This is a genomic window from Bacillus solitudinis (genome assembly GCF_002797395.1).
Classification (GTDB): domain Bacteria; phylum Bacillota; class Bacilli; order Bacillales; family Bacillaceae_D; genus Halalkalibacter_A; species Halalkalibacter_A solitudinis.
This window is the reverse complement of record NZ_KZ454943.1, coordinates 2,191,948-2,249,618: the sequence shown is the minus strand read 5'-3', so window position 1 is coordinate 2,249,618 and position 57,671 is coordinate 2,191,948. Positions and strand designations below refer to the sequence as shown.

Genomic DNA, 57,671 nt, shown 5'->3' with positions numbered 1-57,671 from the left:
TTTTAAGATAAAATCCTTCTTTTCTTGTTCGTCTCTTCTTTTCTGAGATCCTGCGCAAAAATATTTATAATAACCTGAGCGTGATACTCCCGAAATTCCACACAAAAAACTTACCATATTTTTAAAGTGGTACTTTTCTATTACTGAACGAATTAAGAGAAACTTCTGTCCAGCAGAGACTTTTACTTGTTTCCGTTCATCCCCTTTTTGACATTAAATTGTTCTCCGAATCTCTCATTTTTCTCATTATACATAAAAGTACCCTATAGGGCAGACCTTTTATTAGTGTCTACTCTATAGGGTACAGTTTAAAAAAGTAGCCCACATCATATTCAAATCATTATACCTTATATATCACCTATCAAACAATCTATTCCCTTTTGGAGAGAAGGAATAACTAGAGAGCACACCTCATACTTTATTACCAAATAATTTCCTCTCATTTTTTTTCACCTTTTGGAGACAACTAAACTTAAAGGAAAGGTGATACATAATGAATATCGATATGCTTGAGTGGGCGTGGAAATCTGTAATCATTGTCGTAGCAGGTACAATTCTTTTAAGAATCGCTGGGAGAAAATCGATTTCACAAATGACATTAGCCCAAACCGTTATTATGATTGGGATTGGTTCCCTTCTAATTCAACCACTCGCCGGTGAAAATATTTGGTCTACCTTATATGTTGGACTCTTATTAGTTCTAACATTATTACTAATTGAATACGGTCAAATAAAATTTAATACGCTAGAGCAGCTTGTTACAGGAAAAGCAAAAATCCTAATCGAAGACGGAGAAATCAACCTCAACAACCTTAGTAGTGTAAGATTAACCATTGATCAACTCGAAATGCAGTTAAGGGAGAAAAATGTCTCAAACATTAGTGATGTAAAATGGGCGACATTGGAACCCAATGGTCAGCTGGGCTTTCTACTAAAAGAGGAAGCTAGGACGCCAACTAAGAAAGACATTGATGCTCTAAAAAAGGAAATCCAACATTTAAAACAGGCAATCGGGCCGCAAGTACAAGTAAATCAAGATACTAGTTTAACCAACCAGCCTTTTGATCAATTATCAAAACAAATTCGAGAATTGACAACCCAAATTCAACAATTTAGTAAGTCAGATGATAATGATATTTTTCAAGAGGTTAAGAGTGGTGTTCATAAGAAGGCTCCTCCTCAACACTTACAATGAGGAGAATAATACACATTTTGGTTTCCTTAAATAAGGTGCTTAGATTTTTTTCTAAGCACCTTCTATGGCTTGCCTCTTATTTCAGTTTTGTAAGCATCTCCGCTAATTGATTTAATTTTTCTTCGGTCACAAAATTAGCTACAATTGGTGTTTTTGAAAGTTCCCGAAGTGGATTATCTCCATGTTGATTGACGATAATGCTATTACCGGCCAAACCAAGCGACCTCACTTGTTGCTTTGTTTCCAGAATCACCCCAAACGGTAACACGCCAAAAGTAGAGTGTCCGTGATTCAAGCTGAAGGTCAGGTGTATACGCTAAGCTATCGGTCTCTTTTCTTTCTCCGCTATCCAATTTATTTTGAATATGAGGTACCCAAAGAATAATGTTTTGGGTACCTCTTTTTTATCAGTGATGATGAAGATGCATTATCCATGTAAGGAGTAGCCCTTATAATTATGTTAATTTGTTACTTTAGATTTGGCTGCATCATTTAACGCATCTATCATTGCTTGAAGCATTTCCTCCGTAAGAGCACCGTTGCTAAAATTGGATAAAGCACGCAATGGCATATATCTCATCATCGCCGCTAGCATCTCTGCAGCATCGCCTTCCTCTTCACTTGCATTAGCAAATGGACTGCCTTCCTGTGCCTTTGCAAGAAGTTCCTTCGCAAGAGGAGGTATCTTAGGATTTGCAAGTAAATCACCTACCGTTGTGTTACGGTGAACAGCTTGCTCAACCTCTACAGTTGATTCAACATGAACGCTCCCTGTTAGTGAGATGTCCTGAGAATTCCCCCTACTAAAACCTCAAACTCACCACTTTCAACATGCCAATCAGCTAGTTCCACGTTATAGTAAGCAAACGCTCGTTTATCTAACGTAAAGGAAACTGCTTTTTCTTCCCCTGACTGTAATTCCACTTTCTCAAAGCCTTTTAACTCCTTTTCAGGACGGCTGATGCTGCTTGCAACATCCTTCACATACAGCTGAACAACTTCTTTACCAGCTAAAGATCCTGTATTTCTCACGTTCACAGTTACACTCACGGTATCAGTGTCTTTTATTCCACTCGCACTTATCGTTAAGTTACTATACTCAAACGTTGTATAGCTTAATCCGTATCCAAACGGGAACAATGTTTCAACCTTTTTCGTGTCATAGTAACGATATCCAACAAAAATTCCTTCTCGGTATTCCACCTTGTCGCCATCACCTGGGAAGAACAAGTAGGACGGGTTGTCACTTAACTGTTTAGGGAACGTTTCAGCAAGTTTTCCACTCGGGTTCGCATCACCGAATAAAATGTCCGCAATTGCTCCTCCAAGTGCTTGGCCACCTAAGTACCCTTCAAGTACGCCTTTAACTTTATCTAACCACGGCATTTCAATTGGTGCCCCGTTACTTAACACAACAACAATATTTTTATTTACTTCTGCAACTGCTTCAATAAGACGTTGATGGTTTTCTGGAATGTGTAAGTGCATGCGATCATAGCCTTCAGATTCATAACGATCCGGTAACCCAACAAACAAGACGACTGTATCTGCTTTTGAAGCGAGTTCCTTTGCTTCTTCAATTAATGCCTCATCAATTGTATCCTTATCACGGTGATAGCCTTGGGCGTATGAAACATTTGCAGCAGAACCTGCTGATTTTTCAATTTCTTCAACAATGTCCTCAAGCTTTGTCGGCTTAATGTGTGAGCTTCCTCCTCCTTGATAACGTGGAGCTTTCGCAAATTCCCCAATTACCGCAATTTCACCTTCCTTTTTCAATGGAAGAAACTTGTTCTTGTTTTTTAACAAGACCATACTTTCTCTTGCTGTTTCCCTTGCAAGTTGATGATGAGCATCCTTATCATAAGTCAAAACTTGCTAGATAAATTTCGCGCAATGTTCTTTCATCAACAATTGCATCAGTTGACATACGACGATGCTCTTGATTATTCACCGCAAAATGCTTTAATGATGTTCCAACCCCTTGACTCTGTACACCTTTAATATGGTTTGCTGCCATCTCAGAGGAAAGGTATGGATCTTCAGAAAAACTCTTTTACAATTTGCGGATAAATTTTATCTAGTTTCTAGTTACTTCGTTATCCCACAGTTAAAACAATACATTGGCTGTAAGTCGCCAAAAAAAGAAAGGATGCATCATAGGTAAAGTCACCTTATGATGCATCCTCTTCTAGTCATCCATAATGAAGCTTTAACTTTGCATACATGTCTTGTAGGATAAACTTAGAGTCAACGAAATGATACCACCTAACCATTCGTTCTGTTTGGTAATGAACATAGCTCATATCATTCGTAATTCGTGGAGCAGGCTTCATGTCGTAGCCGTATTGGTGATCATCTAACAGTAAACCTACTATCGGAGAATCTCCTAAACCACATTTCTCCTTTTGGCCACCCATCTAGGTCTAGCTGACTAATATCTCGACCTTCTTTTAGCATTTTTCCCTTCATGGCCGGGATGTACTTTTCTGTTATCTCAAAATTAAAATCAATCAGTTGCTGATATAAATAGTTGCCAACTTCACCGTAAGGCCTCACATTAACTGCTAATTCAGCAATGCTCACCCGCATTAGTTTATACACATTTTGTGGAATCACCCATAATGGTATACTGCTCCTTTATAAATGTTCACTTCATCTTTTAAGTTCACGAAATCAAGCACCTTTACAACTTCATCGTAGCTTTCTTGCATCGAATTTTCTGTACGATGCGTACCAAAATGCGCGCCAATTATTCCTTTTATTTTAAAGCGAGGTGTTAATAAAGCGTGTACAATGGCAAATTGGTCATCTGCTTCGTTTTTTGCATCGGTATTAATGATTAACCTTATTTTCTTAGATTCAGGAATATCAAATGGGTGCTTCACAAACCTAACCTCCATAATCAATTGTGAATAATATGTTTACTTGTGGTTAGGGTCCAATAAACTAGACCAAAACACTTTGAACGGACTTTTTCCAACCTTGGTAATATAAAGACCTTAGTTCAGCCTCCATTAGCGGTTTAAAACTTTCTGATTTTTGATTTAAGCTTTTTATCTCTTCCGTTGATTTCCAAATACCTATCCCTAGACCAGCTAAGTATACCGAACCTAAAGAGGATAATTCTGAAACGGTTGAAGCGACAACTTCCATCTTTAGCATATCTGCTTGATATTGCATCAAAAAGCGATTGCTTGTTGCCCCACCATCGACCTTCAACTCTTTTATCTTTATGCCTGACTCAGCTTGCATCAACTCGATAACGTCTCTCACTTGATAGGCAATGCTTTCAAGAGCAGCTCGAATAATTTGAGATTTGCCTGTGTTTCGGTTCATTCCGAGAATAGCAGCTCTTGTATTCGGACTCCAGTAAGGGGCACCGAGTCCAACAAAAGCTGGTACAAGATAGACCCCTTCATTATTTTCTAATGACGCTGCTAGTCCCTCAGTTTCATCCAAATTTGAAATTAACCCTATATCCTCTATCAACCACTTAATCACGTCACCTGTACTATTAATAATTCCTTCAAGTGCATATTCAACTTTTCCATCTATTCCCCATGCAATCGATGTTACTAAACCATTGGTTCCATTAACACATTCACCTGTATGCAACATAACCGATGTTCCTGTACCATACGTTGCCTTTGCCATTCCAGGCTCAAAGCACTTTTGCCCAAAAAGGGCTCCTTGTGAATCTCCAACCACCCCTGATATCGATAATCCTTTCACAAAAATGGTTTGATCTTCTACCAAACCAAAAGTATCATTTGAGCTTCTCACCTCTGGTAGCATCGAGTGTGGGATACCGAAAATATCAAGTAGCTCCTGGTCCCACTCAAGTGTATGAATATTGAAAAGGAGCGTTCTACTCGCATTTGAAAAGTCAGTCGCATGGACTTTCCCATCTGTAAGCTTCCAAATTAACCAACTATCAATTGTTCCGAGAAGAAGATCTCCTTGCGTTGCTTTCTGTTTTGCTCGCTCCACATGTTCTAATATCCACTTCACTTTTGAAGCAGAGAAATAGGGATCAATGGTTAAACCCGTTTTCGATTGAACCGTTGCTTCGTGACCTTGTTCCTTTAACTTTAAGCAAATATCTGTTGTTCGTCGACATTGCCAAACGATGGCGTTATAAATCGGCATCCCTGTGTTTTTATCCCATACGACAACAGTTTCACGTTGATTCGTTATTGCTAGTACTGCAATGTTATCGAGGCTTGTTGCTTTTACCACTTCATTCATAAGTCTGGTTACATTATCATATATCTCATCCGGGCTATGCTCGACCCAGCCCGAATGAGGATAATATTGTTTATGGCTTTCCGCTTGCTTATGAATTATCTTCCCATCTTCATTAACAAGTAATGCTTTTGTTCCTGATGTACTTTGATCTATGGCGAGGATATGTTTTTTCATAAGCTCCCCTCCATTATTTATTTACGATTTGCATTGCAATCTTTTTCACATTTTCAACGTTAAGACCATAATGTTCAAATACTTCCGCCGTATTTCCTGTCACTGCAGGCTCATCGGGAATTCCAATAATTTTCATAGGTACTGGATGCGTTTGTGTAACAACCTCTGCCACCGCTGCTCCTAATCCACCATGAATACTATGCTCTTCAATTGTAATGATTCCCCCAGTTTCAGTAGCAGCCCTCACAATTGCTTCCTCATCAAGCGGCTTAATCGTATGCATATTCAAGACACGACAGTTGATGCCTTCTTGTGTAAGAGCGTCCGCTGTATCTAGTGCTATTCGAACCGTTTCACCTGTTGCAATAATCGTAAGATCATTTCCATCTTTCATTGTGACCGCTTTTCCAATTTCAAAATCATAGTCATCTGAAGTATATGAATCTTCCACAGGATTGCGACCAATGCGAACGTACACAGGTCTCTTGTGATTCACTAAAGCCTCAATCATCTTTTTTGCTTCATGACGATCCGCTGGCATCATCACGTCTAAGCCTGGAATTGCACGAGTGACAGCCAAATCTTGAAGAGAATGATGTGACATTCCAAGAGCACCATAGCTTACCCCTCCACTAATCCCAATCAACTTCACATTGGTTTGTGAATAGGCCACATCGACCTTGATTTGCTCGATACTTCTCATACTTAAGAAGCAAGCTGGCGAGGCAACAAATGGTTTTTTACCAGAATGAGCAAGCCCTGAAGCCATACCGACAATATTTTGCTCAGCTATGCCAACTTCTACGATTTGATTGGGTAATTCTTCTCCAAACTGAACCATAGATGCCGATCCTCTCGAGTCACTAGTCAGAACTAAAATATCTCTATCCTTTTTCGCTAAATCTAATAATGTATCACTAATCGCTTTTCGATTGGCGACTTTATTCCCTGTAGAAGGCTTTAGGGCAACATTTCTCATAGTAATACCTCCATTTGTTTTGACAGTTCCTCCATTGCTAGCTCAAACTCTTCTTTGGTAGGTACTTTATGATGCCACCCTACTTGGTTCTCAGAAAATGAGACTCCCTTTCCTTTCACAGTATTTGCTATCACCATTGTTGGCTTTCCACTTTTTGCTGGGATGTTCGTGAAGATCTCAACAAGCGCTTCAATATCATTTCCGTCGACTTCTACAACTTCCCAACCGAAGCTTCTCCATTTATCACCAAGCGGCTCAATTCCCATGACATCTTCTGTTCCCGCTGTAATTTGGAGACGGTTTCGATCGATAATCGCTACTAAATTATCAAGCTCGTATTGCGAAGCAGCCATGGCTCCTTCCCATACAGAACCTTCCGCTTGTTCCCCGTCGCCCATTAACGTATATACCTTATAAGACTTTCCGTCTAATTTCGCGGCAAGAGCCATCCCTACTGAAATCGGTAAACCATGCCCTAATGCACCGGTATTCATCTCAACTCCAGCAACCTTATTGTTCGGATGACCTATCAATCTTGAGTTAAACTTTGAGAAGGTTTTTAGCTCTTCTTTAGGAAAGAATCCTTTGTCTGCTAAAATCGCCCAATATGACTCCACCGAGTGCCCTTTACTTTGTACGTAACGATCCCGATTCTCCCACTTTGGATTGGCAGGGTCGATGTTCATAATTTTATAGTATAGAACCGTTAAGATATCTGTATTTGATAAGGAACCACCTGTATGTCCTGTCTTTGCTTCATAAATCATTGTTATTAAGTCTCTGCGGATATCAATGGCTTTTCGTTTTAAGAAAGAAATTTCTTCATTCATCATTATTACCTCCATTCTTACTTGTTAAGGTCACTACCACGAATCCAAGCTCTAATTTCACTTTCTGTTGGGTCAACTGGATCTGGTGTTAATCCAGGAATATATTCACACGCCTCAAACAATACTGGAACAACATTTGCATGAATACCTACTGAATGGTGAATATAAGGACCTTTTACTAGCTTCTCTTCCCAAAGTGGCCAATCATTTACTTCGACCCAAACATACGAGCCACGTGAAAATGGACCTTCAATTCCTTTAGCCTTACCGAGGAAAATAGAATATTCACCATGATCTCCATCAAATCGAGCTAAGGTCATAGCCCCACCCTTTATTTCACCTTCATGCGTTCCTGGTGAATGGTCTTCAAACAAGAAGTGCTTATTAAGTTTCGGTTTTTCTCCGACACTTAACGATACCGGGAAGTTTCCGCAATGGAATAACAACTCACCGTTTGGATTCTCAGGGTGACGTATTGTAATATCCGCGAAGAAAGTTGGTTCTGTATTTAATGTCGCTGCTTGAACCATAATAGATGTAATCGCCCCGTGGATATCCGTTTCACAGGTTACTGGAATCTGCTCATCTGTTAAAATGGCATTTGCAAGACAGGGCATAATACCAATGATGTCTTGTAAGGTTGACCAACACTGAATCGCAATCGCCGTACTTCCCGTTTCTTGTGCATATCGCTTCATCGCAACTTTTAGAGAAGCAATACGTCGAACGTTTTCCTCTGTTACGGCACTCCAATCTAATGTCTTCTTAATGTATTGAATGGCTTCACCGAGTTCTGAACTATCAGACTTTTCAATTGCCAACGTCTTCTTTTTAATGTCCTCGAGCGTGATTGGATGAACTTGAATGCCAAATCTCTCTAACAGTTCACCTTCATTGCAAATAACTGACCAGAAATCTGAAGGTCTAGTTGAAATTTGCAAGACTCGTAGACTGTTAAAATGCTTTACGACATTTGCTGCACCTATGAAGTTTTTGAAGCCTCTTTCAAAAACAGGGTCATCAACACGACAGTTTGTAATATATGAGAATTTTACATTAAAGCGACGTAACACTTTACCGGTTGCAAATAACCCACACTGCGTATCACGAAGACGCATTCCATCTTCTAATGGCGCTTCATCTCGTGGTCCCCATAGCAACACAGGCTTACCAATCGCTTTTGCAATTCGAGCCACAATATCTTCCGTTCCAAAGTTACAATGAGGAACAAACAAGGCATTAACACCCGCATCTTGAAAGCGCTTAATGACAGCAGCTTCTTCAGAACGTTCATATAAAAGTCCTTCGTCATTAATCCCTTCTAAATCAACAATCTCCATAGGTAAGCCAAAACTCTTTATTTTTTCAAGAATAAGCTGTTTATACTTGTTCGCATCCTCTTTACTAAAAACAAAACGACGTGTCGGTGCAAAACCGAGTTTGATTTTTTCCATTTAAAAACCTCCTATATAAGTTAAATAAAATTTCTACCTTAATTGAAAAGTCTCCCGAAAAAAATTTAGTTAATATTATTAACTTTCTATTTTTAATATATCAACACACATAAACACAGTCAATCAATTAAACTAAATATTTTTAAAAATACATAAAAAAGTTTATAAACTTTAAAACAATTACAACCGAAGATAGTTTCTTTACTTATAAAGGGAACCGCTATAATCTTCTTCTTTTAACTCAATCATAAATTTCTTTATTTATAGTGCGTTGAACACTCCCCTTATAACAAAAACTAAAACTTATAAAATATTTTAGTCTTTTTATCTCAATTTGTTGTTATAACCACTCCCCTGTTGTAAAATAATAATAGTTACTCAATTGAAATCAGCAGTTTATTGATGGATATTAAGCATAAGGAAGCGGTGTTACTATGAAAATTAAAGATATAGCAGAACTTGCCAATGTTTCTAAATCTGCTGTCTCCCTCGCTCTTAATGGTAAACCCGGTATCAGCGACGCGACGCGAGAAAAGATATTAAAAATAACAAAAGAACATGGTTATACCTCTCGTTCATTAATGAAAACAGAAGATGCACAACCGACTTCTAATAAATTGTTACGCTTTGTTGCTTGCACAAATGTGGGGATTGTTTCTGAGAAATATGAGAATTTACCTTTTTTTATGGAATTATTGCGTAGCATCGATGAGAACATTCGCTCTAGGGGTTATTCGTTAACAGTCTCCTCAATAAATTACGATTCTTTTAATAGTGAAATTAATACTTTAGAAGAGGAACAACAATCTGATGGTATCATCTTATTAGGGACCAATTTAAACCAAGAACAAATTCACTACATTGCCCAAAGACAATCAAACCTTGTCGTTATTGATACGTGTTTCGAAACAATGAATGTAGATTTTATTGTTATGAACAATCTGTTGGGAGCTTACGATGCGGCAAAGTATCTTTTGGAAAAAGGCCATTCAAAGATTGGTTATGTAGAATCAACAACACGATTTTATAATTTCGATATGCGTAAGCAAGGTTTTAACTTAGCTTTATCCGAACAAGGCGTCTCTATTGACAAGAAACATAACTATTCAATACCGCCTACAGATGTTACTCCGCAAGATTTATTTAAACAAAACATAACGAAAGATATAGACGACCTTCCTACCGCTTTATTTTGTGAATGTGATTATATGGCGATAAGTGTCATTAAATCATTAACTGATTTAGGGATTCGCGTTCCTCATGATATTTCAATTGTTGGATTTGACAACATTTGGGAATCGCAAATTATTCATCCTGAGCTTACAACGATTAATGTCAAGAAGGACCGAATTGCCTCTCTTGCAGTTGAGAGACTTATTCAAAATATAGAGAACACAAGCAAAGACCGGATAAAACTGTTTGTCGATACTGAATTAGTTGAGAGAAATTCGACACAGCCTTTAGTGGAAACAGAGCAAGATACCACACCACAAGTTAGAAAATAAAAGCTGCGTACCGGCCTTTTCTTAGAGGCACTCAAATCTCCACCTAAAAAATTTTACCTACCGAATTCACCTTTTATTAATAGAAAAACATCCCTTTAAAAGAGGCCACTGAAAAAGGTCGGTATTCACCTTTTCCAGTGGCCTCTTCAGCAATGAGTGGAAACGCTTTGTTTTAAGCCCGTTAGAGCGTGTTTTTCATAGCGGGCGTGTGTCGATCGGAGCCATTGCCACTTCTTTGAGGAACTAAAAGTGTTTGGTTTTTACTTTTTCAATGGCTATTTACTTTCTGACATGTAGACATCGACCAACACATGTTCCTCAGGTTTTGTTCCATTTTCTATAAACTCATGCACGTAATTCACTGCCTCAGATCCAATAAATTCAAAATCTTGTACTGCAGTTGCAGACATTTCGCCCGTTTCTATTAAGTCAAACGCTTCTTTCGCTCCGTCAAAACCGATAATTATAATTCCATCATTTTGTCGTCCTGCCGTTTCAATTGCACGAGCAACTCCAACTGCCATCGTATCATTTTGAGCAAACACAACGTCAATATCATCATGTTTAGCCAAGAAGTCGGACATTGCTGCTTCTGCAGGAGCCATCGAAAAGTCACCTACAGCAGTATCTATCATCTCAAATTTACTATTCGGATTTTCTGATGGATCAATAACACTTAAGAAACCACCACCACGTTCACGTTGCGGCGCTGTTCCCATAACACCCTCGATATGAATCACTTTTCCACCTTCAGGCATCTTCTCCTCTAACCATTCCCCAACAAGCTGACCACCTTTTAAGTTGTCTGTTACTAAATACGATAAAACACCCTCAACATCTACAGATCTGTCAACAGTAACTACAGGAATATCTTGTGCTATTGCGTCTCTTAGCGCATTAGCCGTTGATGATTCATCTGCTGGATTAATAACAATTGCACTTACGCCTTGTTGAATAGCATCTTCAATTTGTGATGGTTGTCTCGAAGCATCATTTTGTCCATCATAAACTAATACCTCATATCCCAGTTCCTCTCCCTGCTTAACAACAGCGTCTCGAAGAACATGAAAGAAAGGGTTACCTAAATCAGCCATCAATAAGGCCATTTTCTCTTTATCTGGACTCTCCCCTTCACCGCTAGTTTGACTACCACAGCCTGTCATAATAAGTAGAGATAAAGTAAATAATACAAAAACAAACTTTTTCATTTTTGTTCCTCCCCGGACATTTTATTTATCTAGCACTCTTACGATCAAGTAAAATCGCAAGCAGAATAACTAGCCCTTTTATAAATTGCTGATAAAATGCTGAGACACCAATAATATTTAATCCGTTATTTAACACTCCAATTATGAGTACACCGATAAACGTGCCGAACAATCTTCCTCTGCCTCCAGACAAACTCGTACCACCTATAACCACTGCTGCAATTGCGTCTAACTCAAAGCCAATACCAGCAGTCGGCTGAGCAGAACTTAAACGCGAGGTCAAAATAACTCCAGCTAAGGCAGACATCGTTCCACTTATGACATAGACTAAGGTCTTAATTCTATTTGTCGGAAGCGATGATAGTCTTGCAACTTCTTCATTTCCGCCGATGGCATAAACGCCTCGACCAAAAACCGTATTTTGAAGAAGAATAAGCAATATGATAAAAGTAACAATTAAAACTAGCATTGGAAAAGGTAATCCTATGATACTTCCCTGACTGAAAAAGTCTAATAATGGAGCTTCTTTTGTTACTCCCATAGCTGGTATACCGTCTGAGATGATCATTGTTATACCACCAAACATTGTCATCGTTGCAAGCGTAACAATAAATGCTTGAAGCTTCATTTTTGAAATCATGAATCCATTAAACCAGCCAAGCAAAGCACCTATAAACAAAACAGTTAGAATGGAAACTAATTCAGGCATCCCTCCCATAATCATTAATCCTAAAATCATTCCGCATAACCCAAGTATGGCTCCAACGGATAAATCAATTCCTCCTGTGAGAATAACAAATGTCATCCCAAAAGCGATAAGACCATTAATTGATACTTGACGGAAAACATTTAAAATATTATACATCGTTAAAAATTTAGGGTTTATCAAAGCCACTATAATAACTAGAGATAGTAATACAATGAACGTCCCGTATTTCTTATAAATTTCCCACAGCTTACTCAACTCCTATCCCTCCAACTGTCGCATATTCCATGACTTTCTCCTGGGATGCATTTTCTCTGTTTAGTATCTTCACTAATTTTTTCTCATTCATTATCGCTATTCGATCGCAAATTCCCATCACCTCTGGAAGCTCACTTGAGACGACAATAATCGCAACCCCTTCCTTCTTTAACTGATTAATAATTTCATAAATTTCTTTTTTAGCACCAACATCTACACCTCTTGTCGGTTCATCTAAAATTAATATTTTTGGCTTCGTAATCAACCATTTAGCAATAACAATTTTTTGCTGATTTCCGCCACTTAACTTTCCGACTGGAATGACTTGACTCGCTGTACGCACCTTTAATTTTGTTATATATTCATCAACTAAACTCGTAATTTTTCCTTCAGTGATAATCTTTCTCTTAGTAAGCGATTTCAAATAAGGTAATATTGTATTTTCACGAACAGAAAAATCAAGAATCAAGCCTTCATTCTTCCTATCTTCAGTAATAAAACCTAAACCTACTTTTTTTGAATGGATAGGAGAACTGATTTTTATTTCCTTACCATAAATAGAAATAGAACCTGTGTCATAGGGCGTACTACCGAAAATTGCATGCATTACATCTGTTCTACCAGACCCCATTAATCCCGAAAACCCAAGAACCTCACCCTGCTTCACCTCAAAACTAACATTCACAAACTTCCCCTTTTTAGTTAAGTTGCTAACTGATAAAATCGTGTCACCTGGCTCCACTTCCACGCGAGGAAAGCGATCATCTAAATCATAACCAACCATCATGCTAACAATCTCTTCAAACGTCGTATCTTTTGCTGCTTTCTGACCAATAAATTTGCCATCCCTCATGACTGTAATCTCATCACAAATTTTAAAAATTTCTTCCATTCGGTGAGAAATATAAATAAAGGACACTCCTTTTACCTTTAGTTGCTTAATAATACTAAACAATAAATCTATTTCTTTATCTGATAATGCAGCCGTTGGTTCGTCCATTATAATTAACTCAGCATCCATCAAAAGCGCTTTTGCAATTTCAACTAACTGTTGACTCCCAACAGAAATATCTTTCACACGCATAGTTGGATCGATGTTCAGGCCTAGTAGCATTAGTTTTTCTCTAGCTAGGTGAATCATTGTCTTTTTATCTAGGAAACCAATCCTCGTCTTTAATTCCTTCCCCAGAAACATATTATCTACGATACTCATATCATCTAGAACATTTAATTCTTGATGGATAAAAGCTATCCTGAGATTTTCACTATCTTTAATCGTGTTCATATCCTTAGACTCATTATTAATGAGGATGTTTCCAGCATCCTTTGAATAGACTCCCGTTAGGATTTTCATAAGTGTTGATTTTCCCGCACCATTCTCTCCCATTAGAGCATGAACTTCCTTTTCCTTGACGTGAATACCCGCTTGGTTCAACACTTGTACGGATCCAAAACTTTTAGTGATTCCTGACATTTTTAACTCCATTAACTGCACCCCCTTTAATGCATATGTTTATACCACCAAGTAATAAAACGCTTACATATTAAAATTCCCCAAAATCGCTTAAAATTGTTAAGCATATCAAAACTCATTTACTAAAAAAATTTATAATGGTCTACACGCAAGAATCCTATTATTTTCACAAGCAAACACTTATCAAGAATATTTGGTAACCTTTACCTTTATTTTGATTATAATTTATAGATTTTTTAACGTCAACGAAATTTTTTTAATTAAATATAAACTTTTTTATATAGGTACCTTAAATTTATGGTTTTTACTTTATTAATTTTATATTTTACCCCCCTCATTAATTTAGTTAGTTTCTTACACCTACTAAATCAACAATCATCCTATTCAATTTCTGTTAAAGCCTTATAAATGTATGGCTCTTATTAGTATAAAGACGATAAGGTAGTTGTTCTTATTATTATAGTTTTGAATGAATATAATATGTCTGTTAGATGAGTCTTCATTGAAATCAAAAAAACTTCAATCTACTTTTAAAAATAGATTGAAGTTTTTTAGTTAAATTTTAGTTATTCGAACAGCCATATACTGTTTTCCTGGCAGGTCAATATGAAACAATCCCTCGTACGTTCCTGCGCATTCCTTAATTGTTATATTCCATGTATAATGATTTCCACTTTAAACTTTATGTCTGGGTTCATAAAAGAAGAGTATTGTATTCTTGGCAAAAGACTCCTCTTTTTTATATCAATTTAGCAACCAATTAAGTTATATAATGTATTGAACTTTGTAGATTAGCGAAATAAGTTATCCTATAGCTCTTCCTTAATAAAATAATTCGTTAGTGAACCGACTATTTCAATTTCGACCGTTACTTCGTCTCCTGCCTTCAAGTAAATTTGCTCATCTTTAGGCAAACCGAGTATCACGCCTTCTGGTGTCCCCGTTAAAATGATATCCCCTGGCATAGAGTGGGCAACCCTTTGAGTATTTACTAGATAATTTATGGCAACACTTAATATAAATATTGTAAGGACTGATTTTTATGGATGGAGAAGGAAATATTTTCAAAGGATTGTTATGGGGAGGTTTACTAAGTATACCTTTATGGGGTGGCATTATTTTCCTAATAAGGCAATTATTCACCTAGGAAAGCGCAGTTGTTTGAACATTAATGGGCGGAGTCGCTACATCTTTTAAAAGCCTTACGATGAAGAGGCCACTGAAAAAAAGGGTGCTTTTCCTTTTTCAGTGGCCTCTTAGTAATGCGCGGAGCCGTTTGCCCGGTTTTGAAAAGCCTTGCTATGAGTGGTTTTTTCATAGCAAGGCGCGCAACGAGTGAAGCCATTACTGCTTCCTCGAAATGCTTTCAAAGGGTTTTCTCATCTTAAGGCGAGTAGTGAACGAACCCATCGTCATATCCTTTTATGCTTTTGAGACAACCCTATGTTTTAGTTAACTTATAAGCTGTATTCAATTTCACGTGTTTCTTTCATTTCACTAAGCCAAACTTCGTATTCTTTTTGCACTTTTTCTTCAAATAATATATCTTCAATTTCTGCTTTATGATCCTCATAGTTTGCTTCTGTTGCTTCTACATGTTCGGCTACTTTGATAATATGATAACCAAATTCTGTTTGCACAGGACCGCTTATTTCGCCAAGGTCTAATGAAAAGGCAACTTCTTCAAAGGCTTCAGCCATCGTCCCCCTTGTAAAGTAACCCAAATCGCCACCGACTTCATGATTAGCCGTATCTATAGAATATGACTTGGCAATTTCATTAAAATCTTCACCTTCTTCTAATTTTTCTATTACCTCCTCTGCTGTTTTTTCATCTTCAACAAGGATATGACTAGCCTTCACCTGTTCCTCTTCGGCAAAGGAATATTCGTATTCAGAGAAATAAGCAAGCATCTCTTCTTCAGATATTGTAATACGGGGTTTAAGAAGTTTTTCTAGTAGGAGATACTTTTTGGCATCATCTTCTACTTTATCTATCTTTACACCACTTGACTCAAGAATTTCTAGAAACGCTTCCTCCCCTCCATATGATTCAACATACTGTGCCAATTCATTTTCTATTTCTTGCTTAGATATTGTTATACCTTCTTTCCTTGCTTCCTGTTCAATAATCTTATCTGTAACGAGTATTTCCAAAGCATCAGTGCCGTACCATTCAACCAATTGATTTGTTAGCTGTTTTCTACTTATTGTTTCGCCATTTACTTGTGCCACAATCTCTTTTGAGTTAAAAGCTGCGATAATAATCACAGTAAGTACGAACAAGGCAGCCATCGCAAAGAAAATATTCTTTTTTTGTTTCATTACTTTTGTCACTGAATTCTCACCTTTCAAACTTCTTTATTCCGAGACATGACTACTTTTCAACATCACTTTCATCGTTAAAGGTTGGTTTTCACGATAAATGTGAAGTTCAATTTCATCCCCTATCTCCCGTTCAGAATAAAGATACTTTCTTAAGTCACTTGCATCTTCAATTTGTGTGCCATCAATAGAAGTAATTATATCCTCTACCTGCAAACCTGCTTCGGCCGCTGAAGAATTAGGGTCAACGTTTGTAATCAGGACACCATTTGTAATTTCTGCTGATAAATTTTGACGATAATATTGAGGGACTTCTTCTAAACCCGCTAACCCGACACCGATGTACGGACGCTCGATTTGTCCATGTTCAATAATCTCATTAATTATCGGCAGAAGCTCATTACTTGGAATTGCAAATCCTAATCCCTCTACGCCATTTTCTGAGATTTTTAAACTATTAATTCCAATAACCTGACCTTGAGTATTAATTAACGCTCCTCCACTATTTCCAGGGTTAATTGCTGCATCTGTTTGGATAACATCAAGCTCCCATTCTCCCGCAGATGTCGAAACATTAATTGTTCGATCGACCCCACTAACTATTCCCTGTGTAACCGTTCTTGATAAATCAAGACCTAATGGGTTTCCAATTGCTAGAACCGTATCACCTGATCTAAGCTGCGAGGAATCACCAAATGCTAAAGTGGCAGTTACATGTTCTGGATTGATTTTTAAAACGGCTAAGTCTGTAAGTGCATCCGATCCAATAAGCTCAGCCTTCACCTTTTCGCCATTATAAAGTGATACTTCGATATCTGTAGCCCCTTCAATCACATGATGGTTTGTAACAATGAAGGCACCCTCCTCCCTTTTATCAAAAATGACTCCCGAACCCATACCACTTTCTACACTTTCCATCGTTTGACTAAATCGATTATTTTGTTGTTGTACATTCACAATCCCCACAATCGCTGGGGAGGAAGCTTCAACAATATCCGCTACCGAGTTAGTCGTTGCGGTTGATGTTTGTTGAAATGACAAGGAACTATTCGACTGATTCACTTCAGCAACACCCTCATTTGTAAGGAGATTATGATAATAATCCGTATAAGGAACCACAGATAAAGTAAGTGCTGAGCCAATGACACCAGCTGTAAGCGTTAAGAAGAAGCTTTTTGTTTTAGACTTCTTCTCTTTTCTTCGTTTTATTTTTTCATAATCAATAATTTCCAGATTATTATGTTCCATGTTGTTTATCCCTCCGGTTTGTAGTTAATAAATAGTACTGCTTGGTTATTACTTTAAAGGACCAATGTGTCAGGAAGATGTCGAGCTTTAAAACTTGATAAAAGATTTTTAACCATATAAAAAAGGGTATCCCAAAGGCTATAATAACCTTTGAGATACCCTATAAATGGCAAGGTTTACTACAACCTTGAAGCGACCACTCTGTTAGAAGCTGGTGTTGTAATCTATTCGTCTTTAACCGGAAGTGTCACCCGAAAAGTTGTTCCTTCTTCAGAACTTCCCTTTAAAACAAGATCCCCCCCTAAAGCTTGTGCAATCATTTTACTTAACGGTAAACCAAGTCCGAGTCCGCGCACTTTATACTTCTTGTTTTCACCTCGATAAAACCGTTCGAAAACCAACCCTTGTTCCTCTTCAGGAATCCCTCGTCCATTATCCTTAACGTCTATTGCAACGCTATCCTTAAGCTTCACTAACGTCATACTAATTGTTCCCTTGCCTTCAATTGCTTGCTTTGCATTCCCGAGTAAATTAACAATAATTTGTTGCAATCTTACCGAATCTATTTGAACGAAACAATCTTCAGATAGGTCATTGAACTGATATGAAATTGAGCCATCCTGTACAATTTCCCATTCATAAAGCATTTCCCTCATAAAGTCATTTAGCTCGTGTTCTTCCCGAATAATCGGCAGCTTATTGGCAGCAAAGGAGTTAAAAGCGAGTAAATCCTCAACCATCTTCTGCATTTTTGCTGTTTCTTTTAAGGAAATTGCTAAAAATTCTTTTGCCTCCTCTCCAGAGACAACATCATCTTTAATCGCTTGTAATAAACCACTAATTGATGTAACTGGTGTTTTCAACTCATGTGTTACACCAGCTAAGAGCTCTGTTCTAAGTGTTTCTAATTGCTGTAGACGACTCGCCATTTCCTTAAAAGAATGAACGAGCTCGTATACTTCCTGTTCCTTTGAGTTGTCAGACAATTGAATATTATAATTACCTTCCTGAATTTCTTTTGCTGCAACAACCACGTCTTTAATCGGAGACGACAGCTTCTTTGAAAGGAAGTATATGGCAGCCCAGCCTAGTAAAGCAAGGCTTGCTAACATAATTAACAGAAGCTTATATTCTTGATTAACAGTTCTTATTTCTGCTTCAGGTTGAATAATTACCACCCAGCCAAAGAGAACACCTTCAGCTTGAATCGGTGCCTTAACCACGTAATAACGGTCACGGCTTTCATTATCAAGCTGAATTCGTTGCACCTGTTCTTCAGCCTCCAATATGGATAAATAAATAGACTGTAGGCGCATTTTACCTGCCATCCGGTTCGCCGATAAAATCCTACCTTGTGTATTCACAATAAAGGTACTTCTTTCTAATTGTTGACGTTTGAGAAATTCAAGGTCTTCCTCGCTTGGTCCCCATCTTTCTTCAGTGTTATTAACCATCCGACTCGCAAGCTGCTCGGCCATAAAGACAGTCAAATCAAGACGGTGCTCGATCGTGGTATGCCGGATCCAAAGCGCTGAAGCGATTGCTACTACCGCCAACCCTATTAGTAATGTTATTAAATAACGCGTCGTCCAATATCGTAAAAGAGACATCCGCTTTCTACTATTAATAGACACAGAGTTGATACCCCAATCCTCGTAAAGTTTTGATTTCACCTTCTGTACTTGTCCACCCAAGGAGCGATTTTCTAATTCGTTTGATTGCTAAATCGACTGCTCGATCCGTTCCGTTATAATCCATCCCCCAGACTTGGTCGATTAGCTGTTCACGGGTAAATGTTTGATTTGGGTGTTTAGCCAAAAATAATAATAAGGATAAATCCCTTGGCGTCAACTCAACATCGCGTCCATTTAGTGTCACCCGATGCGCTTTGAAGTCCACAATTAAATGCCCAAACCTTTTAACATCACCATCTTCAAGTGTAGATGCTCTTCTCAAAACCGCATTCACTCTTGCCACAACCTCATCTCCAATAAACGGTTTAGACATATAATCATCCGCTCCACCATTTAAGCCAGATAATCGGTAACTAACATCATCTAAAGCCGTTAGCATAATCACAGGACAGGAACTGTGTTGACGGATGTCCTTTAGAATCGACCAACCGTCTTTACCAGGAAGCATCACATCTAACAAAACAAGTGATGGCTGCATGCGCAGAAAGGCCGCAAGTGCAAGATTTCCATCAAATACTTGCTCTACCTCATAGTTCGCTTTCTTTAGATAAGCTTTTAACACCTGACTAATTGCGATTTCATCTTCTACGACTAAAACCGTCTTCACCACCATCATCCCCTACATAAACTTTCAAATAAACTATACATTCACTATATCATTTTTTCATGTCAGCTAGACGTCAAAAGAGGAGCCATTGCCATTGGCAAGAAGCTCCTCTTTTAAATAACTACATTCCAAGCAGTCTATTTTCCTTTTAGAGGGAAGTCCCGTCCTTCCGCCCCGACTGATGTTTTAGAATTTAGATTTCCATCCATATCGTTTAAGCCTTCTTTGTTTGTTTTTTCTTTACCGATGTAATGTGATTTATGTTTTTCCTGAACATCGATAAATTTATCGAAATTTTGATTTACCATATGCACCCTCCTCTATTAGGATAAATCCTTTCTGAACTTTTTATCCAAAAAGAAGCATCAATTAACTAACTGTAACGCTACGCTTTTTCTTAATGATTGAAGTGAGCAAAAGTTTGTTAACAAATATCCATTTTTAATAAGGTAATGTTCGGTTATAATAATTGTACTTATGGTATAATGACATTTAATGTTTAACTCCATAGTTAGGAGGGTGTAACCGTGGAACATGAAATTATGACCGTTTCCCAAGTTGCTAAGTATTTACAAATAAGTGAGATGACTACATATAAACTTGTGCAAGAAGGCAGACTCCCCGGATTTAAAATTGGACGACACTGGCGTGTACGAAAAAGTGATCTTGATGAGCATATTGAAAAACTTAAAAATGGTGAGAGATTATAATGTCTTTGATATGAGAAGATAATAACTTTGCTATTATCTTCTCCTTTTTTAATCCCCCAAATGCTTCAAAAAAAGCCTTGAACTCCCCTGATTTACTGGATAGATTATCATTTCCTATTTAACAATCAACACAGGACATTCCACATGCTTGGCTACTTTATGAGAGACACTTCCTAAGACCATAGTTTGTAGTTGGTTTAATCCTCTACTTCCTACTATTAAACAATCGTAGGAACCTTTGTTGGCAAACTCCACAATTTCAGGGCCAGGATCCCCGCGTAAAACATGAACGGAATAATTTATTTTATTCGCAAAGAATTTTTCCTCAATAACCTTTAACTTTATACGACGGCTTTCTTTGATTTCATATTTGCTTCGATTATGAAGAACATCTTCTTTAGAAGCAGTCCCACTGATTACATACACAATATCCACACTCCTAGTTTTCTTAGATACGATTTCTATCGCTTTTTCTGCTGCTCTAAGGGAATGTGAAGATCCATCTGCAGCTACTAACACCCCGTTAAACATCCTACTCACCCCTTTATTCTGTTCCCGACGTTACTTACTATTTTCTTATACCTAAAAAAGTTAGTCGTTTAATAAAAACGACTAACTGAGAATTACACAATTATCAACACTCCATTTAATGGCCTGATGCTTTTGATAATCCACCAATTCTCTTCTTTAATTGTTGACTTTCTTTATCTAACCCAACATAGGTCACCTGAATATTATTTTGTTCAAATTTCGTTTCTATTTTATCAAACGCTCCAATTGCTGAATCATCCCATAAATGTGCATCTGATAAATCAATTTCTACTTCTCGCAAATTTTCCTTATAATCAAATTGCATTATAAGATCAGTCACTGATGCAAAGAAAATTTGTCCTTTAACTTTATAAATTTTCTTCGATTTTCCACTAATTAGGTTTTCTTCAATATGCACTTTAGAAATTTTGGCTGCAAAGAAAATCGCACTTAAAACCACTCCCGCTAATACACCCTTTGATAGATCATGTGTAAAAACGACTGTCCCCACGGTGACAACCATTACCGCCGCATCCGTTCTTGGTACCTTATGAAGTGATTTTAATGAGTTCCAATCAAATGTTCCTATGGACACCATTATCATTACCCCAGCTAAGGCAGCCATTGGAATTTGAATAACGATACCACCTAAGACGATAATGAGGAACATTAAGAATACACCTGCAACTAAAGATGAAAGACGTCCTGTCCCCCCGGATTTAACATTGATAACAGATTGACCAATCATTGCGCAACCTGCCATCCCACCGAAAAATCCAGTGACGACATTCGCATAACCTTGACCACGGCTTTCTTTATTTTTATTACTCTCTGTATTCATCATATCATCAACAATATTGGCTGTTAGCAATGACTCTAGTAAACCGACAATCGCGAGTGCTAATGAATAAGGAAAAATAATCATAAGCGTTTCAAGATTTACTGGTATTTGTGGAATTAAGAATAAAGGCAAGCTTTAGGTAAGTGACCCCAAATCACCAACAGTACGTACTCGCAATCACCACAGCTATACTAAACGAAGCGTATAATCCAACCATCGGATCGACACCAGCAATTATTGAGAACGCAATAGCCTCAGGAATTAACGTTAAGGCTACAACAATTCCGGCCAATACATCCCCTCTAATATTGCCAAGCCATTCTTGTTTCAACTTAGAAATATTCATTTTCCCACCTCTTATTAATTTATATTTGACCTTCGACTCTCACGAAAGTCACCCGTTGTAAGCTTCTGAGTTATAGCATCTCTAAAAAAAAAGAGAAAACCCAATGAAAGCGTACGTCATACTTATTTATCTTCAATTTCATTAAAAATACTATGTATATCTAATTTTTTACAAAAATCCTAAATAACTTATATTTTAATTAAAACTAGTATATTCTTTTATAATCTTTTATAACTATTTAACTCACGACTTATAAGTGTACGATTGCTTTAATTTAAACAAAACGCAAAAATGCCTAGTTGGGCATTATCCAACTCGGCATTTATGTTTCATTATTCGTTCTCAGTAACATTCCCACAGCCTTCATTACACTCCTTTGTTTCTCGCAATTTAGCTCTTTCTTTAATAAGTGCCATTTCGGTTATTATTTTTCTTCTTTCGTTATCAGAATTTGTATTTACTAGTTTTGTCGTTAATTCTTCTAATGTTAATTCATTAGTGTCATGGGAGGGTTCACTTTTTTCATTCATCATAGTTTCCTTTCTTTAAGATTTTCATAGGCAAACTTATGAAAAAAAAAGAAGGATAGTTGAGGATTTTTAGTATCCGATAGATTTGATGATTAAAAGCAAGAGGAGGCTCACTCACTAGCCTATTGCCCCTCTCACATACTACTTTATAATCATTACAGGACATTCTACTCGTTTTGCAACTTTATGGCTGACACTTCCCAATACCATCGTCTGCAACTTGTTTAAACCCCGACTACCCATAATCACACAATCATAGTTTCCCTCATTTGCAAATTTGACAATGGTCGGTCCTGGCTCACCATTTAAGATATGCGTTTCAAACTCTATCCCGGCTTCAACGAGTTTAGCCTCAATTGGTTTGAGTCGTTCTTTTCTTTTCAGTTCAATCGCAATTTTACTTTCACCCGTTAATACTTCATGCTTTGATGTTGACCCATCAATAACATAGATTAAATCCACTTTTCCATCATATAACTTAGACAGTGCAATTGCCTTCTCAGTTGAACGCATTGAATGCTCAGAGCCATCAACTGGCACTAAAATATGTTTAAACATGTTTCTCTCCTCCAATACCATACTCTCTATTTTTTATTTAACAATTAATACAGGACTGTTAACACGTTTTGCTACTTTGTGACTAACACTTCCTAATACCATGCTTTGGAGATTGTTTAACCCTCTGCTTCCAAGCACAACACAATCATACTTATCCTTGTTAGCAAACTCAACAAGTGTTGGACCTGGCTCTCCGTGTAAAATATGAATTTTATAATCAATGTTGTTTTCTAACAAACATTCTTCCACGTTTCTAAGCTTTGCTCTTCGTCTATACTCGATTTCACTTTTGCTTTGGCCATGGAGAACATCGGACTTAGAGGTTGTTCCACTAACAACATAGACAACATCTATTGTACCGTCATTTCCACTTAAAAGCGCTTTCGCTTTCTCGGTTGCCCTTAAACTGTGATTTGAACCATCCGCTGCTAACAATATTCTCTTAAACATCTGGCCACACCCCTTTTTCAAAATAGTGTAAAAAAGCCTTGTTATATATATTCTAGAGGAAGTAGAACGGTTCCTTCCCTACAGTATATACCCTTTGTTTAAAATTTTCACATGGGGAATATACAAAATTTCAGACAAAATAGAAACCAATCAATTAAAAAACAGAAAAGAGACCATATTTTCATATGATCTCTGCACTAAGTTAGAGAATTAATGCCCCGAAGCCTTGGAGATTCCTCCAATTTTGGATTTTAACTGCTTACTTTCTTTATTTAATCCAGCGTAGGTTACATGGATCTGATTTTGTTCAAACTTCATTTCAATCTTATCTAATGCACCGATAGCTGAGTCATCCCAAAGATGTGCTTCGGTTAAATCGATTTCAACCTCACTAATACTTTCTTTAAAGTCAAATTTATTTGGTAGATCCGAAACTGACGCAAAGAATATTTGACCTTGAAGCTTATAAACTCTTTTACGCCCACCTTGAGTAAGCTTCGATTCAACATGTATTTTGGAAATTTTGGCTGCGAAAAAGATAGCACTTAACACAACACCCGCTAAAACACCTTTTGATAAGTCATGGGTAAATACAACAGTAGCTACCGTTACGAGCATAACTGCCGCATCGGTTCTAGGAATTCTATGAATACTTTTAAGAGATCCCCAATCAAACGTACCAATTGAGACCATAATCATAACCCCAGCTAAGGCGGCCATTGGAATTTGTACAACAATGCCACCTAGAACAATAATCAAGAACATTAAAAATGTCCCAGCAACGAAAGCAGAGAGCCGTCCAGACCCACCTGATTTAACATTAATTACTGATTGACCTATCATAGCGCAACCAGCCATTCCCCCAAAGAAACCAGTAATTACATTAGCAATACCTTGACCACGACATTCCTTATTCTTATCACTTTCCGTATCCGTCATGTCATCAACGATATTGGCTGTGAGTAGAGACTCTAACAATCCAACAATTGCTAACGCAAGTGAATAGGGAAAAATAATCATAAGTGTTTCTAAATTAAATGGGATTTGTGGAATTAAGAAGACAGGCAATTGCTGAGTGAGGTTTCCTAAATCACCAACAGTTCTAACTCCAAAATTCGCAAAAACGGCAATTGCCGTCACAACAATAATTGCAACTAATGTTGATGGAACAGCCGTCGTTATTTTGGGGAATAAATAAATAATAGCCAATGTTAAGGCGACGAGTGCATACATAATCCAAGTTTCACCCACAAAATGTTGCAGCTGCGAAGTAAAGATAAGAATTGCTAACGCATTAACGAAACCAACCATAACAGAACGTGGGACAAATTTCATTACAACTGACAACTTAAATACACCAAAAAGAATTTGTAAAATACCTGTAAGCACTGTCGCAGCCAACAAATACTGCAATCCGTGATCAGCAATAAGCGTAATCATCAGTAACGCCATGGCCCCTGTAGCAGCAGATATCATTCCTGGTCTTCCTCCGACAAAGGCTATAACAACAGCGATACTGAATGAAGCATACAAGCCAACCATTGGGTCAACACCAGCAATAATTGAAAAGGCAATCGCTTCGGGAATAAGTGCTAAGGCAACAACAAGGCCTGCAAGCACATCTCCTCTTACGTTTCCAAACCACTCCTGTTTTATTTTTTCAATATTCACAATCCACACCTCAATTTCTAATTAATATTTACATATAATCTATTTCGACTTTTGACTCTCACAAAAGTCAGATCCGTTTTTAACAAAAGATATCTTATCATGATTTCACATAAATCAAAACTGCCATGTAAGCGTATATCATTAAAGTTTTACTCGCTTATACTCTATTATAATACAGTTTATTTACCTTTTCTTATAAATACAATTTCGTTATATTTAATAGTGTTATTTTCTAAATGAGTATAAATTGGTTTAATTAAAGCTTAATTGATTTAAATTAACATAACCTCTCATTTAACTTCTTTGACATTTACCTAGCTATCTGTTAATTTTAATTCAAACTTTTTCGATTGTTTTATGCGATTTAGTGTAAGAGTAGGAGGCCCCTATGAGAAATCATAGAGGGCTTTCTCTCTTAGATAGTTATGTCGTTCTCTATTAGATGACCTAAGAAAAAAAGAGGTATATTATGATTCAAAAGCTAACCAATTCATCCTTTTACTATGGATGGATTATCGTTTTTATTGCTGGGTTAAGTATTTTCTTATCAGGACCGGGTCAAACCTACTCAAACTCTGTCTACATCGATCAATACATAGAACATTTCGGCTGGTCTCGTTCAAAAATCTCAGGCATTTACTCGGTTGCTACTTTTTTTGCAGGTATCCTGATGATGTTTGTTGGGAGACTCGTTGATAAGATAGGTCAAAAAAAGATGATGGCGTTTGTCGGCATTATTCTAGGCCTTTCTTGTTTCTTTAATAGTTTTGTTTCAAATATATGGGTGATGGCGATTGGGTTTTTCTTTATTCGTTTATTTGGGCAAGGTAGTATGACACTTGTACCCAATACTTTGGTGCCTCAATGGTTCATCCAGAAACGTGGTCGTGCCATGAGTTTTATGGCACTTGGAAGTTTTGCTAGTGCTGCATTTTTCCCTATCGCTAATACGTGGATGATTAGTAAATGGAGCTGGCAAACGTCCTGGCAAATTTGGGGATGTGTATTGCTCTTTGTTTTTGTTCCACTTGTGCTTATCGGTGTTCGCAATAAACCAGAAGATATCGGATTACTTCCCGATGGAAAAGAAAAAAACAATGCGCAAAGAACTGAAGCTGATAATTCAACTGTGATTGCTGAAAAAAGTTGGACGCTTCGTCAAGCTAGAAAACTCTAACTTTTTGGACGCTTTTAATTTGTGCAGGAATTCCTGCACTTGTTAACACAGCCATTACTTTTCATTTATTCTCTATCTTAGGTGAAAATGGATTAACCCTTATTTTTCCGATTCTCGGCTTTTGCTGTGCCTTATTCGCAAGAAGGCCTGAAACTCAAACAGAAGCTTGAGTGAAAAGGGAATCTAAAAGCTTAATTATTCATCAGTTGTCAAAAAGCATCCTGTCCCTTTCGACAAGATGCCTTTTTGATTATCTCCTTTATTTTACACCCTTTTCAACTTGAGATCGTTAATGTCACTGGCCCAATCAGTCCAGAAGGTAAACTGACCTGATCCATTTGATTCGCTTTTGTATTCGTCACAGCTACTTTTAATGTATTTTCTCCTACCTTTAAAGCATCTGTAATATCAAATGTATAAGGAGCCCACATTTTCACTGCTACCTCTTGTTCATTTATCCAAACTTGCACAATTTCATAGACTTCCCCCAAATCAAGTAGAACCTTCGTCGCGTTTAAACAGGCATGTGTGATGCGATGCTCATATATAAAGGTACCTGAGTAGTGTTCATACCCTTCCCATTTCGTCCAAGACGTCAGCTTTGAGACGTTTCGCTTTTTTCCTTTTATTTGCACCGTCCAAGGATCGCGTAAGGTTTTTATCTCCAATGATGATGAGACTTTCTCCTTTGGTACTATCGTTTTTTCATTCACATTAACACAGAAAATGATACTTTCCCTTCTATCGAGATTCATTGCGATGCAAGTGTATCCTTCGTGTATTTCGCTTGGAACTTTATCAATGGTTCCATTCCAAGAATCCCACTTTTCAATGGATCCATGTTGAGGAAACATAACGTTTCCTTTAAAACCGCTCTCTCCTTCATTAACCAACAGATAAAACGACTGATTACCCTTTTTAACATGACTGATGCGGATATCTCTACACTTTGGTTCAATTTCAATCTCTCTTCGTTGGAGTTTGTCCAAGACTTTTGGGATAGCCTCCACCGACTTTGCAATTAAAGCTCCATTAATTGTCCCTTTTTTCTCTGCTTGAAGAACGATTACATTGCCTCCACTCTGAGTAAAAGTTGTTAAGAAGTTTTGGCATTCCTCTTCCAGCCTTGAAATATCCTCGACTAATATTGTTTGATAGCTTTGTTTTTGTATATTTATTTCCCCATTTTCTACCTGACAATGAGTTAATAAAGATTCTTCTAAGTAGTTAAACTCGATTTGATTTTCATAAAGTGGTTTCGCGATTTTCCAAGGTAGATAATCTTCCTCACATAAAATGGCTACAGAAGTTTCATTTACACTGTCTGTCATTAGCCAACTTAGCCGTTTAATATAATCCGAAAACTGTTGATAAAATGGCCACCAACTATTATTCGGCCCCACATCTGGTGGACGCTCATGACTTCTTCTCTTTCCTTCTAAGGAATAATAAAAAGCATGAGGACTGATTAAATTAACACCTCGAACAAACAACCAGTCAAAATACCACTTCATATCTCCAGCAGGTAGATTCCAATCACTACCTACACTACAAACACCTAACACTTCATTTAGGTTTCTTCTTCTTCCACGATGCCTTGCAGCGTCAGCAGAGCATTTTCCTGCGGTCGAATGATGCCCTTCTAAAGACTTCCCCTCTTCAGGAGCAACCCATCGCCATACAACATCTTGACCAGGAATTTGAAAATGTTCTAGTAAACCGATATCGTCGCTTTCAGCTGGATGACCTGTTAGTGAGATGTTGTGCTGCTCACACCATTCTGCTAATGGACCGTAATAGGAGAATGATAGTCTTTTGTTAACAGCCTTTTGATAATTTTTCCGAATAATCTCTGTCTCTCTCCCGCCATCAAACCATAACAACGGTAAATCTAGCTCGTGATTTCCATGGTTCACATACCATTTTAAAAACCCACTCGTCCAAGGACGTAATTCTCTTGAAGTCCCTCGTCCAAGAATATCTGGTTCATCCGTAAAAAAGGCTTGAACGGTTGTGCCAAAGTAACTGTCTAGTTTTTGATAATAACGGTCATGCGTTAATTCAATAAATCGTTGTACAGCCGCAGGATTTAATAAATCAGCGGAGGCAGGCGCATGTTCCTCCCCATCGTCTTCACCAAAATGAATGCCTCGGATATGTCCTTTTGAATAAACTTCAATGAAGCATAGAATGGACCAACCCCCCGTAATAGGCGGGGTGAATTGTAATGTTCCATTTGTAACATCAAGATGTTTTGTACTTTGGCGATTTATCTGATGACTAGATATCTTCTCAACAGCTTGAGCGGACACTAGTCTTTCCCCTTCTTCTAAGTTGAGAGAAATGGTTGTTGTCTTTTCGCAAGGATATTCAACCATCTTTAAGCCTTTACTTGCGTATTCAGGATAATCTTTTACAACCATTCCCTTGGCCGAACCTGATGGGTACATCGCTTCGTCATATAAAATAACTGTCATTCCAAGCTTATTCGCTTCTGCCACAGCCGTTTTCACAAAATCAAAAAATAAGTCTGACAAATATTCAATTTCTTTTGGTATGCCAATTCTAGGGTGCAGGACAAAACCCATGACTCCTTTTTCAGAGAAGTCGTAAATTTGCTTTTTTATTTCATTATGAGACAAAGTATCATTCCAAAACCAAAAGGGAATTGGCGAGAACTCATCTGCTGGATGAAGAAATTGTTCCTCTAATGTGGGCATTGTTTCACCTCTCCAATGATTCCTGTAATTTTAATGTTTCAATGCCTGCTAGTAGCACGATACCAATTCCATGAGTATCATTTAAAATCCACCCTAAATCATGTTTATAATAATCTGCTGTAAATGAATACCCCGAACCTTTGCAAACCCCATAGACATTCCCCAACCGGTCAATTCCTTTTTGGGTTAGGCCGTTCCAACCTTTGAACACGGATCGGATATACGGATCTTGCTGGTCAAACCATCCAAAACGTACACCTCTAGCAAAAGCATAAATAAACATCGACGTACAAGACGTTTCTTCGTAAGATTCAAAATCAGTTAACACTTGGTGCCAAAGCCCATCCTTCCCTTGAAGCGCAAGATATCCTTCAGACAACTCTCTATAGAAGGAGAGTAATTCTTCTCTGTTTGGATGGTCCTGAGGGATCGTTTGCAAAAGCTCGGATAAGGAAAACAACACCCACCCATTTCCCCGTCCCCACGGAACATTGGTTGCTGTATTGAATTTAAAGTCGTACACATGAGACATAACCCTTTTTCCCGGCATAAATAAGTACTTTTTATACAAAAGAAATTGGCGTGCCGCATCATCTAAATACCTGGAATCACCCGTTTGTTCATAGTATCTACATAAGAAAGGGGTACTCATATAAAGATCGTCACACCAAATGGTATCCTTCATAAATTCCACGCTGCCACGCTTGCGGTATAAAGTTCCATCTTCAAGACGATCTTGAAGGGTGGATATATATGTTGCAATATCTTTTGCTACCTCATGAGATTCTTGAATACCGACTATTTTCTCAGCTAGTAACATCGTTGAGCCAAACGATCCACAGTCATCTAAACTATCAATCGCTGACAACTGGTTATTCACACCGGATGCCCCGTACTTCTCTTTATCCCATATAGAATAGCGGTATAAAGATACAGATTGTTGAATATGGGCCCGAACATATTCCATAATATCTTTTCTATTAAGATGTGATGCCGTGTTTAATAATCCAAACAAGGTTACACCCAATGGATAATCCCATTTCCCAAATAACCGATTTTCTAAATAAGGGCGAATTGACATATGCGGTGCATCCACTCGCCAGAACATCCCCCCCTCTTCATTTTCAAACAGAGTATTGACCCTTAATAATGCTTGGATAGGCAAGGTTTGCTTTTTGGAAAATGGACCGAGATACAACCAATGATCTCTTACACCCTTTACAGGATAAGGTAGAACAAGCTCACATTCTGAGTCCAATATGAAACCCCAGTTTTCATTTTCACAATAGCTTTTTATTACAAGGTCATGACTCCCATAGCTCAATTTTACAGAGAAGTGAAATTCACCATCTTTTAAAACCTCAATTTTTTGGCCATCTAGAAAAATGTCTAGTGGACCCTTACCTTCTCCACGAAACTCGTACTCTTGTGTTCCTGGCCTTTCACAAAGTAATTTCGTCCAGGCAACGGCATAAGTATCCTTCGGTGAACCAAACATTCTAGTAAGTGAAGGTTTCTTTTCCTCCAATTGACTCCAGTTCAATTCCGGCAACCAAGTAATATTTGTTTCAGATTCATTCATTATCATTCGTGGAATCTGCTGTAACTCCTTATCTTCTTGCGGAAAACTAAATAACCATCCTTCTTGCCCTTCTCTCTCAAACGATGGAGCTAGAAAGTGAAGGGGGTAACGTTTAAAAGAACCAGTCCCGAAAATCCCCCCTAACCCTGAAGGCGTTTTCACAAATTTCAAGACAAAATGACTCCATCCCTTAGGGAGCTTCACTTGGTTAGCAACTTTTCGATTAGGGTTTGTTTCTTCTACAATTGTTGACCTAAACACTTTTTCTCCGTTAACAAATAAAGTTGTTGGACCAAAACAATTTAACGCTAATGCAATGTTTGTCTCAGATTCCATCCATATTTTTGCCCATGCATAGACAACTTGCCCGTCCTTTGCATCAGGAAAATGTTCAGATAAATTAAAATGATAGCGATAATCCCCCATCCTTTTCATTCCATTCTCTTGAAAGGCACGATACATCATGGGGTGAGGAGGATTGTTTCCAATATACCGCTGCGAAATCGTTTCAAGTACTTTATCTATATTTTGGTGAAATACTGAATAGATACTGTCTCTCTCGTCAAAATAGCGTTCTAGCATGCTCTTCTCCCCTTTTAAAAGTCTATTAATCCATTTACTTTTATGGCCTGACCATTTTCTAACGAAAGATTTCCTGCAATCCCTGTTAAAATTGACATGGTTCCATCAATATGATCAGCAGCTCTTTTAAATTCATCGTGTTTTGGTTCATCAAATAAGTCTCGGAGAAGAAGCGGGTCTCCACCGCCATGACCGCCTTCAAGTTCAATCACATCGACTTCATATGGCTTTCCGAACATTGGCAACACCATAACCGACTTATCACGAATCGCTCCTTCCTCAGACTTGTCTCCACCCGAATTAATATAAGATTGTTCACGGATTCGAATCTCAATTCGACCTTTGCTTCCGTTTAACGAGACAATGAACCCTTCCCATGGTAAGTAGGCATTTAGTGAGTATGTTAAGATTGCTTTATTTTTATAGGTAACCATCACGCCAAGTGTGTCTTCAATACTGATTCCATCCCCAAAGACACTCTGATCACGCTGATAACCATCTTCTTTTTCAGCATCAAGATACATCGCTTTTAAGTGTTCATTTTTTTCCAAATCTAACGCAAAGGGATCCGTCTTCGCGTACTCACTTCCATGAGCTCTCTGATAAAAGTTTGTTACACCTCTTGCTTCGGCATTTTCTCTTCCATAGAAACGAAGCCCACCTGATGCATAAACCGTCTCTGGTGTTGTGTCCAACCAGAAGTTAACTAAATCGAAGTGATGAGTGGACTTATGTACAAGTAACCCTCCGCTATTTCGTTTATCACGATGCCATCTGCGAAAATAATCAGCGCCATGCTGCGTATCAAGTGCCCACTCAAAGTGAACTGAATACACTTCACCAATTACATCATTCATAATCAGTTCACGGATTTTTGTATTATGTGGTGCATACCGGTAATTAAAAGCAACACGCACATTTTTTCCTGTTTTCTTTACTGTATTAATAATTTCCTGACACTTCGTTGCATCGGTTGTCATCGGTTTCTCCGTGATAACATCACATCCAAGTTCCAAAGAGCGAATAATATAGTGGTGATGTGTTCGATCAACAGAGGTGACAATAACTACATCTGGTTTTTCGGTTAAGATCATTTCCTCAAACCGGTCAGATCGATACAACCGAACAGATTGATAGCCATACTTAGATTGCAGTAGGCGATTCGCATAATTTAGTCTGGTTTGATTAATATCACAAAATGCAACAAGCTCCCCTGTTTCTTTAAAGCTTGTCACCAACGCTCCATAAAAAAATTCCGCCCTACCACCTGTACCAACTAAAACATACTTCTTTTTTCTTGCATGATTATTTTCGGTATTCAATATCCTTCACTCCCTCGTTCATAATCAAATTAATTTTATATATGTATGCGCTTACCTTCAATGATACTTTTTTGTTTTAGTGAAATTACTGTTTAATTTAGAATTTGGCTTTTTTTGCAGTTTGACAGAATATTGATTAGCTCAACATGGCACCACTATTACCTCGTCCTAGGACGATTGGAAAAAGAATCAAAAGCCTCTAAGAATCTATTCTCAGAGGCTTTTTTCTTCTTGTTAAAGCTTTTGGCTTAGTTATAGTCAGAAATAGCATCTTCAACCCGGATCAATTCTCCGGTTTCCAATGTTTCACCTGCAGCATTATACGAGTTGTCGCCTACAATTTTGACGTAAACGCGATTTTCGTAAAACCCTGTAGTCTTGGCAACTTCCAACAGTTTCTCAGGCCAGTTCCCTGCCCAACGGTACCCGTCTCTTCTTTCTTTCTCGATTTCAAGGATGCTGTTTTTGATAACACCATCACGACCCGAGAAGATCGGATTATTGGTTTCAATGTCGTAAAAGCGGTACCAAGTAGTGCTTGATGGATCCGAATAGAAGTATTGTCCTTCTGGGTCACCCGACACGTATTTTGTCTCTTCAACTTTACTCGCCTCGAACCAGTTCAAGGCGCCGTCAATTGCCTCTTTTACATCTTCAGATGGATTAGGTAAGGACATTAAATACTGGACAATTCCTACTGATTCTGAACCAGAAATAGATGGATGTTCATATATACGTGCTTCTAGGGCTTCGTACGTTTCAGGATCATGCTGTGCACACCACGCCGTGAGCTCACCATTCACCTTTATTTGAGATTTCAAGATGTAATCTAACCCACTCTCTAAAGCATCTCCTGTTTCCTTAACAAAATCTTCATTAACAAGATCTGAGTTAAACGGATAGTTCTTTTGATTGACCATTGTTAGCAGATTCATAACGCGAATCATCGCATTATCATTATAAGTAACATAGTCAGAATAGCCTCCTCTTGCTGGATATGCCTGTGGCCAGCCGCCACTCTCATACTGAGCTTCCAACAAATAAGCTAAACCTTTGTGAACCGATTCTTTATACCGTGTATCGCCTGTTTCTTTATACATCACTGCGAGGAAAAGAAGCTCATTTATTGTGGCGTTATTATCAATGGTTCCTAATTCACCATCTTCTTTAGTGTACCACTCAGATTTTGCTTCTTGACCATCCCATTCTCTGTTGTATTTGTCTTCCATGTTTTTATACCATCCGCCATTATCCAGTTGCCAAGTCAATAGATATTCGGCCTGCGCAATATCTTTGTCTCTATCACCAGAATAGTAGGCTACCTTCAGGTAAGGAATGTTATGAGGATTGTCAGTGTTCGGTCTCGTTATCGTTGCATCATTGTTTAATGCCTCCTTGATTTCGATGATTGCCACTGTCTTTCCATCCTTAACCTGTGTTTTCGTATTCTCAATTGTAAAGTTTGAAGTAAGTTTAGGGTTTAGCTCAGACCAATTACCCATTGCCGTTTGCAAATCAATATCACTTGGATCAAAATCCTTAAGCTTGCTGTTAAATGTCACTTCAATGGTATTCGGATTAGTAGCTTCTGCTTTGGTAATTTTTACAGGTTCAGGTGGTACCGCATCCCCCTCTGGAACAACGTTAAAGACAACGGGTTCAGATACGTTCCCTGCAACATCAACTGAAGAAATGGTGATTTTATTTAACCCAGATTTAAGGTTCACTTTCGTATCGAACGTTAAATCGGCAGAGACATCCACTTCTTCTCCATTAACAAGAACCGTTCCTTTTTCACTCAATTTTCCAGAAATCGGGTAAGGATTAAATTTCGAATTGTAGTGATTCCCATTTTTCTCACCTTCAAGTGAATCTAATGTGACAATAGGAGATTCGTTGTCATAAGTTACCTTTAGCACTACCGGAATAGCTAGGTTGCCATCTTCATCAATAGCCTCTACCGTAATGATGTTCACTCCAAGCTCCAACTGGACCGTCGTGCTAAAGCTAAAGTCTGATTGTAATGGGACTTCTATTTCATTTACCGTTAAGACTGCTTCATTATCCAATTTACCTGAAATGGTAAAGCTGTCTTCTTTTACAAATGTGTCATGTTGATCAACGGTAATAATTGGCGCAGAGGTTTCTGTTAATGGGATGATGCCAATACGTGTGACATCCCAATCGTCATTACCCTTGAGTACATTTTGGACGGTATACTGATTTGCTTCCTCAGGTGTCAACTGCTTCGTCCACCCGTCACGTTCTTTTGGATTTGCTCCCGGACCTTGACTATTATATTCAGAATATCTAGCTGTTTTTTCATTTGATTCATCTCCCCAGTTATCCCAGCCATCTGGTGCAATCGAGGAGTCGATATGTGTATTAATAAAAGAAACAGCCGAATATGGTCGCCACGGTCTACCAAAACCTACATTTTCAATCCCTTCATCCGCTGTGATTTCAGAATTGAGAAAAACATAACCAAATTCCCGATCTTGTGGTGTACTAGCAGCTGTTAACATCCCTTTATCTCGTTTGCTGTTAATTTGGCAGCTATCAAAAACAGCCGTTGCTGCACCGAAAATGAAATCAACATCTCCTTCGATGTAACAGTTCTTATAATAGTGTCTGCCATCATTTGTATACAAGGTATCTTGGTACCCTAAAAACTGTACGTTTTCAAAATAGGCACGGTCTCCCCTAACATAAGCAGCTACAGCTTGACCAGTCCCTTCTCCTGAATCGTTTTGGAATGTCAGGTTTTTAGCAATAAAATCATTCGCATAAATGAAAATACTTGAGCTTTTCGATGTACCTATCGGGTTACCGTCCGAACCAAGTGTGTTGGCATTGTCATCATAGACGAGAACGGCTCCTTCTTTACTTTCACCGACAAAACTAAGATTTGTTTTGCTAGCTGGTACGGTCAATTTTTCACGGTATTCTCCGTTCTTAATATATATAACCTCACGCTTGGTGCTGTTATCAGGTATAGAATCAATTGCCGCTTGAACGGTCTCAAAATCACCACTGCCATCCTTAGCTACAACAGTCACTTTTGCTGGGGTTACGGCTACCGGTTCAGAATTGTAACTTTCTCCATGTTCATTAACGGCTGAAACCACATAATCGTAAGTCTCACCATTTGTTAAGCCTACGTCTTGAAAACTTGTACTATGAACATTCGATGCAATCACCTTCAAGCTTCCACTATCAAATGCTCCGCGCTTAATAGTATAGGAATCAGCATCAGTTACTGACGGCCAAGTTAATACAACCTGAGAATCGCCAGCTGTTACCTCAATAGCCGCTGGAATGGCCGGCATTCCATTCTCTGGGGTCGGAACACCTCTTACCGATTCGGAATTCGCGCTTGTAGTTGTCTCATTTTTAGCAGAAATAACATAGTAATACACTTTGCCATTTGTTAGACTCGTATCAGTGTAGTCGGTCCCACTCACACCGCTAGCAACCACCTCATATGATTTTCCACTTTCGGTACTGCGCTTCACATCATAAGATAAAGCGCCATCGATCGAATCCCAATTAATCGTAACCTTTCCTTCAGTAGCGGTTGCTGTCAAGCCACTTGGGGCTTGTAACGGTGCCACTGGCATCACTCGGATTTCCTCTGAATCCTCACTCTCTCCACCGATATTTTTAGCCGTGACAACATAATAATAATTGATATCGTTATCTAAACCGAAATCCCGGTAATTAGTTTCTTCAATATCAGATACAACTGTGGCATACGGACCACCAGGATCTGTACTTCGCTTGATATTATACGTTTCTTTAGGTCTCGTCTCACTCTTATCAATGCCAAGTGCCCACTTGACTGATTCGTCAATGAGCTTCCAACCCTCTGCAGTCATAACATCTTCCTGCCCAGCAAAGAGGAATGTAGAAACTTGACGTGCAGGGACGGTTTCATTCTGAACATTTTTCGAACCTTTCTCATATGCAAAAATCGCTGCTTTTGTGTCATCATCAGCAACAGTCGCAATAATGGTAGCCTCCTCACTTGGAGTCCCAAAATTGATTTTTCCTGCTTGACTATAGACCTCTATCATGCCATTTAAGCCTGCAGCAAGCGGATGGCTACTGTCTGCAATCTTAATTGCAGTTTGGTTTTCATAGCTACCAAACATTCCTTGCTGATCATTGCTTAAATTTACATCATCTAATGCAAAAGGTTCAGCATACACCACAGGTACAGTTGAAGTCTTAAATTTATCTGCTATAAAAGCAGATCCTGACGATTCGCCGACAAACACCAATGAATAGCCTGATTCATCTCCGGATACCACCTCAGAATCAAGTGTCAATGTAACGGAAAATCCAAGTAACTCCAAGTGTTTGATCGTTTTCTCATCAGCCTCAACTCCAGTCCCGACAAATAAGATGTCCCTACCTTGACCAAATGAACCCCAACTTAAATCAATTTGACTATCGCGCGGGATAACAGTTAATCCAGATGGTGAAGCAGGCGGATTTGGAATAACAGTTGGAGTGGCACTCACTTGATTGGAGTTTTTACTCTCACCAACTGTATTAACCGCACTCACAACATAATAATACGTCTCATCATTTACTAAATTGCTGTCCACGTACCGAGTTTCGGATACACCAGACTCGACCACTTCAAAAGGACCGCTTTCATTGGTACTACGCTTAATGTTATAGGAAGAGGCACCTTTAGCAGAAATCCAATTTAATTCTACCTTTTGGTCACCAATTGTAGCGCTTAGTCCCTTAGGTGAATCCGTTGCCTCCACATATACTTGAGCATTGTCCCAATATATATCCCCTACTGAAGAACCTGCCGTTTGGGCCTCGATTGCATTTAGGCTTTCCACCTCTTCATAGAAAGGGATGTTTCCTACATACCTATCGTTAATATAGATATCAGATGTCGCATTATTGATATCAGCTAAAATCTTAACATGATACCATTGATACGATTCTAGCGGAATATTTTCACCTTCATAGATGAATTGTTTCCAGGAACCGTCAGACCCCCTGTAACCGAGATTACCACCAGATACTTCAAGGATAATTCCTGATTTTCCATTCTCCTTGTCTTCTAGACGAATCGGATAAGAATTCCCTATCGCTTTTGGCTCCATTATATCTAATTCTGTAACAAAGCTTCCTGTTTGCGATTCAAATGTTTTCGTTACGATTGTTCTTGCTCGCTTAGATTCTGGACCATCATTATCGAATATTCTCAATGCATTAGTCGACGCATTCCCGACTGAATCTACAGGAACAGAGTCAACATACACAGCACTGGTCTCGTTTGTCACCCCATCTGCTGATGCAGCTTGAATATATCCTTCAGGAAGTGTTGCAATGGTTTCATTTTCATAATCATCATTTATTAAGTTTGCCAAAGACTGCTCCTCTGCAGCTGATACCGAGAGAATACTGCTCGGAAAATAAGAAATCAAAAGAACCATAATCAAAAAAACCTTCGCTATTTTCTTCATGCATTTCCTCCTTGTTTTTAGTTTCATAAAGTGTTGAGTGAATGTGAAGTAAAAGTTGTTAGAGTTTGATAGTAGCTTTTGGCTAGCTAGTTAGCTTTATCGAAGTTTGAATATATGTGGGGTCTAGGAGGTTAGATAGTTTTAAGTTATAACGATTACTGCTGTCAGTAGAGTCAGCAAACAAATTGCCGTCTCCCATTAGCGTTACTAAGTGGATCTTGGATGGATTCTTAGTTTACCAACTCTGATAAATTTCCAATTGATGAACATTTTTTATTACATAGCTTTCATAAATCAACTCCCTATATTAAATTTCCATAGTCAAAGATTTAATGACTAGGAGTTTAACAACGTTGTTATTTAATTGTAAACGCTTCCACTATACAAGTCAATTAATCTAGAATTTTTATGATTTTATGCTTATTTGTTTATTTAAATCTATTAAATTATTAAAAAATCTCACAGTAAACTAGTCTAAAGGTCTTAAACCTTTTGCCTTTATATATTTCTTCAAAGCTTTCTCTGACCCTTTTACTAGGAATCTTTTCATTTATCCCTTCTTATCCACCTATTTAAATTTTTATAAGCAAATCAAAGATGATGAGTAGAAGATAGAGGTGAAATTTATTTGGACTTAATATTTATTATAATAAAATATAAGGCAAGTTTTGTGATAAAATTACTTTGGATATTATTGTCGAAATTTATCATTATTTCTGAACGTGGCGACAAGTATATAACAAAATAGATACAAGGGGATTTAGTTATGAAAATAAAGGTTAAATTAGCTTTGTTAGTTTCATTATTAATTGCTGGGCTAATCATTACAGGTGTTTTATCAGCATACCAATTGAAAGGAACTGAGGAAGCATATTTGGAAATGCAAGAAGATGAAGAAGTTCAGTTATTATTAAAGTCACTACAATATAGATTTACTGGAATATCTAATGACGAGAGAGCTTTTCTTCTTACTGGTGACGTAGAGCTAATATCTGGAATTGAAAAAAAAGCGAAAGATATCGCAGGTTATTTTGAGAAACTTGACAAGATGCAGAACTTAATTAGAGAAGACCAAGAAGCTATAAGTAACATTAAAGAAAACCTATCAGTCTATATGCAGGCAAATAATAAAATGGTTGAAACATATTTAGGTGGTAACAGTGAAATGGCTCTTTCAATGCATATGGAAGAGCAAAGAAGCATCAGGAAAGAATTGGTTGATCCAAGTATAGAAACATTTATAAATGAACTGACTAATGAAATTGAGAATGATAAAACCCTTTTAGCTACTGAACAAAAAACTAAAACACTAACATTTTATTCAACCATTCTTTTAACTGTTTTTGGTGGTGTATTTGCAGCTTTATTCATTATTAGATCCATCAACAAACCAATAAATATAATGAATGTTCGTCTAAAGGAAATTGCAGAAGGTGAAGGAGATCTTACTCAATCAATAAATATCAGTTCTAGGGATGAACTAGGTGAAATGGCAAAATCATTTAATCAAATGATTGAGAAGTTGAGAGAACTAATTAAGCAAGTAGGTTTTAATGCCGAACAAGTGGCAGCTGCTTCTGAGCAACTAACAGCGAGTTCTGAAGAAACAACAAGAGCGACTGAGCTGATAGCTTCAACAGTACAAGAAGTAGCTGTAGGAACGGAAGAACAAGCAAAAAGTGTGAGGGATACATCCAAAACTGTTAATGAATTATCGTCATCCTTAAGTCAAATTGCTTACAGTTCTGAAGTTGTAACAACAACAGCCAATCATACTTCAGAGCAGGCGGTTGAAGGTAACAGAGCGGTGACTATTGTTGTTACACAAATGAACGATATTAATAATACAGTTAATGACCTATCGCTTATGGTTAAAACATTAGGAACACGCTCAACTCAAATAAGCGATATTATTGATGTTATTACAGGGATTGCAGAACAGACAAATTTACTTGCATTAAATGCTGCAATTGAAGCTGCAAGAGCAGGTGAGCATGGGCGCGGTTTTGCGGTTGTTGCGGATGAGGTTCGAAAATTAGCTGAACAGTCGGCTGGTTCCGCTCAAGAAATCTCTCAGCTACTTTCAACAATACAGAAAGATACAAACAAAACAGTTGAAACAATGGCCGATACTACGAATAAAGTGGCTGAAGGAATAAACTTTGTAAACGACGCGGGGAAATCCTTCGGACAAATTCAAGAGTCCGTCCTTGAGGTATCTTCCCAAATCCAAGAGGTAACTTCTGCTGTTAAAGAAATGTCCGTAGGTGCTGAGCAAATGGTTCAATCTGTTGAACTCATTGCTGAAACCTCTGAGGTGACAGCAACTGGAACACAAAACATGTCTGCGGCTGCGGAAGAACAGCTTGCGGCTATGGAGGAAATAACAGCTTCGTCTTCGTCGCTTTCCAAAATGGCTGAGGACCTTCAAGAGAAAGTCGGGAAATTTAAAGTCTAACTACTTTTCACATGTTAAATAACGATGGGACTACTTTAATTTAGCGGACTCAGTGGACTATTTCTACTATGAAAAGATGGAGCAATTAAATAATTTAAAATCTGTCCATATTGAAAGATTTAAAGGGTATACGCAATTTACTAGTTTGAAGGAATTTAATAAACATGGAAATGTGGATGTTGAAGTTTAATTATGCCTTCATAAAGGCGGAACGTGTAGGTTCGAAGCAACTGGTTCGATTTGCGGCTAAACTTCCCTGGGTATGCAATGCAAAAATCAGGACGACCTTAAAAGCGATCAACGAAGAGTACCATGATCACGAGATTTCTCGTTCTACCTTTAAAGGAGGATCGGAAAAGCTAAAAAGCTGGGGCTCCTTACTCTCCATGAAACAGAAAGAAAAATGGCTCTCAATCTAGTAACAGAAGTCCGAGAATCCCCAACAGATTCTCGGACTCATTAATAATGAATGGCTTCATTTGGATATGTTGAACTTGGCTCCTCATACAAGCTTTTTAAAGTTTACTTCAAGATCCATGGATCTCTTTAAAGTATTATAAACAGGTGAATGATTGAGCGCCTTGGTGCAAAAATCAGAAAAATCACTGTCCTCAAGCTCAGCATATAAATAAACGGTTACCGTTATTTTATTTATACACGGTTCTTCATCATAACCTCTTACACCTAACAAGGATAGAGGGTTTTCCAGTGAAAGATTCAAAACTCCTTCAATTTCTTCAATAATGGAACCCTTCTTTTTGGACTGTTCTAAAAGCGTTAATAGAATGCTACTTAAAACAGACCCTGCGAAATATTCTAGACTGCTAATTTGCTCGTATTCCGAGTCAAAACTTACTTGCTTTTCAATCTGAAAGCTATTTTTATTTGTATACATTTTCACAGATGAGAGATCATTAGACGTTCCCCTAAAGCTCATATCAAAAACTCTGGACTCATATAATGAGTTTATTTTATCTCTCGGCTCGTTATTCATAGTTGCTCCTTAGCATTGAAGCAGCTTCTGTTAGTGAGCGAATTTTACCCGAGATAGTTTCAAGTATGTTAACTGGACTATTTGAGAAGGTTGCAAACCCGCAGTCAGTATTGAGCCATATTTTTTCCTTTGGAAGTTCATTTATGGCTTCTTCCACTCTTGAAAGAATCGAGTCGATTGTCTCAATTTCATCTGTACGTGGATTGATGACACCTAAACCAAGTGCTGTATTCTTAAGAATTCTTGTATCAGACAATAAGGAACTCAGCTCTCCTGCCCTTGGTGTTGAGAATTCAAGTGTCAATAGATCGGGATTTACCTTCGCAAATAACTCAAGCAGCGGCGTATAGGGCCCTGTCAATAATATGCTCTCATTTTTGCTCCAGTTTCCTCTGCAGACATGAAGAGAAGTAACAGTCTTTGTTCTATCAATATACTCCATAATTTGCCCAATCAAGGAACTGGCGAATTCTAACTCCTCTTTAGGATCCTTTCTTTCGGAAAGAGCCGCGCACATAAACGACCTTGGCTTTCCATCTGTGAAAACAACCTCGGTCAATACTGGTTCATCAAATTGAATCACATCAACTCCGATGTTGATCAGAGTGTCTATCTCTTCCTTCATAATCTTTATAACATCTTGCCCAAGTTCCTCCTTACTCCCGTAAAACTTACTGGAGAGATTAGGAAGCCACATTGATCTAGTAAGAAGATAGGGACCTGGTAATGTAATCTTTACGGGTTTATTGGTAAATTTCTTCATTGTCCTAAGCTCATCTGCGACAATACCACCTTTGTATTTCAGCTTGCCGACACAAATGGCATTTTTAATACTGATTGCTGGAACATCAAGCGTGGTCAAAATAGTTTCAAAAGCTTGTTTATCATCAATATAATCGAGCATTTCACTCATGCTCATCATTTCAACGCCACCAATTTTATCGGCAATGAAGGACACATAGTTATCCCGCCCAATTTCTCCACTTGTGATGATGTCAATCCCAAGATCCTCTTGTAGCTTAATCACCTTTTCGGTTTCCATCTCAATCAGCTCGTTAAAGTCACTTCGTTCAATCGTTCCTCTTCTCATCTTTCTGAGTGCGCTTAGAACCTCTTTTGATCTAGGCATGCTTCCCATTAAAGTAGTAGGAAATAGCGGTAATGGCCTTTTCATTTTTCTCATCTCCTAAAGTGGATGTAAATAGGTAAAGAGAAGCAACAGATAACCAACGCTTCTCTTTTTCAAGGCTGTTGTTGTATAAACTAGTTTAATAGAAGCGGTTGATTCTGATCGACACGTGAAATTTGATTTATCAAAAATTACGTGTTAAGGAACTTCAGATAATCATTCGCTTCACGTAATTGCTCAAATCCTGTAATTCTGCCTTCAACCCATTCCTTTAGGCCTTCCATATCCATCATCTTCTTATGGTCTTCATTATTGTAATCCATTTTATTAAGCACCTTTTCCCATTCTATAAACCTTTCCGTTGAAAACTCAGGATGTGCAACGAAAATACAGTGATCAAATACATCTGTCGTATCAATACATAACAATTGATTCTCATCAATCGTGCCATCCTTCTTCCAAGCTTCCCAGTTTAAATCCAATGTGACAGATGCGTCTACAGTACCTGCCAACAATGCTTTGAGAGCATCTAACTCTCCTCCTACATGGTCGCCATGAAGACCGATGCCAATATTAAACAATTTCTCCGTGTAATCCTCACCATACTCAAGCCCATATTTTTTATGTAAAAAGTTGATCGGGATCAGTCTTGCTTGAGGTGAGTCGATAGCACCAAAACCAATCATCTTGCCCTTTAACCCCGCAACATTTGTGATACCGCTATCTTTTCTGACAATGATGCAGGTCTTTCTGTCTCTATCCGTATCTCTCATTGAACCCATCTGGCATTTTCCATCGGTTCGCAAATACGTGTCCAACCATGCTAGAGGAGAATTCCAGGCAATGTCTATTTCCCTGTTCAATAATCCGTCTACCTGACCTTCATAATCCTTATAAAAGACACATTCTATTTCAAGCCCTTCCTCCTTGAAAAAATCAGCTATAATCCCCCAGATCACTGTAACCCGCGGATCATAAATAACGGCTCCTACTTTTATTTTATCGTTATTCAATGAACTCACTCCTCCCTGTTTATTATGGAATCCTCTGACCTGTTAATGCTTTACCAAGCCAAACATTCAGAACGTCGGTGCTTGGAGCCATAACTTGCCCTGCATATGCATCTCTCAAAAGTCTCTCAATCGGTAATGCCTTATTGTAGGCTTTTCCTCCTCCAACTCTCATAGCAAGCGTTCCACAGTCGATTGCAGCTTCAGATGCGAAAATTCTGGCCGCCAGGATCTTTGCAAGTGCATCTGCATCTCCGTTCGCTCCTGTTTGTGCTGCATCTAAGGTCATTGCTTTTGCTACAGTTGCCTGTTTATAAATATGGCCGATATGTACTTGGACTGTTTCAATATTAGAAAGTGAACGTCCATCAGGGTATTTCCGATCCACAGCATGATGGCTTACGATTTCAAACATATGCATGGCAATACCACTATATACTGCACCTAATCCTAGGATGAAGAATGGGGCTACGACTTTGAATACTTGCTCTTCACCAGAGCCTTCTTCTCCAATGCGGTAAAAGGAGTGCAAAGTCACATTATCAATGTGCATCGGACATGACGAGTTCCCCCTCATTCCAAGACCTTGCCAATCTGAACTTGCAAACGTTAAGCCTTTTTCCTCCAGAGGGATGACCCAGTTGTTTATTTTTTCTTCTTCTACAGATGGCGCTAGAACGAGATAATAAGAAGCATACGTAGCCGAAGTGACCATGCTCTTTGTACCGTTAAAAGTTGTGTAGTCACCATTAACCTCAGCTGTAATTTCTGGTTTATAGAAGTGTGTTCCTGTCCCGATTTCGCTATAGGCTAAAGCTAAGAACTTCCCCTTTTCTACAATATCTGTAAAAATCTCTTTCTTAAGTTCGTCACTTCCATGCGTTAAAACACACATCAAGGCAACATTATGCATCATATAGCAAAGAGCAGTAGTCGCACACGTCTCTGCAAAGGCTAGACAAGCCTGGGCATGTTCGACAAGTCCTTTGCCGTATCCACCATATTCTTCAGGTACAAGCAATTTTAAAAAGCCCTTTTCCCCCAGTGCCTTGAACGATTCTTCAGGAAATCTCAACTCCTGATCCGTCAATTCAGTGTAGGGTCGTATGTAGGACTTTGCAAAATCCTTGCCATCTTGATAAACATTGTTCATGATCTGTCCTCCTTGTGAATGGAATCTTGTTTTTTAAGAGTCTATGACACTACCATTATGAGGATATACATATTTATTATTACAAAAATAACATTTACTTACAACAAAGTACCACACTTGTTAAAAATTCTCAATATTGTGAATATTATTTATTAGCTATTTATAATCCGCACCTATACCAGAACCTCGACCTTTTTTAACCTACTTCTCATTTTTAGATGTTTTTTTCTTTTGGACATAAAAACACCCCTTTAGACAATCATATCTAAAGGGGTGAAACGGTGAATTTTTTATAAACGGTATAACTTTCTTCAAAACGGTACGACTTTATGTCAAAGCCACAATCTCATATTTAATTAAAACTTACTTACTCTACCGTTACACTTTTTGCTAAGTTTCTGGGCTTATCAACATCACAATCCCGGTGCAAGGCTGCATAATAAGCGATTAGTTGCATTGGAATAACTGAAACAAGTGGTGTCAACAGCTTATGAACCGTTGGGATAACAAATGTGTCGTCCTTCTCTTCCATACCTTCCATACTAATGATACAAGGTGCTGCACCACGTGCTACAACCTCTTTCACATTCCCACGAATACTTAAGTTTACATGGTCTTGTGTCGCAAGTGCCACAACAGGCGTTCCATCTTCAATTAAAGCAATTGTACCATGCTTTAGTTCCCCACCAGCAAAGCCTTCTGCTTGAATATAAGAAATTTCCTTCAACTTTAAAGATCCTTCTAAGCAAACATAGTAATCAGTGGCACGCCCAATAAAGAAGCAATTACGAGTTACTGATAGGAAGTCACGAGCAATTTGTTCAAAGCTTTCCTTCTGGTCACAAAGTGTTTCCATCACACTCGCGACGATGCCAAGCTCTTGAAGTGGATCAAAATCTAATTCAATCCCCTTTGCCTTTGCTGTGTCGACAGCTAACAACGTAAAGACAGCCATTTGTGCCGTATAGGCTTTCGTTGAAGCTACTGCAATTTCAGGTCCTGCATACGTGTGTAGTGTAAAGTCTGCTTCACGAGATAGCGTAGAACCAGGGACATTTGTAACCGTCAGTGTTTTGTATCCAAGCTTCTTCACTTCAACAAGTACACCACGAAGGTCTGCCGTCTCTCCACTTTGAGAGATAAATACAAAGAGTGGGTTTTTCGATAATACAGGCATATTGTATAAAAACTCACTTGCAATATGAACCTCTACTGGACAGTTTGTGAGCTTTTCGATTAATTGCTTTCCGACAAGCCCTGCATGATAACTTGTGCCAGCTGCAATAATATAGATACGATCTGAAGAAGTCATCGCTTGGCGAATATCCTCTTCTAAGCGCACAGATCCATCTTCATTTTGATATTTTTGGATGATGTTTCTCATCACAAAAGGTTGTTCATCAATTTCTTTTAACATGAAATGAGGATAAGTTCCTTTTTCAATATCACTCTCATCTAATTCTGCTGTAAAAGGGTCACGCTCAACAACCGTCCCCTCTAATGTTTTAACCGTTACATTATCACGAGTGACAATGACAAGCTCCTCATCCATAATCTCAAGGAATTGATTTGTCACTTGAAGCATGGCCATTGCATCTGAAGCAATGACATTCACCCCATCACCAACTCCAATTAGTAATGGGCTTTTATTCTTACCCACATACACCTTACTAGAATCTTGCTTATCTAGAATGGCCGTTGCATACGAACCTTTGAGAAGAGATAACGTCTTGCTAATTGCGGCTTCTACGTCCTTTTCTTCGCGAGCAAAACGTTCCACAAGCTGAACAATAATCTCCGTATCTGTATCACTAGTAAGCTCAATATCTGCTAAGTATTCACGTTTAAGTTTCTCATAGTTTTCAATAACGCCATTATGAACAAGAGTAAATCGCTCTGTTTCGCTTTGATGTGGATGCGCATTAACACGACTTGGTACGCCGTGTGTTGCCCAACGAGTGTGCCCAATTCCAGCCGTTCCGCTCACCGCTGTATCCACCACATTACGCAATGCAGCTATTCGTCCCTTTTCTTTAAATACATGGACTCCATCCTTATTGACGATGGCGATTCCCGCTGAATCATATCCTCTATATTCAAGCTTTTCAAGACCACGTAATAAAACTTCCTTAGCATCTTTAGATCCAATATAACCTACAATTCCACACATAGAATAAGTACCTCCCGTAGTTGGGGGCAAGTGACATCGAGGGCATCTTGCCCCCACTCTTTGTTTGTCTTTTTATGCATGTAAACTTCTGACTTTGTGCAAAGAGTCACCTCTTTGTTTTTTCAGAAGCTTAACGGCTGCCATGCTGCAACCGGAGGGCATCCGCCGAACCATCGATAAACCCTCTCCTCGTCAACTACCCTTTTTTCCTAAGGATAGTCCTGGCGCTTTATAAATCTTTCAAACAATCCTCCTTTCAAGGATAAATCAGATTAATCATACAAGAATGAGGTCAGTACGTCAATCATCAACAAAACCCAACACTCTTCGTAATCTTGATGGCTCTATTAAAAATATGCATAAGTATCGTCAAACGTGATACTTATGCATCGAATTTTTCTATTCTGTTAAACCCATTTCAGCTTTTACCACTTCAGCAATTTCGTTAACGTATTGTTCGCAAAGCTCACTCGTTTTCGCCTCAACCATAACACGAACTAAAGGCTCTGTTCCTGAAGGTCTAACTAAAACGCGGCCATCCCCATTCATTTCTGATTCAACTTTCTCAATTGATGCACTTACCCGAGCGTTTTCCTGAACCCCATGTTTATCAGTGACAGGAATATTCACAAGTTTCTGCGGGAATGTTTGCATCTCAGCAGCTAGTTCAGATAATGGTCTATTTGTCATTTTCATGATATTTACAAGCTGAAGAGCTGACAGCATACCGTCTCCTGTCGTAATATGATCTAGGAAAATAATATGTCCTGATTGCTCTCCTCCTAGATTATAGCCACCTTTACGCATCTCTTCCATAACGTAACGATCGCCTACCCCAGTTTGCTTTGTGTCAATATTATACTCCCGAAGCGCCTTATAAAAGCCAAGGTTGCTCATCACCGTAGATACGACTGTACCATGGTTCAACCAGCCTTGCTCTTTCATATACTTTGCACAGATAAACATAATATGGTCTCCATCAACAATTTGACCTTTTTCATCCACAGCAATCAAGCGGTCCGCATCACCATCAAACGCTAGCCCTATATTCGCACCCTTTTCAACAACAAGGCTTGCTAAATCCTCGGGATGCGTAGAGCCACAGCCCTCATTAATATTCAACCCATTTGGTGAAGTTCCCATTGTTGAAATATCAGCTTCCAAATCTGCAAATAAATGCGGGGCCAAGGAAGAGGCCGCACCATGTGCACAATCTAAGACAATGTGAATTCCCGCAAAGTCCTCTTGTACTGTTTGTTTTAGGAACTGTAAATATTTCTGACCACCTTCAAAATAGTCATTCACTTGACCTAAAGCAGCACCAGTAGGGCGTGGCAGTCCGTCTTCAGAATCTAAAAGTTTCTCGATTTCCTTCTCTTGTTCATCTAGAAGTTTAAAGCCATCAGGCCCAAAAAATTTAATACCGTTGTCAGGAACAGGATTATGAGAAGCCGATATCATCACACCAGCATCCGCGCTTAATGCTTTCGTTAAGAAGGCAACACCTGGGGTTGAAATAACACCTAGACGCATTACCTCTGCTCCAATTGAAAGCAATCCTGCCACAAGAGCACTTTCTAACATTTCACCTGAGATTCTAGTATCACGTCCGATAACAATTCTCGGCTTCTCTCTTTCCTTCGTGAGCACATAGCCGCCCATTCTACCTAATTTAAACGCAAGCTCAGGTGTAAGTTCAGTATTTGCCACACCTCTTACACCATCTGTACCAAAATATTTACCCATTATATAATCTCTCCTTAATATCCTTACTCAGAACGTGTCGTTATTCTTATGTGAATATTTTCTTCCTCTGGAATAAAACGAATATTCGGTGGTCCATTAAATTGAATTGGTACTTCTTGTTCACCTACTGATTCTTCACTTATATCAATAAATGCTTGCATGTCGTCCAATGTTAATTTATCGAGCAATGTTTTGGAACCAAGAATTGTTACGGATGTTTGATCTGATTGTCCTTCTGCAAAACTAACATCAAACGAATCCGTAGATCCTATGATTTCAATTGGAATGTCTGTCCAGACAATTGATTGCTCCTCAGAAACAGTGACGTGTACTTTAACAACCTCAGGGTCAATATTTTCAACACCTCTCGGTACAGGAAGAGGCACTTCAAGTGTTTGGCTTTCTGTCACTTCGTCAAGGTTAATGATGACTCCCTCAAGTATATTAATATCATCGATGACTTCACTTGGTCCATAAATCGTAACCGAGTTTGGTTCAACTGTAATTGAATCCACACTTAGCCCTTCGCGTAATGATCCTTCACGGCTAACTTTCACTGGAACAGATTTATTTGGACTCGTCACAGGTACTCTCACATCAACAATAGAAGGATCTACATTCAACTGCAGTTCATCCCCATTATCGTCGTACAACTTTACTGGTACAGCTTCTTCTATTCCCTTGTTCGCCCCTGCTACGTTCACATAGGCTTTTGCCGAAGCAACAGATGCAATGATTTCTCTAGCAGCTGTTACTTCGACATTCATCGGTGTGACAATAGGTGTGCCGACCGTATACCCCTCTTCTACTTGTTCGGCATTTATCAATTCAACATCAACAGGTAATGAAGTTGTCTGCTTCTCCTGTAGTTCCACCCTTACAAATTGAGGGACAATTGAAACGGTTAACTCACTTGGGAAACCACGATGTTGAACACTCAATGTGTGAACTCCTTCTTCTCGCTCCGTTACATCAACAAAAACCTCGTAAGTTGGACGAATAAGCTGGAAATATGTAATGACACTTTGCGGCCCACGGATATTGACTTGGACGTGCTCCGTTTTATCAGTCACCGCATAATTCTCATCGTCGTATAATACGGTTAGCTCTACTTCTTCCAATGTATAGGAACCATTACTAATAGATGGTAGGACACCAGGTTGGCTACTAATATTATCCAAATTTACCATTGTAAAGAGCATTAATGCAATAAAAAAAGAAATGATTTTTACAAACCAATGGCTATTAAACAATCTATCCATTTTTCTTCCCTCCCCATTGCCAACGAGAAGACGAGGTTTGTTTTGTATCCGTAAGAAACTCTTTTTCAAGAAGCATTCTTAACTGCTCTTCATCTAAATCACGATGTAGCTCGCCATTTTTCGTTAACGAAATATTTCCTGTTTCCTCTGAGACAATAATTGTGACACAATCTGTTACCTCACTAACCCCTAATGCGGCTCTATGCCGCGTACCAAGTTCTTTTGAAATGAAGGGATTTTCTGATAGAGGTAGATAACAGGCGGCTGCTAATATTGTATTTTCTTTCAAAATTACTGCGCCATCATGAAGTGGTGTATTTGGAATAAAAGTATTAATCAGGAGCTCTGATGTTAGGTTTGCATTCATTTGAATGCCTGTTTCCACATAATCATTCATGCCTGTCTCTCGCTCCAATGACATTAAAGCTCCAATCCTACGCTTACCCATATAGGTTGAGGCTTTTACGATGGAGTTAATTGATTTTTGAATAAGGTCTTCCTCAGGTACTGATCGACTTGAGAATAACTTACCTCTTCCTATTTGTTCAAGACCACGTCTAAGTTCAGGCTGAAAAATAATAATAATAGCAAGTAAACCATAGGTTACGGTTTGTGACATAATAAATTCAAGTGTACGCAAACCAAAGAAACTACTTAGTAACCATACAGCAAGTATGACGGTAATCCCTTTTACTAACTGTACAGCTTTCGTTCCTCTTATAATCATAATGAGTTTGTAGACAACATAGGTCACAAGCAATATATCTACAATTTGTCCAAAATAATTGAGCACACGAAAGTCTTCTATCGGAAACATTCTTTTCCTCCAAATCCTTGGCATCAAAAAAGCATCGCTCTAAAAATGAGCAATTCATATTACAGCTTTTACATATTTATACTTGCGCAAACATCATTTATCGTTCATTAACAGTTACATTATATCACAAAGATGAGTAAAGCTCGTCTCAAAACCCCTTTACCGACGCAATACCTCTCTAGAAAGGCTATGTAGAGGGGTTTCTAACCTATTCATCCTTCACAAGAGAAATAGACTCTGTAAAGATGTTCTTTATATGGTACCAAACCCACTCTAATGCTTGATTCACTTCGGAAACTTCACCAGTCACATGTCCTGCCGAGGCATAATAAGGCTCACTATTTACAAGTAAGATATTCCCCCGAACTTCTCCTTCAACAAGAAGATCACCATTTCGAACAACGAGGTCGCCTTCAATAATTTCTCCTTCAGGAACAACAACTTTCCCACTTTCTCGGTCAATAAGAACATTTCCTGAACCAGTAACCGTCACTTGTTCATCACCGTTCACCCAGACCGATGTAACACTTACAGACATCAATAACAAAAAAACCGCAGCTGCAATAGCAAGTGGATGCTTTCTGGTCCATTGTTTCCATACTGATGCAGATTTACGCTTTGGAAGCTTTGCCATGACCGCGCCTGTAAAGTTAGCTGGCGCCTCGATATGCGAAGAGCTCTGAACAAAGGCAATCGCTTTTTTTAATTCCCTTAAGTGTTCATCACATGAGGAACAGTTGGCTACATGCATTTCTAGATCTAGCTTTTCTGTTTCTGTTGCATCACCATCTAAATATTTATGAATTAGTTCGAAATAACGATGTTCACAATTCATGACACTGCCCTCCCTCTATACATGACGCATCCGCTTTCGCAATGCTTCTCGCCCTCGATGAATTCTCGTCTTTACTGTAGAAACGGGCATATCTAAAATACTACTAATTTCTTTTAATGAAAGATCCTCAATATATTTTAAAATAATTGCCGTCCGGTACTTTATTGGTAATTTATTAATCTCATCTTGGATCCATTCTTGCATTTCCAACGTGACAACCTGATCTTCAGGAAGTTCCTGTTCTGCAGCAATTTGTGATTCATACGTAAGTCCCTCAGCACCATTCACCGCATCTTGAAGAGAAAAATCAGCCTTTTTCTTCCGCAAGCGATCAATCGCAACATTAGTTGCTATCCGAAATAACCACGTCGAAAATTTCCTCTCCAGGTCAAATCGTTCAATATTTGTGTATGCACGGAGAAAGGCTTCCTGGGCAACGTCTTGCGCTTCCTGTGGGTTGCCAACCATTCGATAGGCAACTTGATACACTTTATCTTTATACAATTCAACAAGCTCAGCAAATGCTTCCTCGTCACCTTTTCGAACTTCTTTAATCAGTCGTTTCACTAATTTCTCCATAGCTATACCCCTGCTCACAATGTCTCTCTTTTATTTATACGAATGTCATTCTAATTCGGTTTCATTCTTTCTTCTATTCTAACACGGAACATTCAAATAAATAGGACAAAATGTTTTACACACCCTTTTTTGGGTATACTTACAAATAAGAACATTAATTACAAACAACAACTTTGTCTATAATCGCTTAAATATTAACAGAAGGGACGTGACGTCGATGAGTTCAAAATCTGTCACACAACTACTGCAAGAAATCGAAGCTAACCGCCAAACTTTAAATGAACTAGCAAACTCCAAAGGCTTACACTCAGAAGATATCATTATCCAAAGTCAAAAATTAGACAAGCTATTAAACAGATATTCCACTATAGCAAATTGAAAAGTTCAAAAAAAGCCTTAGATAAGTGTATCTAAGGCTTTATATTTATATATGTATGGTGGAGCCTAGCGGGATCGAACCGCTGACCTCCTGCGTGCAAGGCAGGCGCTCTCCCAGCTGAGCTAAGGCCCCATATCTTTGGAGCGGAAGACGGGATTCGAACCCGCGACCCCCACCTTGGCAAGGTGGTGTTCTACCACTGAACTACTTCCGCAAATGAGCCATGAAGGATTCGAACCTTCGACCCTCTGATTAAAAGTCAGATGCTCTACCAACTGAGCTAATGGCTCGAAAATGGCTGGGCTAGCTGGATTCGAACCAACGCATGACGGAATCAAAATCCGTTGCCTTACCGCTTGGCGATAGCCCAATAATAAATGGTGGAGGGGGACGGATTCGAACCGCCGAACCCGAAAGGAGCGGATTTACAGTCCGCCGCGTTTAGCCACTTCGCTACCCCTCCAGATTAATGAGAATTTAGTATTCATCATTCTAGGCCTATGATCGTAAAATAATAGATCTTCTACGCAGCCGCAAGTAGCATGAGAGACTTGGTGCCGGCCAGAGGACTTGAACCCCCAACCTACTGATTACAAGTCAGTTGCTCTACCAATTGAGCTAGGCCGGCCTGATAATTCCCTAACTAAGAATATAGTCTTCAAAAACCATTAGACAATCCACGTTAGCCTAGAGGTCAAAAAAGGAAACTTATCCAGCAAATATATGGTGGAGGATGACGGGATCGAACCGCCGACCCCCTGCTTGTAAGGCAGGTGCTCTCCCAGCTGAGCTAATCCTCCAATTGAAAATTTTGGTGACCCGTACGGGAATCGAACCCGTGATACCGCCGTGAAAGGGCGGTGTCTTAACCGCTTGACCAACGGGCCAAATTAAAATAAAAACTATATCTTTCTCTCTGGCACAAAAAATATTATAACTAATTTAAAATAAGAAGGCAACCCTTTTTTTATTTTTTAGGAATCTTATTATAAATATCTTGAATATACGAACATATATTCCTATAATGAAGAAAAGGAGTGGTTACTTTGAACTCAAAAGAAAATTCACATAATTTTAAACTTATGACTCTTTTAAACCATGTTCGCTATCAAGCAAAAGAAGAAACTAGAATAGAAGTGGCTGAATGTATGCTAGATTATGGCATCGATATTAAACTAGTGGGAGCTGTTACAGGTTTAAAAATGAGTCAAATCACGCATACAAAGAAAAATAAGGTGTGATAAGTTCACTAAGAACCCCTCAGTAAAAAGTGGATTTCTTGAGTTCCTCTCACCCACCTCTACTAATCTGATAGAGGTACAACATAACTATGCTTGCTCAAGATTTTCTCACTCAATAATTGATATATTAAGTAACCTCAAGTTCTAAAAGAAATATATCATTTAGATTTTTTCATAAAGTCTTCACTTTTCATTTCTTGCTATATAATGTGATAAAATGGAGTAAGCTCATGTGTTTATGGATGGAGGAAACAAACGTGCAATTAACCGCATACACAGATTATTCTTTACGCCTTCTATTATTTCTAGGCAGTCAAAATTCAGGAAAAAGATCAAGTATAAAAGAAATTGCTAGTGCTTATCAGTTATCAATTAATCACCTAAGTAAAATCGTTCATGAGCTCGGGAAAAAGGGACTTATCCATACTGTCCGAGGGAGAAATGGGGGAATTGAGTTAGCTTTAGACCCTATAGATATCAATATTGGAGCAGTCGTCCGCCAAACAGAGGACCTCACGTTGGTCGAGTGCTTTGATCCAGAGTTGAATCGATGTGTTGTTAGTCCTGCTTGTCAATTAAAACATATTCTTTATGATGCAACAGAAGCCTTTTTATCCGTCCTAGACGAATACACACTAGCAGACATTCTTAATAATAAAGAACACCTCAATTTTTTATTACAGAACAATTAGAGATAAATTAAATTCGTAAAGTTAATATAGTACCCTTTCTCAGAAATATTCGAGCCTCCCCACTACCCTAGTTAAGGTGGGGTGAAGGTTCCCAGCTAAGAAAACTTGGAACTTTCAAAATTGAATTCAATTGCTTTACTTTAATTATTCAAAATAGGCCTTTTTAGGATGGATATTCCGTCCTCTTCTACTTCTATAAAAATTGGTATGCGTTCCTCTTTACTCGCTCTAGTACACCCTGAAGTTACCAGTGGTTCCCCCAACATATAATAGATCCGTTAAATGTATTTAGTCCTTCGGGGATACAAAAAGCATCTTCCAACAATCGCTGAAAGATGCATTATATATGTATTCCTCTGGAGCTTCCAAGCGGATTTGAACCGCTGACCCCTACCTTACCATGGTAGTGCTCTACCTGCTGAGCTATGGAAGCAAAATGGCTCCACAGGTAGGACTCGAACCTACGACCGATCGGTTAACAGCCGATAGCTCTACCACTGAGCTACTGTGGAATAATTAAAATTTCGCCTGGCAACGTCCTACTCTCGCAGGGGGAAGCCCCCAACTACCATTGGCGCTGAAGAGCTTAACGACCGTGTTCGGCATGGGAACGGGTGTGACCTCTTCGCTATCGCCACCAGACTTCAGATAACCTTTGAATGTCTTTGTCAGCTGCGCAGTCTTCGCTCATGTCGTGTATTGATATACACTCAATTGCTCAGCCACTTGCTTCCTCGACCTTCTTGGTTCTCTTTGTCTTGATGTTAAATCAAGATGTAATTGAAAGAATAGTTCTCTCAAAACTAGATAATGTGTAAACATTCATGTCAAGAAATATTGGATAAGTCCTCGACCGATTAGTATCTGTCAGCTCCACGTGTCGCCACGCTTCCACACCAGACCTATCAACCTCATCATCTTTGAGGGGTCTTACTGGATTACTCCATGGGAAATCTCATCTCGAGGGGGGCTTCATGCTTAGATGCTTTCAGCACTTATCCCTTCCACACGTAGCTACCCAGCGATGCTCCTGGCGGAACAACTGGTACACCAGCGGTGTGTCCATCCCGGTCCTCTCGTACTAAGGACAGCTCCTCTCAAATTTCCTGCGCCCGCGACGGATAGGGACCGAACTGTCTCACGACGTTCTGAACCCAGCTCGCGTACCGCTTTAATGGGCGAACAGCCCAACCCTTGGGACCTACTTCAGCCCCAGGATGCGATGAGCCGACATCGAGGTGCCAAACCTCCCCGTCGATGTGGACTCTTGGGGGAGATAAGCCTGTTATCCCCAGGGTAGCTTTTATCCGTTGAGCGATGGCCCTTCCATGCGGAACCACCGGATCACTAAGCCCGACTTTCGTCCCTGCTCGACTTGTAGGTCTCGCAGTCAAGCTCCCTTATGCCTTTGCACTCTACGAATGATTTCCAACCATTCTGAGGGAACCTTTGGGCGCCTCCGTTACTGTTTAGGAGGCGACCGCCCCAGTCAAACTGCCCACCTGACACTGTCCCTGAACCGGATCACGGTCCGAGGTTAGAATGTCAGCACAGTCAGGGTAGTATCCCACCGACGCCTCCACGTAAGCTGGCGCTCACGCTTCCAAGGCTCCTACCTATCCTGTACAAACTGTACCAACATCCAATATCAAGCTACAGTAAAGCTCCATGGGGTCTTTCCGTCCTGTCGCGGGTAACCTGCATCTTCACAGGTACTATAATTTCACCGGGTCTCTCGTTGAGACAGTATCCAAATCGTTACACCATTCGTGCGGGTCGGAACTTACCCGACAAGGAATTTCGCTACCTTAGGACCGTTATAGTTACGGCCGCCGTTTACTGGGGCTTCAATTCAGAGCTTCTCCTAAAAGGATAACCCCTCCTCTTAACCTTCCAGCACCGGGCAGGTGTCAGCCCCTATACTTCGCCTTGCGGCTTCGCAGAGACCTGTGTTTTTGCTAAACAGTCGCTTGGATCTATTCACTGCGGCTCTCTCGGGCTTGCACCCTACTAGAGCACCCCTTCTCCCGAAGTTACGGGGTCATTTTGCCGAGTTCCTTAACGAGAGTTCTCCCGCGCGTCTTAGAATTCTCTTCTCGCCTACCTGTGTCGGTTTGCGGTACGGGCACCTCTCACCTCGCTAGAGGCTTTTCTAGGCAGTGTAGGATCAGGAACTTCGGTACTTAATTTCCCTCGCCATCACAGCTCAGCCTTCGCGAGAAGCGGATTTGCCTACTTCTCAGCCTAACTGCTTGGACGCACATATCCATCAGTGCGCTTACCCTACCTTACTGCGTCCCCCCATTACTCAAACGGTGAGGAGGTGGTACAGGAATTTCAACCTGTTGTCCATCGCCTACGCCTTTCGGCCTCGGCTTAGGTCCCGACTTACCCTGAGCGGACGAGCCTTCCTCAGGAAACCTTGGGCTTTCGACGGAGGGGATTCTCACCCCTCTTTTCGCTACTCATACCGGCATTCTCACTTCTAAGCGCTCCACCAGTCCTCTCGGTCTGACTTCGCTGCACTTAGAACGCTCCCCTACCACTGACACCATACGGTGTCAATCCATAGCTTCGGTGATACGTTTAGCCCCGGTACATTTTCGGCGCAGAGTCACTCGACCAGTGAGCTATTACGCACTCTTTAAATGGTGGCTGCTTCTAAGCCAACATCCTGGTTGTCTGGGCAACTCCACATCCTTTTCCACTTAACGTATACTTTGGGACCTTAGCTGATGGTCTGGGCTGTTTCCCTCTTGACTACGGATCTTAGCACTCGCAGTC

46 protein-coding genes, 10 tRNA genes, 1 rRNA gene, 3 pseudogenes and 3 other annotated features (1 of these 63 running past the window's edge) are annotated in these 57,671 nt (G+C 39.0%); of the genes and pseudogenes, 9 read left to right on the top strand and 51 right to left on the bottom strand.

From position 1 onward, the window contains the following. Window positions 1–195: pseudogene (locus CEF19_RS23755) on the bottom strand (IS3 family transposase); its annotated part reaches 731 nt to the left of the window's first position; the annotation flags it as partial. Between the two features lie 298 nt (window positions 196–493). Between CEF19_RS23755 and CEF19_RS10775 the strand changes: the two are divergent. Beyond that, on the top strand, window positions 494–1,195 hold the full coding sequence (locus CEF19_RS10775) for a DUF421 domain-containing protein (RefSeq protein ID WP_100406069.1): 702 nt from the start codon (window positions 494–496) through the stop codon (window positions 1,193–1,195). Between the two features lie 76 nt (window positions 1,196–1,271). Here CEF19_RS10775 and CEF19_RS23130 read toward each other — a convergent pair whose 3' ends face one another. The 9 genes and pseudogenes from CEF19_RS23130 to CEF19_RS10740 form a co-directional block, all read right to left on the bottom strand. Next, complete coding sequence (locus CEF19_RS23130) at window positions 1,272–1,409, bottom strand: hypothetical protein (protein ID WP_157800931.1); 138 nt, start codon at window positions 1,407–1,409, stop codon at window positions 1,272–1,274. After that, window positions 1,399–1,548 (bottom strand): glycoside hydrolase family 78 protein, encoded by a 150-nt coding sequence (locus CEF19_RS24430; protein ID WP_454429350.1) that lies wholly within the window; start codon window positions 1,546–1,548, stop codon window positions 1,399–1,401. Before CEF19_RS24430 ends, CEF19_RS23130 begins: the two co-directional genes overlap by 11 nt. Window positions 1,549–1,655: 107 nt before the next feature. Beyond that, a pseudogene (locus CEF19_RS10765) lies at window positions 1,656–3,245 on the bottom strand (glycoside hydrolase family 3 C-terminal domain-containing protein); the annotation flags it as partial. Between the two features lie 305 nt (window positions 3,246–3,550). Then, on the bottom strand, window positions 3,551–3,799 hold the full coding sequence (locus CEF19_RS23750; protein ID WP_227521967.1) for a hypothetical protein: 249 nt from the start codon (window positions 3,797–3,799) through the stop codon (window positions 3,551–3,553). A gap of 11 nt (window positions 3,800–3,810) precedes the next feature. Further along, on the bottom strand, window positions 3,811–4,083 hold the full coding sequence (locus CEF19_RS23745; RefSeq protein WP_227521966.1) for a nucleoside hydrolase: 273 nt from the start codon (window positions 4,081–4,083) through the stop codon (window positions 3,811–3,813). A gap of 61 nt (window positions 4,084–4,144) precedes the next feature. Further along, complete coding sequence (gene glpK, locus CEF19_RS10755) at window positions 4,145–5,620, bottom strand: glycerol kinase GlpK (RefSeq protein ID WP_100406067.1); 1,476 nt, start codon at window positions 5,618–5,620, stop codon at window positions 4,145–4,147. A 13-nt stretch (window positions 5,621–5,633) separates the two neighbouring features. After that, the gene (locus CEF19_RS10750) at window positions 5,634–6,599 is read right to left on the bottom strand and encodes a transketolase family protein (RefSeq protein WP_100406066.1); all 966 of its coding nucleotides are present in this window, start codon (window positions 6,597–6,599) and stop codon (window positions 5,634–5,636) included. Continuing rightward, window positions 6,596–7,432 carry a transketolase gene (locus CEF19_RS10745; RefSeq protein WP_406565348.1) on the bottom strand — a complete coding sequence of 279 codons (837 nt, stop codon included), beginning with the start codon at window positions 7,430–7,432 and terminating at the stop codon, window positions 6,596–6,598. Before CEF19_RS10745 ends, CEF19_RS10750 begins: the two co-directional genes overlap by 4 nt. Window positions 7,433–7,446: 14 nt before the next feature. Next, a complete protein-coding gene (locus CEF19_RS10740) occupies window positions 7,447–8,883 on the bottom strand; it encodes an L-fucose/L-arabinose isomerase family protein (protein ID WP_100406064.1) in 1,437 nt (478 codons plus the stop codon). A gap of 434 nt (window positions 8,884–9,317) precedes the next feature. Here CEF19_RS10740 and CEF19_RS10735 point away from each other — a divergent pair, with 434 nt between their 5' ends. Continuing rightward, window positions 9,318–10,388 carry a LacI family DNA-binding transcriptional regulator gene (locus CEF19_RS10735; protein ID WP_100406063.1) on the top strand — a complete coding sequence of 357 codons (1,071 nt, stop codon included), beginning with the start codon at window positions 9,318–9,320 and terminating at the stop codon, window positions 10,386–10,388. A 275-nt stretch (window positions 10,389–10,663) separates the two neighbouring features. Here CEF19_RS10735 and CEF19_RS10730 read toward each other — a convergent pair whose 3' ends face one another. From CEF19_RS10730 to CEF19_RS23125, 10 genes are all read right to left on the bottom strand, one after another. Continuing rightward, window positions 10,664–11,596 carry a sugar ABC transporter substrate-binding protein gene (locus CEF19_RS10730; RefSeq protein WP_100406062.1) on the bottom strand — a complete coding sequence of 311 codons (933 nt, stop codon included), beginning with the start codon at window positions 11,594–11,596 and terminating at the stop codon, window positions 10,664–10,666. 25 nt (window positions 11,597–11,621) lie between these two features. Next, window positions 11,622–12,560 carry an ABC transporter permease gene (locus CEF19_RS10725; RefSeq protein WP_227521965.1) on the bottom strand — a complete coding sequence of 313 codons (939 nt, stop codon included), beginning with the start codon at window positions 12,558–12,560 and terminating at the stop codon, window positions 11,622–11,624. Next, on the bottom strand, window positions 12,553–14,046 hold the full coding sequence (locus tag CEF19_RS10720) for a sugar ABC transporter ATP-binding protein (RefSeq protein ID WP_100406061.1): 1,494 nt from the start codon (window positions 14,044–14,046) through the stop codon (window positions 12,553–12,555). Before CEF19_RS10720 ends, CEF19_RS10725 begins: the two co-directional genes overlap by 8 nt. Window positions 14,047–14,589: 543 nt before the next feature. Then, complete coding sequence (locus CEF19_RS23740) at window positions 14,590–14,649, bottom strand: hypothetical protein (protein ID WP_264755154.1); 60 nt, start codon at window positions 14,647–14,649, stop codon at window positions 14,590–14,592. A gap of 194 nt (window positions 14,650–14,843) precedes the next feature. Continuing rightward, window positions 14,844–15,059 (bottom strand): fumarylacetoacetate hydrolase family protein, encoded by a 216-nt coding sequence (locus CEF19_RS10715; protein WP_264755153.1) that lies wholly within the window; start codon window positions 15,057–15,059, stop codon window positions 14,844–14,846. Window positions 15,060–15,491: 432 nt separating this feature from the next. Further along, complete coding sequence (locus CEF19_RS10710) at window positions 15,492–16,370, bottom strand: peptidylprolyl isomerase (RefSeq protein ID WP_227521964.1); 879 nt, start codon at window positions 16,368–16,370, stop codon at window positions 15,492–15,494. Between the two features lie 24 nt (window positions 16,371–16,394). Then, window positions 16,395–17,606 (bottom strand): S1C family serine protease, encoded by a 1,212-nt coding sequence (locus CEF19_RS10705; RefSeq protein WP_100406059.1) that lies wholly within the window; start codon window positions 17,604–17,606, stop codon window positions 16,395–16,397. 224 nt (window positions 17,607–17,830) lie between these two features. Next, window positions 17,831–19,279 carry a sensor histidine kinase gene (locus CEF19_RS10700; RefSeq protein WP_227521963.1) on the bottom strand — a complete coding sequence of 483 codons (1,449 nt, stop codon included), beginning with the start codon at window positions 19,277–19,279 and terminating at the stop codon, window positions 17,831–17,833. Next, window positions 19,230–19,907 carry a response regulator transcription factor gene (locus tag CEF19_RS10695; RefSeq protein ID WP_100406058.1) on the bottom strand — a complete coding sequence of 226 codons (678 nt, stop codon included), beginning with the start codon at window positions 19,905–19,907 and terminating at the stop codon, window positions 19,230–19,232. The genes CEF19_RS10700 and CEF19_RS10695 overlap by 50 nt, the downstream gene beginning before the upstream one ends. Before the next feature lie 137 nt (window positions 19,908–20,044). Further along, window positions 20,045–20,215, bottom strand: a complete 171-nt coding sequence (locus tag CEF19_RS23125) for a hypothetical protein (protein ID WP_157800930.1) — start codon at window positions 20,213–20,215, stop codon at window positions 20,045–20,047. A 234-nt stretch (window positions 20,216–20,449) separates the two neighbouring features. On the opposite strand from CEF19_RS23125, the gene CEF19_RS10690 reads away from it, so the two are divergent. Continuing rightward, on the top strand, window positions 20,450–20,617 hold the full coding sequence (locus CEF19_RS10690; protein ID WP_100408279.1) for a helix-turn-helix domain-containing protein: 168 nt from the start codon (window positions 20,450–20,452) through the stop codon (window positions 20,615–20,617). 114 nt (window positions 20,618–20,731) lie between these two features. Here CEF19_RS10690 and CEF19_RS10685 read toward each other — a convergent pair whose 3' ends face one another. The 6 genes and pseudogenes from CEF19_RS10685 to CEF19_RS10660 all read right to left on the bottom strand — a co-directional run bounded on the left by CEF19_RS10685 (window position 20,732) and on the right by CEF19_RS10660 (window position 25,544). Next, the gene (locus tag CEF19_RS10685) at window positions 20,732–21,148 is read right to left on the bottom strand and encodes a universal stress protein (RefSeq protein WP_100406057.1); all 417 of its coding nucleotides are present in this window, start codon (window positions 21,146–21,148) and stop codon (window positions 20,732–20,734) included. A 115-nt stretch (window positions 21,149–21,263) separates the two neighbouring features. After that, window positions 21,264–22,335 (bottom strand): annotated as a pseudogene (locus tag CEF19_RS10680) (SulP family inorganic anion transporter). Window positions 22,336–22,667: 332 nt separating this feature from the next. Continuing rightward, window positions 22,668–22,868 carry a hypothetical protein gene (locus CEF19_RS10675; protein WP_157800929.1) on the bottom strand — a complete coding sequence of 67 codons (201 nt, stop codon included), beginning with the start codon at window positions 22,866–22,868 and terminating at the stop codon, window positions 22,668–22,670. 138 nt (window positions 22,869–23,006) lie between these two features. Beyond that, window positions 23,007–23,423, bottom strand: coding sequence for a universal stress protein (locus tag CEF19_RS10670; RefSeq protein WP_100406055.1), 417 nt, complete (start codon window positions 23,421–23,423; stop codon window positions 23,007–23,009). A 33-nt stretch (window positions 23,424–23,456) separates the two neighbouring features. Further along, window positions 23,457–23,873, bottom strand: coding sequence for a universal stress protein (locus tag CEF19_RS10665; RefSeq protein WP_100406054.1), 417 nt, complete (start codon window positions 23,871–23,873; stop codon window positions 23,457–23,459). Between the two features lie 210 nt (window positions 23,874–24,083). Then, window positions 24,084–25,544, bottom strand: coding sequence for a SulP family inorganic anion transporter (locus tag CEF19_RS10660; protein WP_100406053.1), 1,461 nt, complete (start codon window positions 25,542–25,544; stop codon window positions 24,084–24,086). A 469-nt stretch (window positions 25,545–26,013) separates the two neighbouring features. Here CEF19_RS10660 and CEF19_RS10655 point away from each other — a divergent pair, with 469 nt between their 5' ends. Beyond that, window positions 26,014–26,721 carry an MFS transporter gene (locus CEF19_RS10655; protein ID WP_100406052.1) on the top strand — a complete coding sequence of 236 codons (708 nt, stop codon included), beginning with the start codon at window positions 26,014–26,016 and terminating at the stop codon, window positions 26,719–26,721. A gap of 275 nt (window positions 26,722–26,996) precedes the next feature. Here the strand turns inward: CEF19_RS10655 and CEF19_RS10650 are convergent, their stop codons facing one another. The 4 genes from CEF19_RS10650 to pelA form a co-directional block, all read right to left on the bottom strand. Beyond that, a complete protein-coding gene (locus CEF19_RS10650; RefSeq protein ID WP_100406051.1) occupies window positions 26,997–29,441 on the bottom strand; it encodes a glycosylhydrolase-like jelly roll fold domain-containing protein in 2,445 nt (814 codons plus the stop codon). Window positions 29,442–29,445: 4 nt separating this feature from the next. Further along, entirely contained in the window at window positions 29,446–31,605 is a 2,160-nt protein-coding gene (locus tag CEF19_RS10645) for a glycoside hydrolase family 88/105 protein (RefSeq protein ID WP_100406050.1), read from the bottom strand. A 14-nt stretch (window positions 31,606–31,619) separates the two neighbouring features. Next, the gene (locus CEF19_RS10640) at window positions 31,620–32,927 is read right to left on the bottom strand and encodes a Gfo/Idh/MocA family oxidoreductase (protein ID WP_100406049.1); all 1,308 of its coding nucleotides are present in this window, start codon (window positions 32,925–32,927) and stop codon (window positions 31,620–31,622) included. Between the two features lie 248 nt (window positions 32,928–33,175). After that, window positions 33,176–38,422: a pectate lyase gene (gene pelA, locus CEF19_RS10635; RefSeq protein ID WP_100406048.1), complete on the bottom strand. Its 5,247-nt coding sequence runs from the start codon at window positions 38,420–38,422 to the stop codon at window positions 33,176–33,178. 766 nt (window positions 38,423–39,188) lie between these two features. On the opposite strand from pelA, the gene CEF19_RS10630 reads away from it, so the two are divergent. Both CEF19_RS10630 and CEF19_RS10625 read left to right on the top strand, forming a co-directional pair. Then, complete coding sequence (locus CEF19_RS10630; RefSeq protein ID WP_100406047.1) at window positions 39,189–40,880, top strand: methyl-accepting chemotaxis protein; 1,692 nt, start codon at window positions 39,189–39,191, stop codon at window positions 40,878–40,880. A 164-nt stretch (window positions 40,881–41,044) separates the two neighbouring features. Next, window positions 41,045–41,299 carry a hypothetical protein gene (locus tag CEF19_RS10625; protein ID WP_100406046.1) on the top strand — a complete coding sequence of 85 codons (255 nt, stop codon included), beginning with the start codon at window positions 41,045–41,047 and terminating at the stop codon, window positions 41,297–41,299. Between the two features lie 83 nt (window positions 41,300–41,382). Here the strand turns inward: CEF19_RS10625 and CEF19_RS10620 are convergent, their stop codons facing one another. From CEF19_RS10620 to sigW, 10 genes are all read right to left on the bottom strand, one after another. Continuing rightward, window positions 41,383–41,874 (bottom strand): OsmC family protein, encoded by a 492-nt coding sequence (locus tag CEF19_RS10620; protein ID WP_100406045.1) that lies wholly within the window; start codon window positions 41,872–41,874, stop codon window positions 41,383–41,385. Then, complete coding sequence (locus tag CEF19_RS10615) at window positions 41,867–43,048, bottom strand: cobalamin-independent methionine synthase II family protein (protein ID WP_100406044.1); 1,182 nt, start codon at window positions 43,046–43,048, stop codon at window positions 41,867–41,869. The genes CEF19_RS10620 and CEF19_RS10615 overlap by 8 nt, the downstream gene beginning before the upstream one ends. Window positions 43,049–43,194: 146 nt before the next feature. After that, a complete protein-coding gene (locus tag CEF19_RS10610) occupies window positions 43,195–44,016 on the bottom strand; it encodes a phosphate/phosphite/phosphonate ABC transporter substrate-binding protein (protein ID WP_100406043.1) in 822 nt (273 codons plus the stop codon). Window positions 44,017–44,038: 22 nt separating this feature from the next. Continuing rightward, entirely contained in the window at window positions 44,039–45,166 is a 1,128-nt protein-coding gene (locus CEF19_RS10605) for an acyl-CoA dehydrogenase family protein (protein ID WP_100406042.1), read from the bottom strand. A gap of 367 nt (window positions 45,167–45,533) precedes the next feature. After that, on the bottom strand, window positions 45,534–47,336 hold the full coding sequence (gene glmS, locus CEF19_RS10600; protein ID WP_100406041.1) for a glutamine--fructose-6-phosphate transaminase (isomerizing): 1,803 nt from the start codon (window positions 47,334–47,336) through the stop codon (window positions 45,534–45,536). A 399-nt stretch (window positions 47,337–47,735) separates the two neighbouring features. Further along, window positions 47,736–49,082: a phosphoglucosamine mutase gene (glmM, locus tag CEF19_RS10595; RefSeq protein ID WP_100406040.1), complete on the bottom strand. Its 1,347-nt coding sequence runs from the start codon at window positions 49,080–49,082 to the stop codon at window positions 47,736–47,738. A 23-nt stretch (window positions 49,083–49,105) separates the two neighbouring features. After that, on the bottom strand, window positions 49,106–50,344 hold the full coding sequence (locus tag CEF19_RS10590; RefSeq protein ID WP_100406039.1) for a CdaR family protein: 1,239 nt from the start codon (window positions 50,342–50,344) through the stop codon (window positions 49,106–49,108). Beyond that, window positions 50,337–51,161, bottom strand: coding sequence for a diadenylate cyclase CdaA (gene cdaA / locus CEF19_RS10585; protein WP_100406038.1), 825 nt, complete (start codon window positions 51,159–51,161; stop codon window positions 50,337–50,339). The genes CEF19_RS10590 and cdaA overlap by 8 nt, the downstream gene beginning before the upstream one ends. Before the next feature lie 208 nt (window positions 51,162–51,369). Continuing rightward, window positions 51,370–51,996, bottom strand: coding sequence for an anti-sigma factor family protein (locus CEF19_RS10580; RefSeq protein ID WP_100406037.1), 627 nt, complete (start codon window positions 51,994–51,996; stop codon window positions 51,370–51,372). Window positions 51,997–52,011: 15 nt separating this feature from the next. After that, on the bottom strand, window positions 52,012–52,575 hold the full coding sequence (gene sigW / locus CEF19_RS10575; RefSeq protein ID WP_100406036.1) for an RNA polymerase sigma factor SigW: 564 nt from the start codon (window positions 52,573–52,575) through the stop codon (window positions 52,012–52,014). 217 nt (window positions 52,576–52,792) lie between these two features. Between sigW and CEF19_RS24250 the strand changes: the two genes are divergently transcribed. Further along, a complete protein-coding gene (locus CEF19_RS24250) occupies window positions 52,793–52,954 on the top strand; it encodes an aspartyl-phosphate phosphatase Spo0E family protein (RefSeq protein WP_100406035.1) in 162 nt (53 codons plus the stop codon). Between the two features lie 56 nt (window positions 52,955–53,010). Here CEF19_RS24250 and CEF19_RS10565 read toward each other — a convergent pair. From CEF19_RS10565 to CEF19_RS10530, 8 genes are all read right to left on the bottom strand, one after another. After that, window positions 53,011–53,086: transfer RNA gene (locus CEF19_RS10565), tRNA-Ala, on the bottom strand. Window positions 53,087–53,093: 7 nt separating this feature from the next. Continuing rightward, a tRNA-Gly gene (locus CEF19_RS10560) sits at window positions 53,094–53,168 on the bottom strand. A 3-nt stretch (window positions 53,169–53,171) separates the two neighbouring features. Continuing rightward, a tRNA-Lys gene (locus tag CEF19_RS10555) sits at window positions 53,172–53,244 on the bottom strand. A 5-nt stretch (window positions 53,245–53,249) separates the two neighbouring features. Further along, window positions 53,250–53,324: transfer RNA gene (locus tag CEF19_RS10550), tRNA-Gln, on the bottom strand. 8 nt (window positions 53,325–53,332) lie between these two features. Continuing rightward, window positions 53,333–53,417: transfer RNA gene (locus tag CEF19_RS10545), tRNA-Tyr, on the bottom strand. 89 nt (window positions 53,418–53,506) lie between these two features. After that, window positions 53,507–53,582: transfer RNA gene (locus CEF19_RS10540), tRNA-Thr, on the bottom strand. A 96-nt stretch (window positions 53,583–53,678) separates the two neighbouring features. Continuing rightward, window positions 53,679–53,754 (bottom strand) — tRNA-Val (locus tag CEF19_RS10535). Window positions 53,755–53,766: 12 nt separating this feature from the next. Next, a tRNA-Glu gene (locus CEF19_RS10530) sits at window positions 53,767–53,841 on the bottom strand. Window positions 53,842–54,000: 159 nt separating this feature from the next. Between CEF19_RS10530 and CEF19_RS10525 the strand changes: the two genes are divergently transcribed. Together CEF19_RS10525 and CEF19_RS10520 are read left to right on the top strand one after the other, a co-directional pair. Beyond that, the gene (locus CEF19_RS10525; RefSeq protein WP_100406034.1) at window positions 54,001–54,195 is read left to right on the top strand and encodes a hypothetical protein; all 195 of its coding nucleotides are present in this window, start codon (window positions 54,001–54,003) and stop codon (window positions 54,193–54,195) included. A gap of 257 nt (window positions 54,196–54,452) precedes the next feature. Beyond that, window positions 54,453–54,887 carry an Rrf2 family transcriptional regulator gene (locus tag CEF19_RS10520; protein WP_100408278.1) on the top strand — a complete coding sequence of 145 codons (435 nt, stop codon included), beginning with the start codon at window positions 54,453–54,455 and terminating at the stop codon, window positions 54,885–54,887. Between the two features lie 357 nt (window positions 54,888–55,244). Here the strand turns inward: CEF19_RS10520 and CEF19_RS10515 are convergent. From CEF19_RS10515 to rrf, 3 genes are all read right to left on the bottom strand, one after another. Further along, window positions 55,245–55,320, bottom strand: a tRNA-Thr gene (locus tag CEF19_RS10515). Between the two features lie 4 nt (window positions 55,321–55,324). Next, window positions 55,325–55,399, bottom strand: a tRNA-Asn gene (locus CEF19_RS10510). Window positions 55,400–55,413: 14 nt separating this feature from the next. Continuing rightward, window positions 55,414–55,529, bottom strand: a 5S ribosomal RNA gene (gene rrf, locus CEF19_RS10505). A 207-nt stretch (window positions 55,530–55,736) separates the two neighbouring features. Beyond that, window positions 55,737–56,605, bottom strand: a sequence feature (23S ribosomal RNA rRNA prediction is too short). 1 nt (window position 56,606) lies between these two features. After that, window positions 56,607–57,356 (bottom strand) — a sequence feature (23S ribosomal RNA rRNA prediction is too short). 75 nt (window positions 57,357–57,431) lie between these two features. Further along, window positions 57,432–57,629, bottom strand: a sequence feature (23S ribosomal RNA rRNA prediction is too short). Between the last annotated feature and the right edge of the window lie 42 nt (window positions 57,630–57,671).

Excerpts from the sequence above, each read along its gene's own strand:
- CEF19_RS10775 (WP_100406069.1), top strand. The coding sequence starts at position 494 with ATGAATATCGATATGCTTGAGTGGGCGTGGAAATCTGTAATCATTGTC.
- glpK (WP_100406067.1), bottom strand. The coding sequence starts at position 5,620 with ATGAAAAAACATATCCTCGCCATAGATCAAAGTACATCAGGAACAAAA.
- CEF19_RS10750 (WP_100406066.1), bottom strand. The coding sequence starts at position 6,599 with ATGAGAAATGTTGCCCTAAAGCCTTCTACAGGGAATAAAGTCGCCAAT.
- CEF19_RS10745 (WP_406565348.1), bottom strand. The coding sequence starts at position 7,432 with ATGATGAATGAAGAAATTTCTTTCTTAAAACGAAAAGCCATTGATATC.
- CEF19_RS10740 (WP_100406064.1), bottom strand. The coding sequence starts at position 8,883 with ATGGAAAAAATCAAACTCGGTTTTGCACCGACACGTCGTTTTGTTTTT.
- CEF19_RS10735 (WP_100406063.1), top strand. The coding sequence starts at position 9,318 with ATGAAAATTAAAGATATAGCAGAACTTGCCAATGTTTCTAAATCTGCT.
- CEF19_RS10730 (WP_100406062.1), bottom strand. The coding sequence starts at position 11,596 with ATGAAAAAGTTTGTTTTTGTATTATTTACTTTATCTCTACTTATTATG.
- CEF19_RS10720 (WP_100406061.1), bottom strand. The coding sequence starts at position 14,046 with ATGGAGTTAAAAATGTCAGGAATCACTAAAAGTTTTGGATCCGTACAA.
- CEF19_RS10705 (WP_100406059.1), bottom strand. The coding sequence starts at position 17,606 with ATGGAACATAATAATCTGGAAATTATTGATTATGAAAAAATAAAACGA.
- CEF19_RS23125 (WP_157800930.1), bottom strand. The coding sequence starts at position 20,215 with ATGGTAAATCAAAATTTCGATAAATTTATCGATGTTCAGGAAAAACAT.
- CEF19_RS10690 (WP_100408279.1), top strand. The coding sequence starts at position 20,450 with ATGACCGTTTCCCAAGTTGCTAAGTATTTACAAATAAGTGAGATGACT.
- CEF19_RS10685 (WP_100406057.1), bottom strand. The coding sequence starts at position 21,148 with ATGTTTAACGGGGTGTTAGTAGCTGCAGATGGATCTTCACATTCCCTT.
- CEF19_RS10675 (WP_157800929.1), bottom strand. The coding sequence starts at position 22,868 with ATGATGAATGAAAAAAGTGAACCCTCCCATGACACTAATGAATTAACA.
- CEF19_RS10670 (WP_100406055.1), bottom strand. The coding sequence starts at position 23,423 with ATGTTTAAACATATTTTAGTGCCAGTTGATGGCTCTGAGCATTCAATG.
- CEF19_RS10665 (WP_100406054.1), bottom strand. The coding sequence starts at position 23,873 with ATGTTTAAGAGAATATTGTTAGCAGCGGATGGTTCAAATCACAGTTTA.
- CEF19_RS10655 (WP_100406052.1), top strand. The coding sequence starts at position 26,014 with ATGATTCAAAAGCTAACCAATTCATCCTTTTACTATGGATGGATTATC.
- CEF19_RS10650 (WP_100406051.1), bottom strand. The coding sequence starts at position 29,441 with ATGCCCACATTAGAGGAACAATTTCTTCATCCAGCAGATGAGTTCTCG.
- CEF19_RS10645 (WP_100406050.1), bottom strand. The coding sequence starts at position 31,605 with ATGCTAGAACGCTATTTTGACGAGAGAGACAGTATCTATTCAGTATTT.
- pelA (WP_100406048.1), bottom strand. The coding sequence starts at position 38,422 with ATGAAGAAAATAGCGAAGGTTTTTTTGATTATGGTTCTTTTGATTTCT.
- CEF19_RS10630 (WP_100406047.1), top strand. The coding sequence starts at position 39,189 with ATGAAAATAAAGGTTAAATTAGCTTTGTTAGTTTCATTATTAATTGCT.
- CEF19_RS10625 (WP_100406046.1), top strand. The coding sequence starts at position 41,045 with ATGGAAATGTGGATGTTGAAGTTTAATTATGCCTTCATAAAGGCGGAA.
- CEF19_RS10620 (WP_100406045.1), bottom strand. The coding sequence starts at position 41,874 with ATGAATAACGAGCCGAGAGATAAAATAAACTCATTATATGAGTCCAGA.
- CEF19_RS10615 (WP_100406044.1), bottom strand. The coding sequence starts at position 43,048 with ATGAAAAGGCCATTACCGCTATTTCCTACTACTTTAATGGGAAGCATG.
- CEF19_RS10605 (WP_100406042.1), bottom strand. The coding sequence starts at position 45,166 with ATGAACAATGTTTATCAAGATGGCAAGGATTTTGCAAAGTCCTACATA.
- glmS (WP_100406041.1), bottom strand. The coding sequence starts at position 47,336 with ATGTGTGGAATTGTAGGTTATATTGGATCTAAAGATGCTAAGGAAGTT.
- glmM (WP_100406040.1), bottom strand. The coding sequence starts at position 49,082 with ATGGGTAAATATTTTGGTACAGATGGTGTAAGAGGTGTGGCAAATACT.
- CEF19_RS10590 (WP_100406039.1), bottom strand. The coding sequence starts at position 50,344 with ATGGATAGATTGTTTAATAGCCATTGGTTTGTAAAAATCATTTCTTTT.
- cdaA (WP_100406038.1), bottom strand. The coding sequence starts at position 51,161 with ATGTTTCCGATAGAAGACTTTCGTGTGCTCAATTATTTTGGACAAATT.
- CEF19_RS10580 (WP_100406037.1), bottom strand. The coding sequence starts at position 51,996 with ATGAATTGTGAACATCGTTATTTCGAACTAATTCATAAATATTTAGAT.
- sigW (WP_100406036.1), bottom strand. The coding sequence starts at position 52,575 with ATGGAGAAATTAGTGAAACGACTGATTAAAGAAGTTCGAAAAGGTGAC.
- CEF19_RS24250 (WP_100406035.1), top strand. The coding sequence starts at position 52,793 with ATGAGTTCAAAATCTGTCACACAACTACTGCAAGAAATCGAAGCTAAC.